The following is a 49,277-nucleotide window of genomic DNA, read 5'->3' as shown; positions in this document are numbered from 1 at the left end:
CCTATTTGCTCAATGTGTTCGGCTGAGATCGGAAATCAACCTGCAATAAGGGGAGAGCCATGTCAAAGCAAGCGGTCGTTGGAGTCTTGGCGCATGTCGATGCCGGCAAGACCACGCTGGCCGAGGCCATGTTGTTCAACGCAGGTCGTATTCGCAAGCGCGGCCGTGTGGACGACGGCGATTCGCACCTGGATACCAACACTATCGAACGCGAGCGTGGCATCACGATTTTCTCGTCGCAGGCTGTGCTCGACCACGGTGAAACCCACGTTATGCTCGTGGACGCCCCCGGTCACGTGGATTTTTCGGCCGAGGCGGAGCGCACATTGCGCGCACTCGACTACGCGATTTTGGTTGTGGGCGCCAACGACGGCGTACAAGGGCACACCGAAACCCTGTGGCGCCTGCTTGCGCGCTATGACATTCCGACGTTCATCTATATCAACAAAATCGATTTGGAGAATCCCGGCCGCGAGGTTTTGCTGGCACAACTTGGGCAACGTCTTTCCGAGGGCTGCCTGGATGCCAGCGAACTGTTGGCGGGCGGTGCCGTTCAGGAGTATGCTGCTGCGTTAGACGAGGAAGCGCTCGAGGAGTTTCTTGAAGCGGGTGAGCTTTCTGTCGCAACGCTGTCGCGCATGGTTGCCGAGCGCAAGCTCTTTCCCTGCTTTGCCGGCTCGGCGCTCAAGGACCAAGGCGTTGACGAGCTGCTGGATGGCATATGCGCGCTGATGCGTGAGCAGGCGTGGCTCCCGGAGTTTGCCGCGCGCGTCTATCGTGTCAGCCGCGGGGATCGTGGCGAGCGCTTGGCTTGGGTTAAAGTGACCGGCGGCACGCTGCGCGCAAAACAGATGATCAGCGGGCGTTCCAGTGCCGAGGCGTGGGAACAGAAGGTCGATCAGGTACGCATCTATAACGGCGAGAAGTACGAGCTTGCCCAGGAAGTTGCTGCTGGCGGTATTTGTGCCGTGACGGGTCTTGCGCATGTTCGCCCGGGGGACGCCTTGGGTGCGGAGCCCGGGTGCGATGCACCCGTCATTGCGCCGGTCCTTACCTATACGGTGCTTCCGGGCGAACACGATGTCCATACGGTGTTCAAAGCATTGACTGAGTTGGCGGACGAAGACCCCATGCTCGGCGTAAGCTGGAACACGCATCTTGAGCAGATTCATTTGCAGTTGATGGGCGCCGTGCAACTCGAGGTCGTGCAGCGGGTGTTGGCCGATCGCTTTGGCCTTTCGATTGAGTTTGAGCCCGGCGGCATTCTCTATAAGGAGACTATCTCGCAGCCGGTCGAGGGCGTGGGCCACTTTGAACCGCTGCGCCACTATGCCGAGGTGCACCTGCGCTTGGAGCCGCTACCGGCGGGCTCGGGCGTGCAGTTTGGTACCATTGCCTCGACCGACGAGCTCGACCTTAACTGGCAGCGTTTGGCGCTCACCAATGCCATGGAGCGCGACCACCTGGGCGTGCTGACCGGCTCGCCCATCACCGATGTGCGCATTACGCTCACGGGCGGCCGTGCGCATGCCAAGCATACCGAGGGCGGCGACTTTCGCCAGGCAACGTACCGCGCGATTCGCCAGGGCTTGATGCGGGTGCGTGAGGCCGGTGCGGCGGTGCTGTTGGAGCCGTGGTACCACTTTGAGCTCGAGGTGCCGGGGGAGTGCGTGGGCAGGGCGCTCTCGGACGTCACGCGCATGGGCGCCGAGTACGAGCCGCCGGCGATGGCGGGCGATCGGGCGAAGCTTGTGGGTCGTGTGCCGGCATCCGAGGTACAGGATTATGCGCTGGAGGTGGCTGCCTACACGAGCGGCCGCGGGCATTTGTACCTTGAGTTTGCCGGTTATGCGGCTTGCCATGATGCCGAGCGCGTCATCGAGGCGGCCGCCTACGAGCCCGAGGCCGATCTGCCCAATACGCCCGACTCGGTCTTTTGCGCCCACGGCGCCGGCTATACGGTCAAATGGTACGACGTACCCGCCGCGGCGCACGTAAAGATCGATCCCGCCACCTTCCGCCCTTGGCGAGCGGCAGACGCAGAGTTTTTTGGCCACATGTGACAAAGGGACAACTCCTTTGTCACATGCTATTGGTATAACTCGGTATAAATTGGTATAACTATTGCCAGCCTTTGCCAATCCGAGGAGGCCGACATGAATCCAAATCCCTTTAAGCCCACGGCTGGCAAGCGGCCTCCGATACTCATCGGTCGCGAGTCGGTCATCGAAGATTTCGAGGAAGGACTCGATAACGGCGCCGGAGCGCCGGGTAGGCTCATGCTCATTACGGGAAACCGCGGCTGTGGCAAGACGGTTCTCCTGCGGGAGCTGCAACGTCTAGCCAATGAGCGCGGATGGGCGGTTGTCTCCGATTCCGCTTCGCTTGGCTTATGCGATCGCTTGGCCGACGCGCTTCGCTCGAATAAACCCGTTGTGACGTCAATGGAGCTCGGTCCGTCGTTTGGCCGGATGTCGGTCGAGGCGGCGCGAGCAAAGGGTGAGACGTTGCGAGGACTGGTCAACGAGCGCCTCAAGAAGCTCGGTCCAGGTAAGGGCATCCTGTTTGCGATTGACGAGGCTCAATCTGCGTCTATCGAGGAACTGGCGGCTCTCGCCGTTCTCTATCAGCAGGTGCTGGGAGACCAGGACGCCACGGGCTTGCCCGATAGCGACCAGCGCGGTCTTGCGCTGGTTTTTGCCGGCTTACCCAGTATGGTTGACGATCTGCTCGAAGAGCCGAGCGTGACGTTTTTGCGCCGCGCCCAGCAGCGTACGCTGGGGGCGATTTCTTTGCCCAAAGTGCGCGATTCATATATCCAGACGGTCAAAGACGCTGGTCTTTACGTTGATGCGGAGACGGCGGACCTTGCGGCGCGCAAGAGCATGGGGCATCCCTATATGGTTCAGTTGGTGGGCTATTACATGTGGCGCTCTGCTGTCCGGCGTGGCTCGCAGGCCATTGAAGTGTGCGATGTCGAGGCTGGCTACGCCGATGCCGTCTCTGAGTTCTATGAAGCGGTCGACGCTCCCTTGTATTACGGGTTGCGCAGTCCGCAGCGTCTCTTTATCGAGGCCATGGCGGCTGACGAGGGCAAACCGACGCGCATGGCGGATATCATTGAGCGTTGCGATCGCACCCAAAGCTGGGCGAGTAAATATCGCGCAAGTCTGATTCGCGAGCGCGTCATCGAGGCTGCCGGATACGGCCTCGTCCGGTTTACCGTGCCCATGCTGGGCGAGTACATCCGCGAACGCGTTTTATGGCACGAGTAATGTGAAAAGGGACGGTCCCTTTGTCACATCGATAGATGTGAGGTCAAAACATGGTGATTCAAACTGAGCGATTGACGCTTCGTCCGTGGCGCGAGACGGATGCGGCGATCCTGTTTACATATGCGAGCGACCCGGACGTGGGACCGGCTGCGGGCTGGCCGCCCCATCGAAGCATTGAGGAGAGCAGGGAGATCATTCGGACAGTTTTTGCGGCACCCCATACCTTTGCCGTTTGCCTGGCTGCGACGGATGAGCCCGTGGGTAGCATCGGTCTCATGCCGTCTCGCTGCGAGTCAAACCGTCGAGATGACGGTCTCGAACTCGAAGTGGGCTATTGGATCGCCAAGCCATTCTGGGGCCGAGGCTTTGCTCCCGAAGCGGTACGAGCCATGCAGCGCTATGCGTTCGAAACGCTTGGCTGCAAGGCGCTTTGGTGCGGATACTACGAGGGCAATAACAAGTCGCTACGCGTTCAGCAAAAATGCGGCTTCGTGCCTCATCACGTTGAACGCGACGTGTCCTGCGAGCTGATGGGCGATGTGCGTACCGAGTACTTTACGTTTTTGACCCGCGAAGACTGGCGCGGGCGGGCAGAAGGGGAGTGATGACGGTGTCGCAACAACCAAGTGCTATCGAGGTGCGTGGCGCACGTGTCCATAACCTCAAGGACATCGATATTGATATCCCGCTGGGAAGGCTCGTGGGTATTGCCGGCGTGTCGGGCTCGGGCAAGAGTTCGCTGGCACTCGGGGTTCTTTATGCCGAGGGCTCGCGCCGCTATCTGGAGGCGCTTAGCACTTATACCCGCCGTCGTCTGACGCAGGCCGAACATGCCCAGGTGGATGAGGTCTTGCACGTGCCGGCGGCGCTCGCGCTGCACCAGCGTCCGAGCGTGCCGGGCGTGCGTTCCACTTTTGGCACCATGACCGAGCTCAACAATAGCCTGCGTCTACTCTTTAGCCGTTGCGCCCATCACGTGTGCCCGCATTGCGGGGCGCGTGTGGAGCCGAGCCTTAACGTGGCTGCGGGCCTGTCGCTCACGTGTCCGACATGCGGCCGCGAGTTCTACGCGCCGAGTGCCGAGGATTTGGCTTTCAATAGCGGCGGTGCGTGCCCTACCTGCGGCGGCACCGGTGTCATGCGCGAGGTAGACGAGGCGAGCCTGGTGCCCGACGAGTCAAAGACCATCAACGAGGGTGCGGTGCTTCCCTGGGGCACGCTCATGTGGGACCTGATGAAGCAGGTGGCCGGCGAGATGGGCGTGCGCACCGACGTGCCGTTTAACCAGCTCACGCCTCAAGAGCGCGACATCGTGTTTCACGGCCCGGCGGTTAAGAAGCACATTCTCTACGTTCCCAAAAACGGCGAGGGCGCCACGCCGCTCGACTTTACCTATTACAACGCCGTCTATACCGTTGAGAATGCGCTCGCCAAGGTTAAGGACGATAAGGGGCTTAAGCGTGTGGCTCGCTTTTTGCACGAGGGACCATGCCGTGACTGCGCCGGCACGCGTCTCTCCGAGGCTGCGCGCCAGCCCCAGGTGCGCGGTATCAATCTGGCTCAGGCCGCGGCCATGACGCTTGGTGATGCGATCGAGTGGGTGCGCGGGGTGCCCGCATCCTTGCCGGCCGAGATGCGGCCCATGGCGACGGATATCTGCGATTCGTTTTTGAGCACGGCTCGTCGTCTGGTCGACCTGGGTCTCGATTACCTTTCGCTCGATCGCGCCGGTGCCACGCTCTCCACGGGTGAGCGCCAGCGCGTGCAACTCGCCCGCGTGGTGCGCAACCGATCGACAGGCGTGCTCTATGTGCTGGACGAGCCCTCAATTGGCTTGCATCCTGCCAATGTCGACGGCTTGGTGGGCGTAATGCGCGACCTGGTGGATGACGGCAATACCGTGGTTGTTGTCGACCACGATACACGTGTGCTGGTGGAGGCTGATTATCTGGTCGAGATGGGCCCCGTTGCCGGAGCAGGCGGCGGCAGTGTAATCGCCGCGGGCACGGTGGACGAGGTCGAGCAATCGCAGGACAGCCGTATCGCGCCGTTTTTGCGCGCCGAGCCCAAGCGCTTGCGTCCGCAGGTGACTGACGACGAAATGTTCGACCAGGGCCATATCCGCATGGCGACCGATACCATCCATACCGTCAAGCCGCTCGAAGTCGATATTCCGCGCGGTCGCTTGGTCGCGGTTACGGGTGTTTCGGGTTCGGGCAAGACGACGTTGGTGCTCGAGACGCTCATCCCGGCGCTTAAGGCGCAGGCAGCTGGCGAGCGCTTGCCGGGGCACGTGTGTTGGGTCGATGCCGAGGGCATTGGCCGCGCAAACCTGATTGACGCCACGCCCATCGGCGCCAATGTTCGCTCGACGGTAGCGACCTATGCCGACATCCATGACGAGCTGCGTCGCGCCTTCGCCCGTACGCTCGAGGCCAAGGCGGCCGGCTACAAGGCGGGTGCCTTTAGCTACAATACCGGCGCCTTGCGCTGCCCTACGTGTGATGGCACGGGATCGATATCGCTCGACGTGCAGTTTTTGCCCGATGTCGAGATCGTCTGCCCGGCATGTCGCGGCTCACGTTATGCAGACGCAGCTTCGCATATCCATCGCGAGGGCAAGGACGGGAGCTTGCTTACGTTGCCGCAGCTCATGGACATGAGCGTGGACGAGGCCCTCGACGCCACGGTGGGACTCAAGAAAGTCCAGGCGCGCTTGCAGACCTTGCACGACCTGGGCCTGGGTTATCTTACGCTTGGCGAGCCCACACCGGCGCTTTCGGGCGGTGAGGCACAGCGCCTTAAGCTCGCGAGCGAGATGGGCCGCGTGCAGGATGATGCCGTATTTGTGTTCGACGAGCCCACGATTGGACTACATCCGCTCGATGTTCAGGTGTTGCTGAGCGTGTTCGACGGCCTTGTTGCCAAGGGCGCCACGGTTATCGTGATTGAACACGATCTCGACCTTATCCGTAACGCCGATTATGTGATTGACATGGGCCCAGGCGGTGGCGACGCCGGCGGGCAAATCGTCTGCGCCGGCACGCCGGCGGATATCGCGGCCTGCTCCAAGAGCATTACCGGCCGCTACCTATAGGCGATGTGACAAAGGGACTGCCCCTTTGTCACATTGAATTCTATTTCACGCATTGAGCGGCGAGATAGTCGCGGAAGAATGGCAATTCAAAAGCGACGATTCCGCGCCCACGTTCCCCAATGATGCCGGCGTCTATCATGCGGCGTCGGTAGCGGGAGACCTGCTGCGGCGAACGCTTAAGGCGCTCGACAAGGTCGGCGGTGGTGGACTCTTCCTCGTCATCGAGCATGGCGATGAGGAATCGCTTGTCTTCTGCAGTGAGTTCCCGATAGGTTGCCGCGAGAATTCGGTCGTCCATCTCGTCGCGCGCGATTTTGATTCCCAGGTCAAAGTCGCGTGACGAGATTTCCTTCGAATCGCTTGTGAGATCCCAGGCACGGTAGCCTACGAGTTGCAATAGGAAGGGAAAACCAGAGATCGAGCGAACGGCTCTATCGATTCCCTCAGCATCTGCCAGGCGATCGTTTTCCTGAATTGTGCGAATCAAGGCTTCGCGCACGTCATAGTCGGCAATGCGACCCAGATGATATTGTTGGGCGCGGCGAAGAAACGAGACCGTCTTGTGGTTTAGTAGCGTCGATACGTTGTTGGGAAGTCCCGCCATGAGCAGGGCGACGCGTTTTCCATCGGTCACAAAGTGCTGATACGACGCTGCGAGCTGAATCATCTCGTCGAGTGTCGGGTCCACCTCGTCAACCGTAACGAGCAGACCGGTGCCAGCCTCGTTGAGCTGGTCGATGATGTCGCTCATGCGATAACGCCAGGTTGAGGCATCGTGAACGCGATTGACCTCGATGCTGCCGAGCGGTGCAATTCCGAGACCGGTGACTTCGAAGTTGTTAGACGGGTCGATAAGATGGCCGGCAGCACGTTTCGCCCCGAACTCGATTTCCTCAAGCATTCCCGGGAGCGCGGTTGTCTTTACGGCAATCCAGCCGTGGGATTCCGCCCTTGTCGCGAGCGACGACATGAGAGCGGTTTTACCGGTTCCACGTGCGCCTGAGAAGATCGAGGTCAATTCTGGGCGCCTGCGCTGGCTCAAGAAGGCACGGTCCAAATCCCGAATAATCTGTTGTCTGCCAGCGAGATGGGCAGGAACCTCGCCAAAGCTAGGGGTAAACGGGTTCTCGAGATATTCCACAAAGCTCTCCTTTCACAGCGCCGTTTAACTTCATTTTACTTTAGTTAATTCTGATTAAAAGTGAGGGCTTTTTATCTAGAGCATCAATTAGGCGTGTGCGCCATCGGCGCGGCGCTTGAATGTGACAAAGGGACAGTTCCTTTGTCACATTCCCGGAAAGCCTGTTTGGCGCAGGGCTTCGTAGAGGACGATGGCGGCGCTGTTGGAGAGGTTGAGGGCGCTGATGCGGTAGTCGTCCGGGTTGACGAAGTTGCCGCAGATGTCCTGTTGAAGGATAGCCTCGTGGCTGTCCTCGGTATGTCCGAGCGATTCCTCGTGGGCTTCCCAAGCCTCGGCGTTATCGAGCGAGTCGCAATCGCGCAGCATAGGGATGCGCTCGCAGCGCTCGGGCGCCGCGGCGAGCAGTGGCTCGGGAATGCCCGAGCTCTCGCTGCCAAAGACCAAGTAGTCGCCGTCGTGGTAGGTACTCTGCGCATAGGTGCGGCGTGCCTTTTTGGTCAGCAGATGTAGGCGCTCGTCGGCAGGGGAGAGACCGTTGCGTGCAAGGAAATCCTCCCAGCCGGCATAGGTCGTCACGTCCAAGTTTTGCCAGTAGCCCAGGCCGGCGCGACGTACCGTTTTGTCGTCGAGCGAGAAGCCCAGCGGCTCCACCAGATGCAGGCGGGCGCCGGTGACCACGCAGGTACGGCCGATATTGCCCGTATTGGCCGGAATCTCGGGCGCATACAGCACAATGTTGAACATGAATCTCCTTGGCTCAGAACGAAAAACCACCACGAAGAGCACCTTCGTGGTGGTTTGGCGGTTACATAGGCGGAAAAATGCCCGCTTGGATAAACCTAGGCGCGGTGCCAGTCGGTCAGGCAGGCATCGAGGGAGGCGATGAGCGCATCCTTGTCCATGTGACGGCCGATGATGCACAGGCTCGTCATGCGGTCGCCCGTCTCGTCGTCCCAAATCTGCATGATCTCGGGGTTCTCGTCGATGATCTTCTGCTTCTCGCCCTCGGGCGCCGAATCGACAAACAGGCCGTTCTCCATCAGGCGCATCTGGTGGCCGGCCTGCTCAAACATGTAGCACATGTCCGGATCGCCGGTCTGCCACAGCGGACCCTTGACGCGGATGACCTCGTCGGGCCACTCCTGCTCAACAAAATTGGTGAACTTCTGCAGGTCAAACGGCTTGCGGCGCGAGTACACAAAGGTCTCGATGTCGTACTCGAGCACCTCGGGGTCGTCGTGCTCCTCGGGATGCTCCATGGCCTCGATCCAGGCGGCGGAGTTGTAGGCGCGCATAAAGTCGAAGCGGTCGGTGTCGAGCAGCTCCTCCATGGGAACCTCACCGTTTTGGGCCTCGACAATCACGGCGTCCTTCTGCAGGCTGCGCACGATGGCCTTGAGCTCGGCGATCTGCTCGGGCGTCACGGTATCGGTCTTGTTGAGGATCAGCGTGGAGCAGAACTCGATCTGCTGGATGAGCAGGCTTTCGATGTCGTCCTCGTCGATATCCTCGGCCAGCAGGTCGCGACCGCCGTTGAACTCGTCGTACATGCGGGCGCAATCGACCACGGCCACGATGTTGTCGAGCGCGAGCTTGGGCTCGCCGCCCACCTTGGCCTCGTCGCAGAAGCTCGAGATGGTGTAGGCGATGGGGATAGGCTCGCAAATGCCCGAAGCCTCGATGATGATGTAGTCGAAGTCGCCCGAATCGGCGATGCCCTGCAGCTGGTTAGCAAGGTCGTCCGAAAGCGTGCAGCAGATGCAGCCGTTGGTGAGCGGGATGAGGTCGTCGGTCTCGGAAAGGCCGCCGTCGGCGATGAGGCTGGCGTCGACGTTGATCTCGCCGATATCGTTGACGATCACGGCGGCGCGGATGCCGCCGTCGTTAGCGAGGATGTGGTTGAGCAGCGTGGTCTTGCCGGCACCGAGGTATCCGGTAAGCATGATGATCTTCACGGGTTTGTTGGGCATGTGCCCTCCTTTGTTAGACATGGCTTACAGTTAAATCTTATGCCAAACGCCTGCTCTTATACCCACGCGCCGGCAAATAACACAGGCTACTCCCAGGCTCCCCACACATCGGGGCAATAACCGACGGTGGCCTTTTTGCCGTTGCGCACGATGGGCTCGGCTAGAACCTGCTGATTCTCGAGCAGTTTATCGAAGCGCTGGCTAGGGGTGAGGTGCTGGATGAGCGCGAGCGTCTCCTCGTCCTTGGCTTTGGGGTTGAGCAGCTTGTCGATGCCGCCGACCGCCTGCATCACGCTCGTGAGCTCGCCCTTGCTCATCTCCTTTTCCTTAAGGTCGATAAACTGCACCTTAATGCGGCGCTCCTTAAAAAAGCGCTGAGCCTTCTTGGTATCGAAGGACTTTTTGGTCCCAAAAATTTGCACGTTCACTTATCGGCTCCCGTTCTAACGAATGAAGTTGGTGCGCTCGCGATCGGCCTCGGGGGCTTCGATGCCGGCAGCCTTGCCTGCCTCGATGCAACGCAGGAGCCAGGCCATGTTTTTGCCGATGTTTCGCATGGTGGCCAGACCCTCGGCATCCTGGGCAGCCTCGCCCGGCGCAGCGCCAAAGACGTTGTTCCAGTAGGTGGAGGCGACCACGGGCATCTGGTTGATGGTGAAGTACTTGTTGAGTACATCGAACGTGGTCGACGTGCCGCCGCGGCGGGCAACGGCGACAGAGGCGCCCGGCTTGTGCGCAAAGGCCTTGCTGCCAGCATAAAACGCACGGTCGAGGGCCGAGAGGATGCGGCCGCTGGGGTGCGCGTAATAGACGGGCGAGCCAAAGACAAAGCCGTCTGCCTGCTCGGCGGTGGAAATGAGCTCGTTGACCACGTCGTCGTCAAAGGTGCAGCGGCAATCGAGCTTGCCGCACTGACCACAGCCAATGCAGTCGCGAATGGGCTTGGCGCCCAGCTGGAACACCTCGGTATCGATACCCTCGGCATGCAATTGCTCGGCGACTTCGGCAAGCGCGCGAGCGGTGTTGCCGTTTGCCTTGGGGCTACCGTTGACTAAAAGAACCTTCATCACAAACTCCCTCTGCTGTCGATGACTTATGCAGAGGATTATCGCATGAGCGGGCGGATGGCGTGGGGCGCGATGCCGGCCCCGAGGGCCCACGGCAGGCTCGCCCACCAGGTACGTGCGGGATACGGTCCAGAGGATGTTGGAGTGCGGGGCCTCGTGCGAGCAGATTGTAAGGGGTCTGGGCGGGTCGCCCTCGCTGAGTCCTGAGGCTGTTGCAATGAAAATGAGAATCAAGGTCGCCCTCGATGGCGAGCTTTGAGATCTTGGAAGGCGGGCTGCTGCGGAGGCTATGATTTATACTAGGGCGGTTGCTATCGAGTAATTCACACTTGGTTTGATTCGATTGTGAACGCGCAGCTAGGACGGAAAGCAAAGGAAGTTCTATGGAAACAGAGGATGCTGTCTGTTTGATAACTTCGATTGCCCTGATTCTTCTTTCAATCCAATACAGAAGAGGAAGATGGCTCAGCTCAATTGCTGGATATGATGTCACAAAAAGGGAGAGCGGGATTGATATACGCCCTTACGCAAAGTTGATTTCTTCTGTGACGTTATGGATGGGGCTGCTGTTTTTCTTGTGGGCGGTAGAGGGCTGGGTACGCGATTGGAATACCAGTGTTTTTGAAGTTTTGGTTCTACTTCTGTTCAGCTTGGCCTCTTTGTCGTTCGTGCGGCTCGTTAGGTTTGTGTTTATGAGGCGATAGACAGCGGAAGCGGGATGGACGACAAAATGGACCAATACAGCCAATTGTCAAAAGAAGTTGATAGGGTTGGCTTAACAGATTTACTCGACGGCATATCCGTGGCGGGGGATAGGTTTTATGTTGTTGAGCACTTATTTGCATCGGGTAAAGGAAACCAAGAGTATCGAAAACGGTGCCCCCGGGCCCCGGGAGGGACTGCAGGGGTGTTCGGCTAACTGTGGGTACGACCTATTTGCTCAATGTGTTCGCCTGAGATCGGAAAATAACCATCATGCGCCCCACGACGCTAGTCCAGCTTGGTGCCCGGTACCTGTACTGCCTCTTTAAGCAACGCTTTGAGCTCGTTCAAAATGGAAACGGGCTGTCGATCGACAGCGTCCAGATGGAGCGTGGCCACGCGAATGGGCGGCTGATATTCAAGCGAGCCGATGAGCACGGGAGAACCCAGGAACCGTTCGATGTCGCTTGCGATCTCGTCGATTGCCTCGGGGCCGAGCTCATCGAAGAGTGCCACGAACGTTGGCCCCGTCGAGCGGAACAGGCGACCCTTGCCGCGCGAACAATCCATGAGGCACGCTGCGCTTTCGGCGAGCACGCGGTCGCCCGCATCAAAGCCAAAGCGGGCGTTGACCTCGGCGATATCGTCAACCTTAATGGCAATAAAGCCTGCCTCGCGCGCCACGCGGCGCATTTCGCCAATGGCGCTGACCAGGGCGTGGACATCGCCCAGGCCCGTTACCGAGTCAGTCGTATCCGCCAGGCTGCGGTTGATGATAATGCCCACGTACATGTTAGGCTCGGTATCGGTGCCGTCCAAGCGGTAGCCCGTGCAGTCGCAAAGCGCGTACGCTCCGGTAGCATCCATAACGCGGTACTGCATGTAGTGGAAGTGCCACATGCCGTTTATCACCATGTCGAGCTCGGCGCGTACGTTGTCGCGGTCCTCGGGGTGGACGCGGGCGAGCCACATGTCGAGTGAGTTAAAAGGGTGCTGGGAGGGCAGGTCAAAATCGCGCACGGCGTTAACCGACCATTGTGATTCGCCCGTATCGAGGTTAAGGATGAACGGATAGCGCGTCTCGGAGCTCATGGAGATCGCTTGGAACACCCGGTCGTTGCAAGGAAGCTGATCGACGATTGGGCGTTGCGGCGCGTCATTGTCTTTCGGTTGCTGCACGCGGTGCATGAGCTTGTAGCGATACATTTTGCGATCGGCATCCATCGTCATCTGGCGACGCGTGTCGCCGGCAAGCGGGTCGACGCGCGAGCAGCCAAAGCTAAAGCTGCCGATCATGGGCGCCTTGCCGCCTGAGCTCGCCTCGATCAGCCCGGTACGTACCTGCTCCAAGCGCTGCTCGAGTTCAGTCTCGTTTGCGGAGAGCGAGATGAGCACAAACTCGTCTCCACCGATACGGAACAGCATCTCATCGTGCTCCATGGTTTCGGAGAACGTGCGGCAGATGCTCAGAATATAGCGATTGCCTTCGGCGTGGCCAAACCTATCATTGCAATGCTTGAGATGGTCGATGTCAATATAGGCGCAGGTGAAGGGGTCGCCTTTGCGCCAGAGTTGCTCGACGTGACGGTCGAATCCGTTGCGGTTGCCCAAGTTGGTGAGCGGATCGATATAGGCGTTGCGTTCAAGCAGCTGGCGCTCTTGTTGCAGGATGGCATGCGTCTTTTGCAGTTGCTCACCAACGGCGCGTAGCTCAGCAGGCAGTGCGGCAACATCGAGTTCGGCGGTCGAGATGCCATTCGCAAGTCGCTGAAGATAGGCAATAATCGATTGCTCGCCCATGCGGTACGACTCGTTCATGATGGATAACCTCCTTGGGCAGAACAACGGTTTGTATTATATCCCCAATTCGGTTTGAATTGGGGATATAAGTTAGCCAATGGGGACAAATGCTTCCTTCGGCGGTGGCGTTTTGCACGCGAGCGTATCAGTTGTTATTGCCACCATCGAGCAATGCCTCAAAATCCTTCGCCGGCATGGGGCGGTAGTAGAGGAAGCCCTGAGCGTAGCGGGCGCCCATTTGTCGTAGCATGTTCGCCTGCTCATTTGTCTCGACGCCTTCGACCTCGACGGGCAGATGGAGCGACTGCGCCATTTCGAGCATCGATGAAATGATTTGCGTACTGCGGCCTTGATCGCGGTCGGTGGGCGCAATCTGCCAAATGTGCTTGTCGAGCGTCACCATAAAGCCGCTTTCCTCGAGAGCGGGGATATGGGTGCACATACTGTGGGCGGCTATTATTCGACAAGCGGTAGCGCGACGATGCGATGTTCGATAAAAATGCGACTGAGACGCTATATGTTGACGGGTATACTTGTCCCGGTTTTAAACGCAGGAACGGAGATGGTCGCATGGCACAGCCGGATACGACGCGCACGGTGGGGCTCGCGCTCGAGGGAGGCGGCTACCGCGGTATGTATACGGCGGGCGTGCTCGACGTTTGGATGGAGCACGGTTTGACCTGCGACCATATGGTGGGTGTCTCGGCGGGCGCGGCGTTTGGCTACAATTTTAAATCGCGCCAGATCGGCCGCGCCATTCGCTATAACAAGGCCTATTGTGCCGACAAGCGCTATGCGGGTGTAGCAAGCTGGCTGCGGACCGGCGATATGTTCAATGCCGATTTTGCCTATCACGAGGTGCCCATCGAGCGCGATCCCATCGATTTGGAGACATATCGTGCCTGCTCCATGCGGTTTACGTGCGTGTGTACCGATATCGAGACGGGCGAGGCGGTCTACCATGATCTGCCCTATGGCGACGAGCGCGATATCGAGTGGATCCGCGCCTCGTCGGCGATTCCCGTGGCAACGCGTCCTGTCGCCATTGAGGGGCGTAAGTATTTGGATGGTGGCGTGGCTGATTCTATTCCCAGCGCATGGCTGTTTGCGCAGGGCTATGACCGCAACGTGGTGGTGCTGACGCAACCGGCGGGCTTTGTAAAGCAGCCCAACAGCGTAATGCCCATGTTGCGGCGTGTGTTCCGTCACTACCCGGAGTTTGTCGCAGCGCTTGAGCATCGGCATGAGGTCTACAATGCCACGCTCGATGACCTGGCGCGTCGCGAGGCCGCTGGCGAGGTCTTTGTGGTGCGGCCGAGTGAATCGGTAAAGGTGCCGTCGCTGTGCCGCGAGCCTGATGAGCTCGAGCGCATCTATCAGATCGGCCGTCGCGATGCGGAGGCGACTTTGCCGGCGTTGGAAGCGTATCTGGCGGGGTAGAGGCTGCAGCGGAAAGCGCATCCCGGAATGGGCGTTTGGAATGGGATGCGGTTTCCGCGAGAGGCCCGTGGCGGAAAGTTCATCCCGGAATATGCGTTCAGACTGGGATACAGTTTCCCACTGGCTCTCTATACGGAAAGCGCATCCCAGTTTGGACGTCCATTCTGGGATGCGCTTTCCGCTCTTGAAGATATGAGGCTGCGAATCAGCTGCTCGGCTTATGTCTATGCCTGCTGCCAGGTGTCGACGAGCTCCTTGGCCGCGGCGTGGGGGTCGTCGGCACTGCAGACGGCGCTCACCACGAAAAAGCCGTCGACGCCGGTGGCCTTGAGCTGCGGCAGGTCGGCCGTCTTGACGCCGCCGCCCACCACGATGGGCACGGGGCCTGCTGCGTGGAGTGCGGCCAGGTCCTCAAAGCTCTTGGTAATGATAGAGCCGTCGGCCGCGCGTCCGCAGTCGCGCTTGGTCTCGGTCTCGTGGAGCGGGCCGATGCCAAGATAGTCGACCAGGCTCATGTCGGCGGTTTTGACGTACTCGAGCATCTCCTCGCAGCGGGCCGAAAGGCCCACGATGGCATCGGGGCCCAAAAGTTTGCGGCAGACTTCGACGGGAATATCACTCTGGCCCACGTGCACGCCGTCGACAGCGATGCCCTGCTCGCGCGCGGCAAGCACGCAGTCAAGGCGGTCATCGATTAACAGGGCGACCTGACCGGTCTTGCCGGCCTGTGCGATTGCCTGCGCGGCGTCGCCGGTCAGCGCGATGATCTCGCGGGCGCTTGCCACCTTGGAGCGCACCTGGATGCAGGTAAAGCCTGCGTCGAGCGCCTGGGCCACCACATCGCCCACGGGACGTCCCAGCGTGTTTTCGGGGCCGAGTACCAGATAGGCCGAGATATCAAGGTTGTCGCGGATACTCATCGTGCTTCCTCCTGCTTCTTGATCTGCGCTTCCATGCGCTCAAGTTTGCCGGTCATGGTGTCGGTAAATCCGGGTCGAATATCGGCTTTGAGCACGACTTCGGTGCGGATGCCCTTGCTCGCCAACACAAAGGTCGCGTCTCGCACGACCTGCATGACCTCGTCCCAGTCGCCCTCGATCTCGGTGAACATCGAGGTGGTGCGGTTGGGGAGGCCGCTCTCGCGAATGACGCGCACGACCTCGGCGACCTCGGCGGACAGCTCGTCGCCGGTGCCGCACGGGGCGATGGCCACGGCGACGAGTGTGTTCATGCCGGCATTGGTTACGGACTCGGACATGGCTTATGCCTCCTCGAGCTCGAGTCGGTTATCGGCGATGTCTTGGGCGGTTGCGCGGTAGAGCTCGTCGATAAAGGCGACCTTAAAGCTTGCCGGGGCATCGGCAACGGCGGCAGCACGCGTGCCGGCAACGTTGTAGACGGCGGTGCCGCAGACGGCTGCCGTAAACGGGTCGGCGGCGCAGGCGTACACGGCCAGCACGCCGCCCTGCGAGCAGCCGCAGCCGGTGATCTTGGACATGAGCGGGCTGCCGCCGTGGGACTTGGCCACGGTCGTGCCGTCGGTAATCAGGTCGACTTCGCCCGAGACGACCACGGCGCCGCCGGTGTAGCGGGCGAGCGCCACGGCGGCATCGCGGGCGGCGTCGACCGTGTCGGTGGTATCGACGCCGCGTACGCGGCTCAGATCGGCCGCCTCGCCCTCGAGGCCCCACAGGCCGGCGAGCGCGATAATCTCGGAGGCATTGCCGCGCACGATGGCGGGCTTGTACTGTTTGAGTTCGTTGACCAGCTGGGTGCGCAGGCTACCGATGCCCAGGCCCACCGGATCGAGCACCCAGGGCTTGCCGGCGTCGTGTGCCGCCTTGGCCGCGCGGGGAATCGTCTGCTCGTAGATGGGGAAGAGCGTTCCCATGTTGAGATAGATGGCGCCGCCGCCGGCAACGAGTGCCTCGCCCTCGTCGGGCAGATAGACCATGGCGGCCGATCCGCCCACGGCGAGCTGTGCGTTGGCGACAAAGTCAATCGTCACCGTGTTGGTGATGGAGCCCGCCATCGGATTGGTGGCGCGAATCTTCTCCACGGCCTTGACCATATGCTGCTTAAGCTGTTCCGAATCAATCACTGCACATGCCTCCTTGGCATAGAAAAGGGGCGCTGTGCATAGACAGCGCCCCTGTAAAGGCGGCATGCTCCCTACGCCAGCATTAACTGACAGGTTCAAAGGATTGGGCCCCATGCCCTCTCAGCCTTGTGGTTTGCACCGCCGGCACTCCCGCATCGAATCTGTTGTTCCCTATACTAACGCACCTGCCAATAAGGGACAGGTTTATTTTGGTAGGTGGCAACTGGGGCGTCGCATTTTCCCAGATAAAACCTGCCAAAATAAACCTGTCCCTTATTGGCAGTCCCTTATTGGCGGGTCGTTACAATGGATGGGATTAAGAATGACCGAGGGGACCTTATGATCAAACTTGTGCTGACCGATATGGACGATACGCTGATTCCAGCCGGGCATGACGGCGCCAGCGACTATGCCATCGAGGGCATTCATGCCATGCAGGCGGCGGGTCTGCACTTTGGCCCGGTTTCGGGTCGCCAGCCGTCCGCGATGGGCTGGATGTTCAAAAATCGTTCCGAGTGCTTTTCGACCGGCGCGTTCTGCAACGGCCAGGTCATGTTTGTCGACGGTCAGGCGGTCGCTTCGCGCGCGACCGACAACGATGCCCTGATGCGTTTGGCCGACTATCTGGAGCAAGAGACCAACGATACATTTCTAAAAGTCTACAGCCTGGGCGATGACTTTTGGGGCAACGATGCCTACTGCGTGACGAGCAATCCCGAGCGTGTGCGTCGCGCTATGGAGTCGGGCGGCAATGCGTGGCTCAAAGGCGAAGAGGCTCCGTGCCGTCCTGTTGTCGATGATGCACCGGTGTTCAAGGCGAATATCTGGAGTGCCCGTTCACGTGAGGAGCTCGCGGAGCTGCGCGAGCGCGTTGCCGCTGAGGTGCCGGAACTCTCGCTTGTGTTTCCCAACAACCGTGTGCGCCTGTTTGACATCCTTCCGGCCGGTTGGGACAAGGGCTGCGCTGCGCTGGAGCTGGCGCGCGCTTTGGGTCTGACGCCCGATGAGGTGGCCGTATTTGGCGATTCCGATAACGATTTGCCCATGATCGATGCCGTTCCCAACTCCGTTGCAGTCGCCAATGCCAACGAGGCCGTCACGGCTGCCGCGCGCTGGCATATTGGCGCTGCGGCAGACGATGCGGTCGCCGGGGCTCTGCATCAGATTGCCGCCTGTGCCGCGACGGGGGAGATGCCGCCGTTTATGCGTCAGATGGATGCGACGGGTTTCGACGTCACGAACGTCTAGGGAGAAAGCTATGAAGCTTCAGCAGCTCAGGTATGTCGTCAAAGTTGCCGAATGCGGCAGCATCACCGAGGCCTCGCGCCGGCTCTTTGTGTCGCAGCCTTCGATTACCGCGTCGATCCGCGATCTCGAAAACGAGATGGGTGTGCACATCTTTGAGCGCACCAACAAGGGCGTCATTGTGTCCGAGGAGGGCGAGACCTTCTTGGGCTATGCGCGCCAGGTACTCGACCAGGCCGACCTGCTCGAGGGCAAGTACAAAGGCACGTCCGAGCAGGTGCCGCACTTTAGTGTGAGCTGCCAGCATTATTCCTTTGCCGTTAATGCGTTTGTCGATGTGATCCGCGAGTTCGATGCCGCGCGCTACGACTTTACCCTGCGCGAGGAGCAGACCCACGAGATTATCGAGGATGTCGCGCACATGAAAAGCGAGCTGGGCATCCTGTATCTGTCGGAGCACAATCGCGAGGTCATCGAGCGCATGCTTGCCGCCAACGAGCTCGTGTTCGAAGGGCTCTTCTGCGCCACGCCGCATGTCTTCGTCTGCGCCGACCATCCGCTGGCGGGCCGCTCCAGCGTGACGCTCGAGGATCTGGAAGACTACCCGTTCCTGTCCTACGAGCAGGGCAGCTACAACTCGTTTTACTATTCCGAGGAGCTGACCTCGACGTTCGAGCGTCGCAAAAATATCCGCGTGCGCGACCGTGCGACGTTGTTCAATTTGGCCATGGGCCTCAACGGCTACACGGTATGCTCGGGCGTGATCAGCCACGAGCTCAACGGCCCCGGCATTATCTCGATTCCGCTCGACGTGGACGAGTACATGGAGATTGGCATCATCACGCGCAAGAACACGACGCTCACGCGCTACGGTCGGGCCTATATCGACGCGATTCGTCAGCATATCTAGGCTGCTGTGCTCCGCACGGTTCAAGTCTCTTTATGACAGTCCAGACTGATATAGGAAGCATCTATATCAAACTGTTATAAACGTATATTTTACGATGACCATATGAGCGCTCATACTCTGTTCCAGTAAAGCAACCAATGCAAAGGGAGATATCTATGAGCACTTCGATTCAACCGAACGCGCCGTTTCGTGCCGATATCGTCGGCAGTTTTCTTCGTCCGCAGGCTGTAAAGGATGCCCGTGCCGCCTATGTCGCGGGTAAACTCGACGCTTCCGGCCTTAAGGCCGTCGAGGACGAGGCCATCCGCGACTTAGTGGCCAAGCAGAAGGCCGCCGGCCTGCAGGTGATCACCGATGGCGAGTTCCGCCGCAGCTACTGGCACCTCGATTTTATGTGGGGCCTTAACGGCATTGAGCGCCGTACCTCACGCACGGGTTATATGTTCCATGACGAGGAGACGACGGCCGACACCGCCGTGGTTACCGGTCCCATTAGCGGCGAGAACCACCCGTTCGTCGAGCATTTTAAGTTTGTCAAGGCGCTTGAGGGGGAGGGCCAGGTCGCGCGTCAAACCATTCCGGCGCCGATCCAGACGTTCTCGGAGGTTACGCTCGACCGCTGCGATGGACAGCAGGAGAGTCTGCGCGCCGTCTACAAGACCGATGAGGAACTTGCCGACGCCATTGCAGCCGCTTATCGCACGGTGATCGCCGACCTGTATGCCGCGGGCTGTCGCAACATCCAATTTGATGACTGCACCTGGGGCATCTATTGCGATACCGACTTTGTGTCCAAAACCGGCATGAGCCCGGTTGACCTGCAAAAGGTGAGCGAGCTGGGCGTGGCGCTCAACAATGCCGCCATCGCGGGCAAGCCCGACGATCTGGTTATCAACACGCACGTGTGCCGCGGCAACTATCACTCCACGTATGCCTTCGAGGGTGGTTACGATCCCATTGCACCGTACCTGTTCGCACATGAGAACGTCGATGCGTTCTATCTGGAGTTCGACACACCCCGCGCCGGTGGTTTTGAGCCGCTCAAGTACGTTGCCCCCGGCAAGAAGGTGGTGCTGGGACTGATCACTACAAAGGCGGCTGAGCTTGAGGACGAGGACGTTATCGTCGAACGTATCCACGAGGCCGCAAAGTATGTGCCGCTCGAGAACCTGTACCTGTCGCCCCAGTGCGGCTTTGCCAGCTGTGAGATTGGCAACAAACTGACCGAGGACGAACAGTGGGCAAAGATCGCGCTGGTCAAGCGCATTGCTGAGCGCGTTTGGAAGTAACCTTACCGTTTGCAGGTGACGGCGCGCGCGAGACATGGCGTATCACGCACAATGGTTCGGATCGTATCGTTCGGGCAGGTTATCCGATATGCCTGATCGCCCTTCCATCATGAAAGGACATCCATGTCCCAGTCCTCGACGCCCGCCGTATCTGAACTCGAGGAGACTGTCGAATAGTAGTTGTGTTCAGCTAAATCAAAAAATGGCGTCCATGCGTATGTACGCGTGGACGCCATTTTTAATGCGTCAGTATCCAGTGGATGCCGCGCGCCATGCGCAGGTCAGTTTGGGCAAAGTGATTGCCGGGGTTGAGCTCCAGCGTTGTTGGAATGTCACGCTCTATAAACAGCTCTTCCATCGCGCGCGTGTCGTCGAGTACGTGCCGCATCATGCGGTTGGGCGTCTTGGTTTCCTTTTTACCGAGCGACAGATAAGCGGCGTCGGGCGTGGCTGTCATCGTGCGCTCACGCGCGTAGTCGATAAAGCCGGGGAACCACAGCGACCCCGATGCACTCGCCGCGCGCTCAAAGACATCTGTTTGCCAAAGTGCCCACAGTGCAAAAAGACCCGCCAACGAATAGCCGACAACGCCGCGCCAGGTGGGCGGTTGCGGGAGCGATGATTCGGCCTGGGGGATTATCTGCTTCAACAACTCGTCAAGAAAACCAGCAGCCTGTCCGTCAAAGGGCTCGGCATCTCGTATAGTTCCGTCGCATTCCCAGGGGCTCAACTCGCGATTCCAATCGAGTCCTCCGATGGCGACAAGGGTGAATGGCGGACAGTCGAGCTCTCGGCAGCGCTCGTAGACTTCACTACCGTCGCCCATAACCACGGGGAGGTAGATGACGGGCGCGCCTTCCACACACTCTGAATAAACGGTTATCTGCTTCTGATGCGCTTCCAAGGCAGGCTTCTCTCGGTGTTGTGATATTGACAGCCTCAATTGTCGCACGCTGGCACGGGGGCAGACGCTAAAAGAAAGGCGCGGAGCCGCTCGATGCGATTCCGCGCCTTGTTGTTTTGCTTTAGCAGACTATGCCGTTACGCCACGAAGAAGTAGACGAGGAAGGCGAGGGCTGCGATCCACATGAGCGGCTTGATCTTGGAGGCCTCGCCCTTAAAGAGCGCGACGATCACGTAGGCGATAAAGCCCAGGCCAATACCGGCAGAGATGGAGTAGGTGAAGGGCACGCCGGCGACAATCATGAACGCCGGGAAACCCTGCGACACGTCGGACCAGTCGATCTCGGAGGCCTCGCTCATCATGAGGTAGCCAACGTAGACCAGAGCACCGCAGGTGGCGGCGCTGGAAACGATGGTGACGATGGGGGAGAAGAACGCGGCGAGAATGAACAGCACGCCGGTGGTGACGGAGGTGAGGCCCGTGCGACCACCGTCGGCAGCGCCAGAGGTGGACTCGACGAAGGTAGTGATGGAGGAGACGCCCATAAAGCCACCGGCAGCAGCGGCCACGGAGTCGACGACCAGGATGGGACGGATGTCCTCGACATTGCCGTCCTCGGTCAAGAACTCGCCCTGCTTGGCGACGGCCATCGCGGTGCCCATGGTGTCGAAGAAGTCGCTCATGAGCAGCGAGAAGGCAACGACGAGCAGCATCGGGTCGGTCAGGACCTTCACGATGGCAAGGTTGCCGTCGGCAGTGCTGGCAAACGGGGCGCCGAAGGTCGAGAAGTCGAGCGGTGCGATGAGGCCCTCGGGCGCATGGGTGACGCCCAGCGGGATTCCGGCGATAACGGCGACGATGATGCCGATGAGCAGCGAGCCCGGCACGTTGCGGGAAGCCAGGGCAACCGTCACGACGATGGAGATGATGCCGACGATAAAGGTGGGGGAGGCGATGTCGCCCAGGCCGACGAGCGTACCGGCGCCAGCGGTGATGATGCCGGCGTCGCACAGGCCGATCATGGCGATAAACAGGCCCAGACCCACCGAGATGGCGTGGCGCAGGACCACGGGGATGGCGTCCATGATGGCCTCGCGCAGGCCGCATAGGACGAGCAGCAAGATGACGATACCCTCGAGGAAGATAACGCTCATGGCCACGTGCCAGTCGCCGCCGCACATGGTGGTGGCGATGCCCGCGATCATGGCGTTGATGCCCAGACCCGACGCGCAGGCGAGCGGGCGGTTGGCGAAGATGCCCATGCAGATGGTCATGATGCCGGCGCCCAGGCAGGTGGCGCAGGCGAGCGCTCCCGCATCGATGCCAGCGCCCGAGAGCACTGCGGGGTTGACGGCGATGATGTAGGCCATCGCCAGGAATGTTGTCAGTCCAGCGCGAAGTTCGGTCCCGATTGTGGACTTGCGCTCACTGACGTGAAAAAGTTCGTCCATGCATACCCTTTCCTTGTTCGGCCCCGAGTTTAGGCCGATTGACACGAACTCACTTACTATATCGTCTTTACAACCTTGCTGTTCCTCGCATGTTGATGTTCGGCGCTTTGTAACAGACGGACGGTATTTATCGCATGAAAATGTGTGGGTACCGTATACTTAAGCGGTTACAACGACCCCTATGGAGGAACGTATGATTAAAGAGCTTTGCCACGATGAGGCTATCCTGTCCCAGCGTTGCGAGGTTGCGACCGTCGAGGACGAGTCGGTTGCTCAGGACCTGATCGATACCATCAAGTCGCTCGACGATGCCGGCTGCCTTGCCGCTAACCAGATTGGCGTTACCAAGAAGGTCTGCGTCTACCTGGACGACGCCGGCGAGCCCCACGTGCTCTACAACCCCCGTCTGGTGTTTGGCCTGGGCGCCAGCAAGATGGAGGAGAGCTGCCTGACGCACGAGGAGGTCACCAAGTCCACGCGCTATATCAAGTGCAAGGTTGCCTTTGACCAGATCGTCGACGGCAAGATGCGCGAGCGCAAGCAGGACTTTGTGGGCTTCGAGGCGCAGATGATCCAGCATATGATCGATCACTGTCTTGGCAAGCTTGTCTAGGGCGACCACAGCACCGCACTTCGTCGTTTTTGGTCCGGGCGTGACATTGTTGTCATGTCCGGGCTTTTGTGTTTAGCGCCTTTTTGTTTGGTGACAATGAACTTAGCGAGAACGTGAAGCTAGGAGGCGCTATGTGTACGAGCATTCGATTTACCGATAATTCCGGCAACATGTATCTGGGCCGCAACCTCGACTGGAGCTTTGACTACGGCCAACAGGTTCGCGTGATGCCGCGCGGGTTTCACATTCCGTATTCGTTTATCGACGACACGACAGCGGCACACGCGGTGATCGGTATGTGCATCGATTACAAGAACTACCCTATGTTCTTCGACTGCGGCAACGATGCGGGCCTCGCCGTGGCGGGTCTCAATTTCCCGGGTTATGCCGAGTATGCCGAGGACCCTGTCGACGGCAAGACCAATATCGCGGCCTATGAGTTTCCCCTGTGGGTGGCAGCGACGTTCTCGACGGTCGATGAGGTCGAGGCCGCGCTGCGCGACACGGTGATTGTCGCCAAATCTGCCGGAGAGGGGCTGGGCGTGTCGCTGCTCCATTGGATTATCGGCGACAGCCAGCGTAGCATCGTGGTCGAGATGATGGCTGACGGCCTGCATGTATACGACGATCCGGTCGACACCCTTGCCAATCAGCCCACCTTCCCGTGGCATATGGAAAACCTACGCACTTATATCACCGCCACAAGCGATTTTCCGCAGACGGCGACGTGGCGTGGCGCCGAGCTTAAGCCCTATGGAGCCGGTGCCGGCATGCGCGGCATTCCCGGCGACTGCTATTCGCCGAGCCGTTTTGTAAAGGCAGCGTACCTCAACGCCAATTACCCGCAAAAAGACAGCGAGACCGAAAACGTCGTCCGCATGTTCCGTTCACTCGAGGGCGTGGTGATGATTGAGGGGGCGTCCAGGATGGGCGATGGCAAGTTCGAGAAGACTATCTATACCGGATGCTTTAGCGCGCGCACAGGCAATTATTACTACGCGATGTATGAGGATCCGTCGATTCGCTACGTGAGCCTGATGGATGCCGAGGGCGCGAGCCCCGATAGGCTTGTGGTTCCCGAGCCGCGTCGTTCGTAGCCGAGGGCTTTACTGAAATGCAAAGCGCCCCTGCATCTCCTGTGAGGTGCAGGGGCGCTGTCGTTGATGCGCGACGTCGCTAGAAGTTGGCGTCGTTGAGCTGGGCGCTCTCGAGGCCGTCGAGCAGTTGCTGTTCGGGCGTATCGGCGACGCTCTCGAGCAATTCGGTGGGATCGACGTTCATGTCCCTACCGGCCTCGTTGCCGTTGACCAGGTCGTCCGAGAAGATATCGACTTCCATTTCCTCGGCTTCTTCGATCTGGACCTCGAGCGGCACATGGGTGCGTACGAGTTTGACCGCCGGACGCATGCGGGCAAAGAGAGGCACGTACTCGATGATGATCGCCGAGTTCTCAAGACCGTACCAGCGTGCCGGGCTTCCGCAGGCGCGGCGGACGGCGTACTTGATGGCCATCACGCGGTGGTCGTTGCGGTTGATGTCCGTTTCGGGGGCAAGCATCTTGCGCAGCATGCAAAAACGGAAGTCGCCCACGTTGCCGCGTGTCTCGTAGATGGAGTAGGTGTGATGCTGCGGTGGCAGCTCACCCGATGTCATCAAGTCGCCAACGATCTGACGCAGATAGGCGTTGATGCGCTGGTTGACCTTAAAGCCCAGGTCCAGGCGCACGCGGAACAAAAAGTCCGTGCCAAAGGTCTCGACGGAATACTCGTGCGTATAGGGCTCGTCGGTAACGTTCACGTTGATGAACCAATATGCCTTGGCGCGCTTGGGGTGCTTGTCCAGGATGGAATAGAGCACGTCGCGGTCGAGCGTGAGCGGGTCGGGGCTGTTGGTGAGGAACACCAGATTGTCGGCGAGCACGGGGTAGGTCTCGTCGTTGCGCAGGCGGTTGAGCTGATCGATGTACTTGGAGACGGGCAGCAGGATCGTCTGCGTGCGCTCGATGGCGGTGCCGCGGCGCCACACGTACATAAGGCCAAACAGCAGCGAGGCCAGGAAGATCATCACATAGCCGCCGTCAAAGAACATGGTGAGGCACGAGGCAAAGAAGCAGAGCTCGATGGCGCCAAAAAGCAGGGCAAAGACGCAGGCGCCCAGCTTGTGCTTGAGGATGCCGGCGATATAGCTCGTCAAAAGCGTCGTGGTCATGAGCATAGTCACGGTGATGGCGAGGCCGTAGGCGCTCTCCATGCGCTCGGAGTTTTGGAACAGCAGCACGATGAAGATACAGCCGACCCACATGATGTTGTTGACGAGCGGAATATAGAGTTGACCCTTGGTGTCGCTGGGGTAGTGGATGCGCAGATGCGGCATAAGGTTGAGACGCGTGGCCTCGGATACCAGCGAGAACGAGCCGGTGATAAGCGCCTGCGAGGCGATGATGGCCGCTACGGCCGATAGCACGATGGCAAAGGGGCGCAGGGGCTCGGGAAGCATCATGTAGAACGGGTTGACGATGTCCATCGCGAGCATCTGGGGATTGGAGTTGTTGGCGAGCAGCCAAGCGCCCTGACCCAGATAGTTAAGGATGAGGGCCGCCTTTACGAACGGCCAGGATGCGTAAATGTTAGCCTTGCCCACGTGACCCATGTCCGAATAGAGCGCCTCGGCGCCGGTCGTCGACAGGAAGACGAAGCCGAGCACCATGATGCCCGAGTGGTTGATGGGCGAGAACAGGAACATGATGCCGCGGATGGGGTTGAGTGCGCGCAAGATGGACAGGTTGCCGAGCATGTTGAACAGGCCGGCGCCCGCCAGGAACAGGAACCATAGCGTCATGAGCGGGCCGAAGAGCTTGCCGATTGACGAGGTGCCGGCGCGCTGCATGGCAAATAGGCCGCAGATAATGATGATGGTAATAATGATGACGTTGGTCTGGCCGTCGCCCAATAGCGCGTGGCCCCACTCGATGGTGCGCAGACCCTCGATGGCTGTGGTGACCGTGACGGCGGGGGTGAGGATGCCGTCGGCAAGCAGCGCCGCACCGCCGATCATGGCGGGAAGGATCAGCCACGGCGCCACTTTGCGTACGAGACTGAACAGGGCGAAGATACCGCCCTCGTTGTGGTTGTCGGCCCTCATGGCGATTAGCACGTACTTGACCGTGGTTACGAGCGTCATGGTCCAGATGACGAGCGAAAGCGCGCCCAGGATCATGTCCTCGCTGACGGTACCGATGCCGCCGTTGTTGGCGACGATTGATTTCATGGTGTACATAGGGCTCGTGCCGATGTCGCCATAGACGACGCCGAGCGTTACGAGCAACATACCAGCAGAAAGGGGAATGGCTCCATGCCCGCTCTGTCCGTGCTGGTCTTGGAGGTTTGCCTCCAGTTTGTTGTGTGCCACGTGGACTCCCTTAGACATCCGGTTATCTGTCTAGGACAAAAAACTTTATGCCGTCTTTATACATACAAGAGCAGTTTGGCACATCGGGTTATTTTAGACAATAATCCTCAGCTGGGGATTATTTATCTACGCAGGTAGCATTTCAAAGCAGGGGCTTTTAAGCACGTGCTATCTGGGCGATGCCAGCCTTGGCGTTTGCGCGTTTGCCGGCGAGTTCGCAAAAAATCGCGCCGCCGATGATAAGCGCGGCGCCCATCAGGCGGACCGGTGTTATGGCTTCACCCAAAAGGGCGGCTGAGAACACGACCGCCGAAAGCGGCTCGAGGTAGCCGACGACGGCGACGGTCTGAACGGGCAGCTTGGCGACGGCGCTAAAGTAGAGCAGGCAACCAATGCCGGTGTTGACGACGCCGAGCATAGCGACGGCGCGCCAATCAATGCTGGCGGCGACGCCGGCGGACAGGAACGAGGGAGCGCCCTGCGTGATGAGCGTGAGGGCCAGTGCGGTCACAAAGGCGGCGCTCACTTGGAGTGCGGAGTTCTCGAGGCCCTCGATGTGAGGCGCACCCTTGCTGGCGATGACCATCAATGCATAGCAGAAGGCCGAGGCGATTCCACAGACGATGCCCGCAATGGGCATATTGCCGCCTAGACCTTGCGCTGCAATGAGAAAAGCACCGCAGGCGACGGCGATAAAGCCGGCGATTTTGCTGCCGGTCAGCTTTTCGCCAAAAATGAGCGGGGAGAGGGCCATAACGATGATGGGGCCGCAGTAATACAACAGCGAGGAGATACCAACGCCGATCGTCTGATAGGCGCGGAACAGGAAAATCCAGCTGGCGCCCAGCGCGGCGCCCGAGACGATGAGCGCTGCGGCCTCGCGGGGGCGAGACGGAGCCTGCAGGTTATGGCGCTTGGTTATGAAGAGGATGGCGGCAAGGGTGAGAGCGCCCAAAAACGTGCGCAACAGTACGATATCGGAGCTCGGCAGCGCGATGGCAACGGCGATGATGCCGTTGGAGCCAAACAATAGCAATGCTGCTAAGTACGTAAACAATCCGTTGTTCATGTGCTGACATCCCCTCTATATCCGAACATGTTCACTATGGGTGAACTGGCTTTAGAAGAAAAGCGAATATAATGCATGGATAACATGACAAAAACTCATGTAAAGGTGGAGGGGTGCCGTGGAAACGAATATTCAAAAGATGCAGGTTCTGCTCGAGACCGTGCGGGCCGGCAGTTTTACGCGCGCCGCCGAGCGGCTGAGCTATTCGCAGTCGGGCGTGAGCCGCATGGTGGGCGACCTTGAGACCGATTGGGGTTTTAAGGTGCTCGACCGCAGCCGCGAGGGTGTGGTGCTTTCTGCCGATGGGCGGCAGATCATGCCGGCGGTTGAGGCGCTCTGCGAGGAGTTTGGCCGCCTGCAGCGACACGTGGACGAGATGCGTGGGCTCATGCGCGGCAAGATCTGCATTGGTACGTTTTCGAGTGTGGCGACCCACGTGCTGCCACCGGTCATAGCGCGTTTTCGCGCCGATCACCCGGACGTCGATTATGAGTTGCTGATGGGCGATTACTCAGAGATTGAACAATGGGTGGCGGAGGGGCGCTGCGACCTGGGCTTTATCCCGCGTGAGCCCCGAGAAAACGGCATGGCATCACGGTCTTTAGTGTGTGATGAGCTGATGGCGGTGGTGCCGACAGATTCGTTGCTTGCCACGGCGGAGTTCGTCTCTCTTACCGATTTGGCAAGAGAGCAGTTTATTCTGCTGGAACGGGGTACCGATGATGAGATTACGCCGCTATTCCGTCGGGCGGGGCTGGCGGTGCGCTCAAAACTGTCGACTTGGGATGACTATGCGATTATGGCTATGGTCGAGGATGGCCTGGGCGTGAGCATTCTTCCCGCGCTCATCTTGCGTCGCTGCCAGTTCGATGTTGCTGTGCGTCCGCTCGAAGGGCATCCCCATCGGCAGATCAACGCCATATATCGAACGGCCGATGTTTCGCTTGCCGCCGCTCGTTTCCTCGAATACCTCTAAATGCGTGCACGTCGTTATCGCCTTGGGATAAATCTCGAGGTCTTGCTCATTTTATTTTTGAAATTGAACTTTTCGAAATAGCACGGCGTTATACTGCTGCCTAAATTGAACTCAGGTTCAATTCGTGTTGTATAAATTGAACTTTGCCAGCAAGGAGGTTCTAGTGGCCCAAGAGACGTTTAGCGATCGTCTGCGACAGGCTATGTCCGATCGCGACGTTCGCCAGTCGGACGTGATCCGCGCATCGGAGATGCTCGGCAAAAAACTCGGCAAGAGTCAGATGAGCCAATATGTGAGCGGCAAGACGATTCCGCGGCGCGATGTGGCTGAGCTGCTCGCCCGTATTTTGGAGGTCGATGTTACCTGGCTGCTTGCCGGCGACGCCGATCAAGGCGAGGCATCATCACCCCGCAACGATTCCAAGCCCGAACCCCATCCCTCAGCTCAAATTGCAAGGAGCACCACCATGCGTACTTTTTCTAAATCCACCAAGCTCGATAACGTCCTGTATGACGTGCGCGGTCCCGTCGTCGACGAGGCCGCCCGTATGGAGGACGAGGGCGAGCGCATCCTCAAGCTCAATATCGGCAACCCGGCGCCCTTCGGTTTCCGCACGCCCGATGAGGTCATCAAGGACATGCGCCAGCAGCTGCCCGACTGCGAAGGCTATTCCAACTCGCGTGGCCTGTTCTCCGCGCGCAAGGCGATCATGCAGTATTCGCAGATCAAGGGCCTGCCCAACGTTCAGATGGAGCATATCTACACGGGCAACGGCGTGTCCGAGCTCATTCAGCTTTCGATGAACGCGCTGCTCGACAATGGCGACGAGATTCTGATCCCCAGCCCCGACTATCCGCTCTGGACGGCGTGCGCAACCCTTGCCGGCGGTCATCCTGTGCACTATCTGTGCGATGAGCAGGCGGATTGGTATCCCGACCTGGAGGATATGGAGTCCAAGATCACGAGCGCGACCAAAGCCCTCGTTATCATCAACCCCAACAACCCCACGGGCTCGGTCTACCCGCGCGAGGTGCTCGAGGGCATCGTCGAGGTTGCACGCAGGCATCAGCTGATGATCTTTGCCGATGAGATCTACGACCGCCTGTGCATGGACGGCTACGAGCACGTCTCGATTGCCTCGCTCGCTCCTGATCTGCCCTGCGTCACCTTTAGCGGCCTTTCCAAGTCGCACATGATCGCGGGCTATCGTATTGGCTGGATGGTGCTTTCGGGCAACCAGCGCTGCATGAGCGACTTCATCATGGGCATTAACATGCTCTCCAACATGCGCCTGTGCTCCAACGTGCCGGCTCAGTCGATCGTTCAGACGGCGCTCGGTGGCCATCAGTCCGTCAACGACTACATCCGCCCCGGCGGCCGTGTCTACGAGCAGCGCAACTTTGTGTATGAGGCGCTCAACAAGATTGACGGCATCTCGGTGGTTAAGCCGCGTGCGGCGTTCTACATCTTCCCCAAGATGGATGTGAAGAAGTTCAACATTACCGATGACGAGCAGTTCGCCCTTGACCTGCTGCACGAGAAGAAGATCCTGATCACGCGCGGCGGCGGCTTTAACTGGGCTGAGCCCGACCACTTCCGTATCGTGTACCTGCCGCGCATGGAAGTGCTCAAAGAGTCCCTCGAAGACCTCGCCGACTTCTTCGACCATTACCGTCAGAGCTAGTGGGATAGAAGTTCCGCACTATGAAAAGCTCCCTGCAGTTGTTTTGCTGCAGGGAGCTTTCTTGAATCGGCAGACTATATAACGATCCCGTTGCAGTGGTCGATTTCGTGTTGGATGATTTCGGCGGTGTAGCCCGAGAAGTTTTTGATGCGGTGGACGAAGTTCTCGTCCAGATACTCCACCTTAATGCGGCGATAACGGGTACAGGGGCGCTCGCCGGCAAGCGAGAGGCATCCTTCGCTCGTCTGATAGGCATTGACCTGCTCAAGAATTTGAGGGTTGTACATCAACAGCGCCCTGTTGCCGTCCTTTACGCAGATGATGCGTTTGCGCACGCCGATCATATTGGCGGCGAGGCCCACGCACTCGTGCTCATGCTCATGGAGCGTATCTAGGAGGTCCTGCCCAGTCACGGCGTCATCGGGGCCCGCGTCTTCGGAAGGCAGGCGCAAAAAGAACTCGGATTTCATGATGGGCTTAATCATGGCGGGCTCCTCATGTCTTATGCTTTCGTGGACTTTTAATAATAGCGCGGAAGGAAAGCTGCGCGTCCGCGTTACAATCTTTCGACGTTGGACCATGTTGCCAGATTCGTCGTGTGCGGCGTCTGGCGTAAGTCTAGGGCTCATTTTCGCCCTGGACTGTTCCTCTGGGGCGATGCGACTGTCGTTCCAAGAGGAAGGAAATGCATGGGGAGCAAATCTCAGCAACAAGTTCAAGTAGCGCCATCGGCCACTGCGGCGTTTCTCGTCGTAATGTATATTGCAGCCTTTGTCGCCGCGTTTAACGAGAACATTATTAACGTGGCGTTGCACGACATCATGGCGGTCTTTTCGGTGAGCGCTACCACGGCGCAGTGGCTCGTTTCGGGATACATGATCGTGACGTCGATCTTTACGGCCATCATGGCCTTTCTGTCCGGTCGTTTCTCGACGCGCAAGCTGCTGTTTTTCGCATGCGGATGCATGGTCGCCGGAGAAGTCCTGTGCCTGGTCGCCCCGTCGTTTACCGTTTTGCTGCCAAGTCGTATTTTGCAGGCTGCGGGATCGGGCATCTTGTTTCCGCTCATGATGAATGTGGTGCTATCTTGTGCTCCGCGCGAGAAGCTCGGTCTGTATCTGAGCCTGGGCGGTGCCTGCATTACGCTAGGGCCGGCGCTTGGGCCCGTGATTAGTGGTCTTATGTGCACGTTGTTTGGCTGGAGGGCGGTGTTCGTAGTGCCGCTGGTGGGCGGTGTCGTGGTCGCCGCGGCGGCAGCAAAGCTCGTTCGGAATGTCGGAGAGCGCTCGAACACCACGCTTGATATTCTGTCGGTTGTTTTGCTCGCCGCCGGCATTACGGCGTTTGTGTATTCCGTAGGCGAGTTCTCGACCAATGTGATGGCCGGTATCGCGACGCTTTTCGCCGCTGTTGTGGTGCTCGGCCTGTTTGCGGTTCGTCAGCTCAAGCTCAAGCATCCGGTGCTTAACGTGCGTCCCATGGCGAGCGTTCGTTTTTGGCCTGCATGCCTGCTTGTGGTGGTGTCGATGATGACGACGTTCTCGATGAGCGTTTTGTTGCCGCTCTATTTTGAGGGCGCATACGGCATGACCGCACTTGTCGCGGGTTTGCTCATTTTGCCGGCGATCGCCTGCAACGCCGTGACCTCGATTGTGGGCGGACGCGTGATGGATGCCCGTGGTGCGTGGCCGCTGCTGCCGGTCGGCTTTGCCCTGATCGCTGTGGGGCAGACGGCAATCTCGATGACCGCGGCAAGCATGAACATCGGCGTTGTCGTGCTGCTGGCCGTTGTGGTGTATGCCGGCGTCGGTTTGGTACTGAGCCCCTCGCAGACCGCCGGTTTGGAGACGCTTCCCGCCGCTGAGCATCCTCACGGAACGGCATTGCTTAACACGTGGAACATGATTGCCGCGTCGTTTGGTCCGTCGCTGTTTATCGGCCTGCTTTCGAGTTCTGCGGTGGCTGCTGGCGCCGCAGGCGTTGCGTCGGACGTTGCCCAGGCGATAGGATTTGCAGCCGCCGTGCGCGTGGCGGCCGTGATTGCCGTTGTCGGGTTCGCGGTGTCGCTGGTGTACGCTCGCCGCGAGTCGCACATGTCGCATTAATGTGTGCACATAGATTCTGCAGCTAGATTGGATGGCGACACCATAAACTAATGGACGTTTTGCCGAGAGGCATGAATGTATAAAGCGCAAAGAGTGCGCGACGGGCCCCGCGAATGGGGCGATGATGCCCGAGAGGGCCAAGAAGGAGTCTCATGTCTGAGAACGAAGAGATCATGAACGAGACCGAGAACGAGACCATGGCTGCCGAGGTCGAGGCAGTCGAGACCGTGGAGACCGAAGCTGCCGAGGTTGAGGCTGCTGACGAGGTTTCCGCCGAGGAGGCCGAGGTTGTCGAGGCCGCCGCTGATTACGATGACGAAGAGCTGATGGACAAGATGCAGAAGGCCGCTCGCCTGCTGCGTAGCCGTCGCTTTGCTATTTCCAAGGAGGAGGAGGCCAAGGCCGAGCGCATGGCGAACATCGAGCGCGCCATCAAGCTTCTTGACCTCAAGCCCAAGATGGAGCAGAAGGAAATGTCCGACCTGCTGGGCATGCGCCTTCGTGAGCTCGATGGCCTGATGGCCGAGGCCGAGGCTGCCGATCTGGTCGGCCGCATCGACGACGCCGAGGGCGATATGCGCAAGATCGTCGTCTTCGCTGCCGAGGATGCCGCCGAGGGCCTGGTCGAGCTTGCCAACAAGAAGGAGAAGCTCCTGCCCGAGCTTTCTTACGAGGAGGCCACCGAGCTGATGGCCGCTCTCGATAAGGTTATCGCTCCGCTCGTCGCCATGGGCCTGGACGAGGACCGCGGTCCTCGCGGCGGCCGTGACGATCGCGGTGGCCGTGGTGGCGACCGTGGCGGCCGCGGCGGCTTTGGCGATCGCGGTGGCCGTGGCGGCGACCGTGGCGGTCGCGGTGGCGATCGCGGTGGCCGTGGCGGCTTTGGTGACCGTGGCGGCGACCGCGGCGGTCGCGGCGGCTTTGGCGGCAACCGTGGTGGCTATGGCGATCGCGGTGGCAACCGTGGCGGCTTCGGCGGCAACCGTGGTAACGACCGTGGCGGTCGCGGTGGCGATCGTGGCGGCCGCAACGGCGGCGGCTTCCGCGGCAACCGCTTTTAGGGGTTACGCGGTTCTACGAACCGCGTAACTAGTTGACGCTGCAAACCCGCCAGAGCGGCAATCTGCCTTTCAACTTCGGCGGCATGATCGAAAGATCAATGCCGCCTCGTTTCAAGGCACCTTGCTCGCTCTGGCGGGTTTTCGCTGTCGGTACCAAGACATCGGCGTTGCCTTAATCCAGGTCTGCCAAAAAGTAGTCATTGGGGACGTTCTTAAACGACTACATAGCATGAGAGTGGACAATCTCCCGGTTTGAGCCTGCACTCAAGCTCAAAGTGGGAGATTATCCACTCTCATTTGTTCTGTGTCCGAAAATTCACGCTCGTTTCTACTCTGCCTACATTTGGAGGAAGAGCTCGTGGAGGCAGGCGTCGTCGTCGAGCTCGGGGTGGAAGGTTACGCCGAGCTGGTTGCCCTGGCGGGCGGCGACGATGCGGCCATCGACCTCTGCCAGGGCCTTGGCGTCGCCGTGGACCTCGACGATGCGGGGCGCACGGATAAACGTCAGCGGCACCTCACCGTCGATGCCGGCTACCTGCCCCTTGGTTCGAAAGCTGCCGAGCTGTCTGCCGTAAGCATTGCGCTCAACGAGCACATCCATGGTTGCCAAGCGCGGCGTCCCCTTATCGTCGTGGGCGGCAAGATCGCGCGCCAACAGAATCAAGCCGGCGCAGGTGCCCAGGACGGGCATGCCCTCAACAATGCGGGTGCGAAGCTCATCGAGCATACCAAGCTCGGCAAGTAACTTGCCCTGAACGGTGGACTCGCCGCCGGGGAGGACCAGGCGGTCAAAGTTCTGCTGCAAATCGGCCGCCTGCCTCATCTCGATACAACGTGCGCCCAGCTCGGACAGTCTTGCCTCGTGCTCGGCAAAAGCGCCCTGGACCGCCAGCACGGCGACCGTTTGGTCTGCATAATCGCTCATGTGCGATCCTTTCTGCTGGACTAGCGCCCGCGCTCCTCCATGATGATCTCGATTTCGTCGGCGTTGATGCCCACCATGGCCTCGCCCAGGTCCTCCGAAAGCTCGGCGATGAGCTTGGCGTCGGTGAAGTTTGCCACGGCCTTGACGATGGCGGCGGCGCGCTTGGCGGGGTCGCCGCTCTTAAAGATGCCCGAGCCAACAAAGACGCCCTCGGCGCCCAGCTGCATCATCAGCGCGGCGTCGGCGGGGGTCGCGACTCCGCCGGCGGCAAAGTTTACGACGGGGAGCTTGCCCGTGGCATGGACCTCGCGCACCAGCTCGACCGGAACCTGCAGCTGCTTGGCTGCCTCAAAGAGCTCGTCGTCGCGCAGGGCAACAACGTCGCGGATCTGCTTTTGGATCTTGCGCATATGGCGCACGGCCTGAACGACGTCGCCCGTGCCCGGCTCGCCCTTGGTGCGAATCATCGTGGCGCCCTCGGCAACACGGCGCAGTGCCTCGCCCAGATCGCGGGCGCCGCAGACAAACGGCACGTCAAACTGGGTCTTGTCGATGTGGTAGACATCGTCGGCAGGGGAGAGGACCTCGGACTCATCGATGTAATCGATCTCGATGGCCTGCAGGACCTGCGCCTCGACAATGTGACCGATGCGGCACTTGGCCATAACGGGGATGGAGACGGCCTCTTGGATGCCCTTGATCATCTTGGGGTCGCTCATGCGCGACACACCACCTGCGGCGCGGATGTCGGCCGGGATGCGCTCGAGAGCCATGACGGCGCAGGCGCCTGCCTCCTCGGCGATGCGTGCCTGCTCGGGCGTGGTAACGTCCATGATGACGCCGCCCTTGAGCATCTGCGCGAGCTCGCGATTGAGCTTGACGCGATCGGCCTTGTTGGTCTGTTCTGCCATGGTTGCTCCCTTGGTTGGCATGTGCATTGCTTGACGGAACATCCTATCGGGGAGCTGGGTATGGCGAAATAATCAGTTTTCGAGATAATTACAAGGTCAGACTAATACCAGATTGAATGACTTAATAAGGTCAGGTGACAAATTCATGCTTGACTACAATTTGGAAAACCGCGGCGAGGCATCGCTTTATGAGTATGTTTACCAGCAAATTCGAGATGATATCGTTGCTGGACGTATTGCGGCGGGGGAACATCTGCCGTCTAAGCGAGCCTTTGCCAGTCATCTGGGAATTAGTGTCATTACAATCGAAAATGCATATAGCCAGTTGCTTGCCGAGGGCTATATTTGCTCAAAGCCGCGCCGTGGTTACTACGCGTGCGAGCTTCCCGATGCACCGGTTTTGGCTTCGGCTGCGGAGGGCATCGACCGAGATGACGCCTCCGTGGGCCCCAGCGCGTATGATGTCAACGGACAGGTCGAGCGATTCGATGCGCTCTCTCCTTCCGCTTTGGAGGCGGCGCGGCTTTGGCAAAGCGCGCTACGGGCGACGCTGGCATCCGAAGACGAACGCGAAATCTTTTCGACCGCGCCGGCACAGGGCACCGCTCGGCTACGACGCGCAATTGCTCACCATCTGCGCGGGACAAGGGGCATGAATGTCGACCCCGACAACATCGTTATCGGTGCGGGCGCCCAGCTGCTCGATACCATGTTGGTTCAGTTGCTTGGCGCGGACAAGGTGTATGCCGTCGAGGATCCAGGCTATTTGCGCTTGACGCGCATCTATCAGGTCATGGGTTGCGAAGTGCGGCATGTCCCGTTGGATGCTGAGGGCGTGGACTTGAGCGCGCTGCAGAAAACCGGGACCGATGTCCTTCACCTGATGCCGTCTCATCAGTATCCGACCGGTCTTGTGACGAGCATTGCGCGTCGCTATGCGCTGCTGAGCTGGGCCGCCGAGCGGCCAGGTCGGTATCTCATCGAAGATGACTTTGATTGTGAGTTTCGCCTTGCCGGCAAGCCGATTCCCGCGCTCGCGTCGATCGATGCCGCCCAGTCGGTTATCTACACCAACACGTTTTCGAAGAGCCTTTCATCGGCGTTACGTTTGGCGTACATGGTGCTGCCCGATGAACTAATGGAGAGGTTTAAACGCAACCTTGGTTTCTACGCCTCGTCGGTAAGTTCTGTTGATCAGGTTGCCTTGGCGCGTTTGCTGGAATCGGGTGATTACGAGCGACATGTGAACCGCGTGCGCGTTCGTGCTCGTGGGGCGCGTGATGGCCTGGCGGCGCTTGTACGGAAAACGTTTCCGGCAGGGGAAGTCTCGATCGAGCATGCAGACGCGGGCCTTTACTGTATCGTGGTTGCGGAGCGTGGAATGGGCGGAAGCACTTTTGCACGGGCCCTCACGCGCTCGAGCATCCCTTTTATCGATATCGGTGGCTGTTTTTGGTGTGCCGATGGCGCATCTGTCCCTGAAAACTCAACTCAAATTCTTGTTCAGTATGACGATCTGAGTCCAAAAGTACTAACTACCTTGGAATTGCAGCTAATGGGGGGGCACTCTGCAACCTAAGTGAGTAGACTTTTAGCACTTTGGCGACCAGGCAGTTTTGTAACAAGCTATCTACCTGCGGTTTTGAAAAGCAGGATGACCGGCCTGATCGGGATGTTCAAAAAAGTCTACTCACTTGCCGCGCAAAGCTCCTGCATGAGAAAAAAAATGGGGTTTTCAACAGGGCTTCGTCCAGCTCTTGGCAAGCTTTTGGCCAGTTGGGGAGGGATGTTGAAAACTCGGCAGTCCGTTCGGCGCCATTTTTGGTGCGTTCGCGCCAATGCGTGACTGACTGGGTTGAAATCCGTGTTTTCCTGTGCCTATGAAAGATCTACTTTGTGATATATCGGCTTTTAGGTACTGGCGTTTGCCTCCTCAAGTCCGCGCTTTGTGTCCGCCTCTTCCACGACCGGAAGAAGACCGGCAGCGATATGATCTCGCCCGCAACCCGACGGCTAAGGTTGCGCTCGGCTTTCCGTTGTATACGTTGGTTCGAACGAGAAACAAGCGGACTTGCCCTGCCGGCATGAGGCAGCGGCTGTTTCTTGGTGAGCTTCCCGGGGAATCCGTGCTGGAAACGGAGCATGGGTTTTTGATTACGTCTCCTCTACTGACGGCATTCATCATGTTGCGGCATCTGACGGATCTTCAGCTTCTTTTGGTATTGGCGGAGATGTGTGGCTTGTTTGCGGTGTGCGCCCTGCCGGCGGCACTTGAGGCGGAGCTTTCGCGTGCAATTGATTCGGGCGCGATTTCGACAACGTTCGGTTGGGTGCGCTGCCCGTCCGAGGACGGCACCGCCTCAAATTTATGGCGTCGAGACGCTTTGGTTTTGGGCGGAGACCTTGACCGTTTTTGTTCAGATGTTTGCGGGATGCGTTACGGCAATAGATTTATAGCGGTATCGCAACTCGTTCCATTGGGTGCCGCGTCGCCTTTTGAGGTCGAGGCGTATTTGCTACTTGCACTGCCGCGATCCCTGGGAGGCGAAGGTTTTTGCGGCATAGAGCTCAATGTCGAAGTGAGGCTAGGTGCAAGTGCTCGAGCGATTGCGGGAAAGTCCCGCGTCTTTATCGACCTGCTTCTGTCTTCGCCGGACGGAGCGCGACAGGTGGCCATTGAATGTCAGGGAAAGGCCTCGCACGGGCGCGCAGGGGACGGCTTGCGTGACGCCGATCGCATGACGGCGCTTCAGGCTATGGGCTACGATGTGCTTCTCCTGACACATGGGCAGATATCCGATAAGGATAGATTCCATGCGATCGTTAAGGCCATATGCAGGATGCTCGATGCTGAATATCGTGATAAAAGCTCAGATGAGCAAAGGGCTGAGACATTACTCCGGTCTGAACTATTCGTTGACTGGACAAAATTGGGAGTAATTGACGGAAAGATGCCCGTTAGACACAAAACAGCTCGATCGTGGACGGCTGCGGTTCTAAGTGAGTAGGCTTTTGGCACTTTGGCGACCAGGCCGTTTTGAAACAAGTCATTTACCTGTGACTTTATAAAGCAATACGGATGGTCTGCTCGGCAAGTTTCGAAAAGTCTACTCACTTAGTTTTTGACGAGAGACCGATGCCGAAGATAGCTCTATTTCAGGGCGTTTACGAGTTCTCGAGACACGAAAAAAGGCCCGAACCATGCAGTCCGGGCCTTATGAAGCTAGAGATTATCTCTCAGGCTGCTGGCTTAGCCAAAGTAGCGCTTGAGCAGGCCGGCGAAAGCCTTGCCGTGGCGAGCCTCGTCGCGAGCCATCTCGTGCACGGTGTCGTGAATGGCATCGAGGCCAGCGGCCTTGGCGCGCTTGGCAAGATCGGTCTTGCCGGCGGTGGCGCCGTTCTCGGCCTCAACGCGCATTTCGAGGTTCTTCTTGGTGGAGTCGGTCACGACCTCGCCCAGGAGCTCAGCGAACTTGGCGGCGTGCTCGGCCTCCTCGTGGGCAGCCTTCTCCCAGTACAGGCCGATCTCGGGATAGCCCTCGCGATGAGCGACGCGAGCCATGGCCAGGTACATACCGACCTCAGAGCACTCGCCCTCAAAGTTGGCGCGCAGATCGGCAACGATGTCCTCGGAGACGCCCTCCATCTTGGCGACGCCCACGACGTGCTCGGCAGCCCACTCGAGCTGGCCCTCCTCCTGCTTCAGGAAGCGAGAGCCGGGAACGCCGCACTGGGGGCACTTGAAATCCTCGGGCAGCTGGTCGCCGTCGAACTCTTCCACATAACCGCAAACGGGGCAAACAAACTTCATGATTCGATCCTTTCGATCGATGGCGATGGTGCGCTCGTCCGGTCCCGTAAGGGCCCTCTCCGGACGTGCGTCTTGACGAGTTCTATTATCCATAAATGCAACCAAATGTGAAGCCTATTAGGAATGATTTTTAATAAAATAATTTTGAGATATGAAGATGTTGATTGATTAACGGTTTGCAAGTCATATACGGACGCCGCTGAGTACAATCGGGCGAGCAAATGTTGACCTATCAACAAATGAAGGAGTTTCCTTTATGCATCTAGCCCGTCGTGCCTGGTGCCGAACATATCAGACGGTTTTTCGCATTGCATTGCCAATCCTGCCCTATACCGAGCCACGCATTTTAGAGCATGCCGAGGATGTGCCCGCGGTGCTTCAAAAGCGCTCGATCCAGAAGGTCCTTATCGTGACGGATCCCGGCATTGCCCGTCTGGGGCTCACGGCACCGCTCGAGACGGCGCTCGCATCCAAGGGGATTGGCGTTTCGGTCTATGCCGAAACGCGTGCAAACCCCACGGTCTCAAACGTGGAGGAAGCGGCGTCCCTGTACCGAGAGAGCGCCTGCCGGGCCATTATCGGCTTTGGCGGAGGATCAGCCATGGACTGCGCCAAGGGCGTGGGCGCACGTATTGCGCAGCCAAACAAGCCCATCAACAAGATGCGCGGCCTGCTGCGGATTCATCGTCGCCTGCCGCTGCTCATTGCCGTCCCTACCACGGCAGGCACGGGAAGCGAAGTCACACTCGCGGCGGTTATCACCGATGACGAGACGCACTACAAGTACCCCATTAACGACTTTGTGCTTATCCCGCGCTTTGCGGTGCACGACCCCGAGTTTACACGCGGCCTGCCCGCCTCCATTACGGGGCAGACGGGCATGGATGCCCTGACGCATGCCGTCGAGGCCTTTATCGGCCGTAGCACCACGCCCTACACGCGCAAGATGGCGCGTCAGGCGGTCCAGCTCATCCACGACAATTTGCCCGAGGCTTATGAGCATGGCGACGACATGCGCGCTCGTCGCAATATGCTTTCGGCGGCGTATAAAGCGGGTGTTGCATTTACCCGCTCCTATGTCGGATACGTGCATGCCATCGCGCACAGTCTGGGCGGCCGATACGGAATTCCGCACGGTTTGGCCAACGCGATCATCCTGCCGCACATGCTTTGCGCTTATGGTGACGCCGCCGCCCCCAAGCTTGCCGATCTTGCTCGCATGGCCGGTATCGCGCCGGCTAACGCGCAGGACAGTCTTGCGGCCGAGGCCTTTATCGATTGGGTCGACCGCATGAATGCCGCCTTGGGCATTCCCAAATATGTGACGGGCATTCGCCGCTCCGATATTCCGCAAATGGCGGCCCATGCCGATGCCGAGGCCAATCCGCTATACCCCGTTCCACTTTTGATGGACCGTTTGGAGCTCGAGCGTATGTACGAGGTCGTCGCGGGTGGTATGTTTGAGGATGAGAACTAGGAGGGCCCATGAACACCGAGGAAATCGCGCGCATTGTCGGCGAACAGCGCGCCTACTTTAAGACGCGCGCCACGTTTGATGTCGATGCTCGACGTCGCGCCCTCGTGCGCCTGCGCGAGGCGGTGCGGGCACACGAGACCGATATTGCCCATGCGCTCAAGACCGATTTGGGAAAGTCGCATGACGAGGCCTATATGTGTGAGATCGGCACCTCGCTTTCCGAGATTCGTCATCAGATTGCGCATGTGGCTCGATGGAGCCGTCCGTGCCTGCGTCCGTGTGACCTCGCCAACGCCGTGAGTGTGTGCAAAACGCAAGCCGTGCCCTATGGCGTCACGCTCATTATGGCGCCCTGGAACTACCCGTTTTTGCTAACGCTCGAGCCGCTTGCCGGCGCCCTTGCCGCGGGCAATACCGTGGTCATCAAGCCGAGTGCCTATGCTCCGGCATCGAGCGCGGTGCTCAGGCAGATTTGCGAGGAAGCATTTGATCCGCGCCTGGTGACGGTCGTCGAAGGCGGGCGTGCCGAGAATGAGGCGCTGCTCGACGAGAGCTGGGACAAGATTTTCTTTACCGGTAGCGTTCCGGTCGGCAAGCTCGTCATGGAGCGCGCAAGTAAAAACCTGACGCCCGTGACGCTTGAGCTGGGCGGAAAGAGCCCCTGCATTGTGGATGCCACGGCAAACTTAAAAGTCGCGGCACGGCGCATCGCCTTTGGTAAATGGCTCAACGTGGGGCAGACCTGCGTGGCGCCCGACTACCTGCTGGTCGATACGCGCGTACACGATGAGCTGTTGGGCCTCATCAGGGAGGAGACTCGTCGCATGTTTGGCGAGCATCCGCTCGACAACGAGGATTACGGTCATATCGTCAACGCCAAGCATTTTGCGCGCGTGCGCGGGCTGATCGACCCCGACAAGGTTGTGCTGGGAGGCACGGCGCGCGAGTCGTCGCTCAAGATTGAGCCGACGATCCTAGACGGCGTGGCGCCTGAGGACGCCGTGATGCAGGAAGAGATTTTCGGTCCCATCTTGCCGGTGCTGACGTTTGAGAGCCTGGATGAGGCCGAGGCGTTTATTGCAGATCGTCCGACGCCGCTAGCTCTGTATATCTTTAGCCAGGACCATGCGGCTCAGCAACGCTTTGTGCGCTACGTGCCCTTTGGCGGCGGCTGCGTTAACGACACGATCATGCACTTGGCTACGAGCCATATGGGCTTCGGCGGCATGGGTGCGAGCGGTATGGGCCAGTACCATGGCCGCGAGAGCTTCGATACGTTTAGCCACAAGAAGAGCATCGTGAACAAGGCAACGTGGCTGGACGTGCCGTTCCGCTACGCCCCTTATGAGAGCTGGAAGCACAAGTTCGTGCGCATGTTCGTGCATTAGAAAGTGGCAGGTAATACGAACAAATGTTCCTATTACCTGCCATTTACGTTAGACTACTGCTATGGGGTACGGATGGGCCAACTCCCTTTAGAAGGGAATTGGTATGAACGTAAGCGATGTTATTTCGTTACTGGCGTTGTTAATCGCGGCTATCGAACTCGGCCTGTTTATCGGCCGAATGAAATAGCCGCCCCCGCGTAAGCGAAGACGGCCACTTCTCACGATGTAAACGTGCACTGGAGTTGGCAAGACCCTCTGCAACGGGTGCCATCCGTGCCTCTATCTTATCTGCAAGCGCTCTGTCTCGCAAGCGTTGCGGCAAATGGGCGAAAGGTGCGAGCGGGTGAAATTTTGTCCGCACGGGCCCGTAAGCTTCTCAGTAAGGTTAAGTGCCGGTTTATTCGGCCGTTAGGGGAGTTGCTATGTACGAGCCTTCACGTGTTCTTCTGTCGTTTCACATCGCAGGATTTCAATATGCCGACGGCGCTTTGGTCCTAGGCGATCTTAAAGCGGGCGATAAACTGACGCTGTGTGCCGAGCGCGATAATCCTCATGACCCCGAGGCAGTTGCGATCTACTATGGCAAGACCAAACTTGGCTACGTTCCAGGAAACGAGGTCGGCCCACTGTCCTTGATGATGTATTACGGCCACGAGGACGTATTTGAGGCCCGTGTGCAACAGGTTGCCCCCGAGCGCAGCCCGTGGCATCAGGTGCGCGTTGGGCTCTATGTGGTGGATGCTCGCTAGTCGGCAATGGAGGCTGCCATGTTTGACGACGACCTGTTCGATTTGACGGACGATCCGTTTGAGTGGGATATGCTGCTCGATGACGATGAGCTGGAGCAGGATCGCAAAAAGCAAAAGGATAAGAACACCCAGGATAAAGGTTCGAATAAAAAGGACAAGCGCCGCCGAGGTCTGTTCGGCGGGCTCTTTGGGTAACTGTCGCATCGCTGCGTCTGTATACTAGGCACGTGTTAGACGCGTTGCGAAATGAGGACAGAGACGATGATGTGGTTTACCGCCGACCTGCACCTGGGCGATACGAATATCTTGCACGATATGGATCGGCCGTTTGATTCGGTCGAGGAGATGAACCGCAAGGTCATCGATGTCATCAACGAGTGCGTGGCTGCGAACGACCTCCTCTATATCCTGGGGGACTTTACGTATCGATTGCCCATGGCGGAAGCGGTGCGCCTGCGTAAACGAATCGAATGCCAGAACATAACGCTCATCCGTGGCAACCATGACGGTGATTGGGAAGATCCCGACGTACCGCAGATTTGGGATGAGGTACGCGATTACCTGGAGATTGCTCCCGGCTATGCCAAGGGCCATCGTCTAGTTATGAGCCATTACCCCATGCTCAGCTGGAATGGCAAGGCGCGCGGCGCCATCATGCTGCACGGGCATATCCACAGCAGGGGAGACCGCACCAACGCGCGCAACCGCGATCGCGAGCGCCCTATCTTTCGCTATGATGTCGGTCTCGATGCCAACGATTACAAGCCCGTTAGCCGCGACCAGATCCTGGGCTTCTTTGGACTCTAGCTGTAAGTGCGGGTAGAATGAACGCGCCGCGCGGATGGTCTGCACGGCGCGTTTTAGTAGGAGCGATGATTCCATGAGGGCTATCCAGCGCATTAACCACAACGCTGCCATCTGCGAAGATGGCGCGGGGCGTCAACTTATCGCGCTGGGTCGTGGTATCGGCTTTGGCGATATGCCGCATGAGGTCGACCTGGATGTCATCACGCGTACCTTTTACGGCATCGATTCAAAGTACCTGGCGTTTATCGATGAGGTCGACCCCGAGGTGCTGGAGTTTTCTGCTCAGCTGGCCGATATCGCGACCGGACAGCTTTCGTACGAATTGAGTCCTAACCTTCCCATTACATTGGCAGACCATATTCAGTTTGCCATTAAGCGTGCCCGCGAACACATGGTGGTGTCGTTGCCGCTTGAGCGCGATCTTGAGCAGCTGCATCCCATCGAATACCGCTTGGGCGAGCTGGCTGTTCGCGGTATCCAGAAGAGCTTTCATGTGCGCATGCCCCGAAGCGAGGCCGCGGGCATTGCCATGTCGATTGTCAACGCATCGGTTAAGCCGAGCGAGCGGCGCGTGCTTGCCGAGCAGCACGAGGAGCGACTGCTCGATATGACGGTCGCGATTATTCAAGAAGAGTTGGGTGTGACGGTCGATCGCTCGTCGTTCGCCTTTGCCCGCTTTGCCACTCATGTGCGCTATCTGCTCGACCGCGTGGCAAAGAAAGAGCCGATCGATACCGAGAACTCCGGTCTTTACGACGTGCTCGTGGAGCAGTATCCGGCGGCATCGCGTTGCGCTCACCGTGTCGACGATCTGATTCAAGAGACCTTTGGCGAGCCATTGGCCCAAGAGGAGCTCGTCTATCTGATCATGCATGTGAATCGCGTGGCTTCTGTCCACTCGGATAAATAGGCTCTCTGGTATTTCCTTTCCGTCATGGCGACCGTTCGCGGGTCGTTTGCTACCGTTCGTCGGTAATCTGAGCCGCAACGAACGCATCTGCCGCATATACTCCCCGTGTGTTGGGTGTTACTCACGGCGCAGCTCCGAGAGGCACTACCGATTCTGCCGAGGCCATAATTGGGTCTCTGTCGGTTGTGCGCGGGGCTTTTTCATGTCGATCCACCCGGGAATCACATGCAAATCAATCTCTTGCCAACTGATGTCGCGCGCTGCGCAGGCGCGAGCGGAATTGTGCGTCTTGGTGCCGTGAAGTCCCACGGCCTTTAGTTGGAAGAGAAGGGATTCGACATGGCTGTCGATAACAAGAAGATTGCCGAGGACGTGCTTGCTGCCGTCGGCGGCGCCTCCAATGTGACGAACGCGACGCACTGCATGACCCGCCTGCGTCTGAACCTCAAGGATCAGTCCATTCCCAATGACGATGAAGTAAAGAAGATCAAGGGCGTGCTGGGTGCACAGTGGTCTGGCGGCCAGTATCAGGTCATCATTGGCCAGAACGTGCCGAAGGTCTATGACGCCGCCATTGCGCTGGGCGTCAAGGGCGAAGGCTCCATTGACGAGAACCTCGATGACGGCACCAAGGAGCCACTGACGGTCAAGACTGCGGGCAAGAAGGCCCTTAACTACCTGTCCAAGACAATGTGCATGACGATCCCCATTATCATGGGCGCCGCCATGTTCCGCACACTTGCCGTACTTTGCGGCGACGGCATGCTCGGTATCTGGTCTGCAGATTCTGACATCTACAACTTCTTCTACAACTGGATTTACAACGCCGGCTATTATTTCCTCCCTGTCTATCTGGGTTGGGCTGCCGCAAAGCAGCTCGGCTGCAGCCAGCCGCTCGGCATGATGCTCGGCGGCGTGCTCATTGCCCCCGAGTTCATGACGTTGGTCAACGCCGCTGCGGATTCTGGTGCTACGACCACGATGGTTTACGGCGTGCTCCCGGCTCAGCTGAACAACTATTCTGCGACCGTGCTTCCCATGCTGCTGTCTATGCCGGTGCTGATGGTCGTCGAGAAGTTCATGAAGAAGATCATCCCCGACATGCTCTCCACGGTGTTTGTGCCCGTGTGCACCATGGCTGTGATGACCCCCGTTTCCCTGTGCGCCCTAGCTCCGATTGGTTCCATTCTGGGCGACCTGGTCGGCAACTTTATGTTCGGCCTCGGAAACGCTGGCGGCATCGTCACGATCCTCTCCCTCGTCGCCATTGCCGCGCTTTGGGAGTTCCTGGTTATGACCGGTATGCACCAGGTTCTGATTGCCCTCGGCATTGTGCAGGTGCTCACCTCAGGGTCTGACTCCTGCGTTATGGTCGCGGGTGCTATCGCTCAGTTCGCCACGTGGGGCATGGCCTTCGGTGCCTTCCTGCGCCTTAAGGAGGTCGACGAAAAGGGCGCTATGCTTGGTTTCTCGCTCTCCGGCATTGTCGGTGGCGTGACGGAGCCCGCGCTGTATGGCTGCGGCTTTAAGTATACTCGCTGCCTGGGTGCCATGGTCGCGGGCGGCGCTATCGGCGGCCTGATCGCGGCTCTCACTAATGTGACCACGTATGTTTTGGGCGCAACTAATATCCTAGGTATTACAGGTTATGTTGCAGGCGGAACTGCTAATCTCGTATGGGGCTGCGTTGCATCGGGCACTGCATTTGTTGCCGCCGCTGCCATCGCCTACTTCTTTGGCTTTACCAAGGAGCAGCTCGACGAAGACGCTGCTGCCGCCAAAGCCTAAAGCATCCGTTCGGTAGGACAATTATCTGGGGCACTTGGCTGCGCTTCAAGTGTCCCTTTCCGTAGATGGGGGTCAATATGAAGCAATTGCTCATTCGTGCCGACGATATCGGTTATTCGTATGCCGTTAACCTGGGGATTGCCCGCAGTATCAATGAGGGCCTGGTGCGCTCGGCGGGACTTATGCCCAATATGCCCGAGGCCGAGCGTGGCTGGTCGCTCGTGGCGGATGTCGGCATTGCGGTGGGTCAGCATACCAACGTGTGCCTGGGCAAGCCGTGTGCCGACCCGGCGCTCATTCCGAGCATGCTCAACGAGAACGGCGAGTTCCATAGCAGCCGTACCTTCCGCGATCATTTTAAGCGCGGCGAGGAGTTGATAGACTTCGACGAGGCCTGCATCGAGATCCGCGCGCAGCATGACCGCTTTGTCGAGATCGTGGGCCGCGAGCCCGATTACTTTGAGGCCCATGCCGTCATGAGCAAAAACCTTAACCGAGCGATCTCGGCGGTTGCTCAGGAGCTGGGCCTTAAGGAGCAAAAGGCGAGCTTCGACCCCGCGGCTGTGGTGCATTGCGGAGATACTGATCTGCGCATGGTGATGCGCTCGATGGAGCCGGGCTACGAGCCCAAAGAGGCAATCATGCAGACGGTTCGCGAGATGGTGGACGGCGAGACGGTCGTCTTTGTGTGCCATCCGGGCTATCTCGATCGTTTTATCTTGGAGAACAGCTCGCTCACGACCGACCGCACCAAGGAAGTCGATGCGCTGATTGACCCCGAGCTTCGCACTTGGCTTGAGTCTCAACCTGATCTTCGCCTGATCGACTACCGCGACCTGTAAGGACCCAAGTCACCACAAAGGGGACAGTCGCCTTTGTGGTGGTTCTGGCGCCGTTGCCATTATGGCGGCGGCGTCTTTTTTGTCCGTGCGGCGCGGTAGAGTGTAGGCGGTTGAAATTTGCGTCCATCGAGGAGCTGCCATGAACGAGATCAAGTGCCCGCATTGCGGCGAAGTTTTTAAGGTCGATGCGTCCGGTTATGCGGATATCGTCAAGCAGGTGCGCGATGCCGAGTTCTCGCGCGACCTGGATGAGCGCGTGAAGGCGGTCCAGCGCGAGGGCGAGCAGGCACTGGAGCTTGAGCGCTCGCGCTCGACGGCTGCTTTGCAAAAGGCAGAGTCTCAGCGCGACGCTCAGCTTGTCGAGCAGAAGAATGCTGCAGCTCAGCAGCTGGCGCAAGAGGTTGCCAAGCGCGACGCTGAGCTTGCCGAGCTGCGCGCCAAGCTCGAAGGCGCTGCCGCAGAGCGCGAGAGTGCAAGTCAGCGCGCGGCGGTTGAGGCCCGTTCCGATGCTCAAAAGGAGAATGCCGAGCTTCAGCGCGAGATCGACAATTTACGTGCGCAGTTGGAGCGCAAAGATGATGAAGCCAGGCTTGCCGAGGCGGCGGCACGCAATGCTGCTCAAAACGACCTGTCCGCGCGCGACGCTCAGATTGCCGAGCTGCAGGCCAGGCTCGCCGCGGCGGACAAGGCCCAGGAGATGGCGCTTGCCGCTGCCGCGGCAGAGTCGCAGCGTGAGCTCGATGCCGCTCGCAGCGAGGCCGAGCGCGCGCTTACTGACTATCGCGCGAAGGTGCAAGAGAAGTTTTCCGCCGCAAGGGCTCAGTCTGAGCAGGAGGCCGAGGGTCTGCGTGCGAAGCTGCGCGAGCAGGAGCTGATGGCAAAAATGAGCCTGTCTGAGGCGGTCGCCGCGGCGGAGCGTGAGCGTGATGAGGCGCGTGCCAAACTGACGAGCGAGCTGGCAGTGCGCGATTCGCGCGAGGAACAGGCCAAGGCGGCACACGAGCTCGAGCTTGCGCAGGCCAAACGTGCGAGCGATGATCTGATTCGCTACAAGGATGAAGAGATCGAGCGCCTTAAGGATATGAAGGTTCGCCTGTCCACCAAGATGGTGGGCGAGTCGCTCGAGCAGCACTGCGAGACCGAGTTCAACCGTCTGCGCATGACGGCGTTTCCCAATGCGTACTTCGAGAAAGATAACGATGCGTCCGAGGGCACCAAGGGCGACTTTATCTTCCGCGAGTGCGACGCGAGCGGCAACGAGGTCATCTCAATTATGTTCGAGATGAAAAACGAGAATGACGAGACCGCGACCAAGCATAAAAACGAGGACTTCTTTAAGAAACTCGATCACGATCGTCGCCAGAAAAGCTGTGAGTACGCGGTGCTCTGCACGCTGCTCGAGCCCGAGAGCGAGCTCTACAACGCGGGAATCGTGGACGTGAGCTATCGCTACGAGAAGATGTATGTGATTCGCCCGCAGTTCTTCATTCCCATCATTACGCTGCTGCGCAATGCCGCCATGGGTTCGCTTCGCTATAAGCAGGAGCTGGCGGAGTACAAGCAGCAGAATATCGATGTCACGAACTTCGAAGCCAAGATGGAGAAGTTCAAGAACGATTTCGGCCGCAACTACGAGATCGCGAGCCGCAAGTTCCAAACGGCAATCGATGAGATCGACAAGACGATTAGCCATCTGCAGAAAACCAAGGAGGCGTTGCTGTCCTCCGAGAACAATCTGCGCCTTGCCAACAAGAAAGCCGACGATCTTACCATTCGCAAGCTCACGTGGGGCAACAAGACCATGAAAGCAGCGTTTGACGAGGCGCGCGGGGCCGCGACAGAGACGAACGATGAGCCAGCCGAGGCGGATTCGTATGAGGTCGAGGATGCCGAGTAGGGGATAGCGTATCGCGCAAAAAGCGGGGCCGCTGGCGATGTTGCCAGCGACCCCGCTTTGTTTCGTCCCATTGCGCCCGGCTAGTCCTCGAGCAGGTCCTCGATAAAGCCGACACGGTAGTTCTTGAAGATTACCTCGCCGCCGTCTTGCGTGGCGTCCAGATCGACATCGCCCATGATGCCAAAATCGTGGTCGCCATCCTCGTCGGCAAAGATCTGGTGCACGTGCCATACGTGCGCGGTCTTCTCGTCGGACTCGTCGATGGAGAACATCGCGGCGCTGCGGGCATCTCCGTCGGTGAGGATTTCCTCGTGCTGCTCGTGGTAAGCGTCGAGTGCTTTTTGCCAGCGGATCTCGCTCATGCCCCAGTCGTCGTCGAGCTCGCCCAGGTCGCGAACGTGCTCGCGGGTGGCAAGGGTCACGCGGCGGAAGAGCGCGTTGCGCACCAACAGCGTGCAGCCGCG

The 49,277-nt window shown here is 59.1% G+C and carries 45 protein-coding genes and 1 riboswitch (1 of these 46 running past the window's edge); of the genes, 26 read left to right on the top strand and 19 right to left on the bottom strand.

The window, feature by feature from the left end; translation table 11 throughout:
* The first annotated feature begins 59 nt into the window (after window positions 1-59).
* The 4 genes from DW003_RS07975 to DW003_RS07960 all read left to right on the top strand — a co-directional run bounded on the left by DW003_RS07975 (window position 60) and on the right by DW003_RS07960 (window position 6,372).
* A complete protein-coding gene (locus DW003_RS07975; protein ID WP_118388462.1) occupies window positions 60-2,063 on the top strand; it encodes a translation factor GTPase family protein in 2,004 nt (667 codons plus the stop codon).
* 93 nt (window positions 2,064-2,156) lie between these two features.
* Complete coding sequence (locus DW003_RS07970) at window positions 2,157-3,275, top strand: AAA family ATPase (RefSeq protein ID WP_118388460.1); 1,119 nt, start codon at window positions 2,157-2,159, stop codon at window positions 3,273-3,275.
* A gap of 50 nt (window positions 3,276-3,325) precedes the next feature.
* Window positions 3,326-3,880: a GNAT family N-acetyltransferase gene (locus tag DW003_RS07965; RefSeq protein WP_118388458.1), complete on the top strand. Its 555-nt coding sequence runs from the start codon at window positions 3,326-3,328 to the stop codon at window positions 3,878-3,880.
* Window positions 3,880-6,372 (top strand): excinuclease ABC subunit UvrA, encoded by a 2,493-nt coding sequence (locus tag DW003_RS07960; RefSeq protein ID WP_118388457.1) that lies wholly within the window; start codon window positions 3,880-3,882, stop codon window positions 6,370-6,372. The genes DW003_RS07965 and DW003_RS07960 overlap by 1 nt, the downstream gene beginning before the upstream one ends.
* 40 nt (window positions 6,373-6,412) lie before the next feature.
* Here the strand turns inward: DW003_RS07960 and DW003_RS07955 are convergent, their stop codons facing one another.
* The 5 genes from DW003_RS07955 to DW003_RS07935 all read right to left on the bottom strand — a co-directional run bounded on the left by DW003_RS07955 (window position 6,413) and on the right by DW003_RS07935 (window position 10,550).
* Entirely contained in the window at window positions 6,413-7,513 is a 1,101-nt protein-coding gene (locus tag DW003_RS07955) for an ATP-binding protein (RefSeq protein WP_118388455.1), read from the bottom strand.
* Window positions 7,514-7,657: 144 nt separating this feature from the next.
* Window positions 7,658-8,257 (bottom strand): tRNA (cytidine(34)-2'-O)-methyltransferase, encoded by a 600-nt coding sequence (locus DW003_RS07950; RefSeq protein ID WP_055252196.1) that lies wholly within the window; start codon window positions 8,255-8,257, stop codon window positions 7,658-7,660.
* A gap of 95 nt (window positions 8,258-8,352) precedes the next feature.
* Window positions 8,353-9,483: a GTP-binding protein gene (locus DW003_RS07945; RefSeq protein WP_118388453.1), complete on the bottom strand. Its 1,131-nt coding sequence runs from the start codon at window positions 9,481-9,483 to the stop codon at window positions 8,353-8,355.
* Between the two features lie 86 nt (window positions 9,484-9,569).
* Window positions 9,570-9,911, bottom strand: a complete 342-nt coding sequence (locus DW003_RS07940; protein WP_006234522.1) for an arsenate reductase family protein — start codon at window positions 9,909-9,911, stop codon at window positions 9,570-9,572.
* Between the two features lie 15 nt (window positions 9,912-9,926).
* Window positions 9,927-10,550 carry a flavodoxin family protein gene (locus tag DW003_RS07935; RefSeq protein WP_118388451.1) on the bottom strand — a complete coding sequence of 208 codons (624 nt, stop codon included), beginning with the start codon at window positions 10,548-10,550 and terminating at the stop codon, window positions 9,927-9,929.
* 383 nt (window positions 10,551-10,933) lie between these two features.
* Between DW003_RS07935 and DW003_RS07930 the strand changes: the two genes are divergently transcribed.
* Window positions 10,934-11,254, top strand: a complete 321-nt coding sequence (locus DW003_RS07930; protein WP_117797699.1) for a hypothetical protein — start codon at window positions 10,934-10,936, stop codon at window positions 11,252-11,254.
* 286 nt (window positions 11,255-11,540) lie between these two features.
* Here the strand turns inward: DW003_RS07930 and DW003_RS07925 are convergent, their stop codons facing one another.
* Together DW003_RS07925 and DW003_RS07920 are read right to left on the bottom strand one after the other, a co-directional pair.
* Window positions 11,541-13,070 carry a diguanylate cyclase domain-containing protein gene (locus tag DW003_RS07925; protein WP_118388449.1) on the bottom strand — a complete coding sequence of 510 codons (1,530 nt, stop codon included), beginning with the start codon at window positions 13,068-13,070 and terminating at the stop codon, window positions 11,541-11,543.
* A 127-nt stretch (window positions 13,071-13,197) separates the two neighbouring features.
* A complete protein-coding gene (locus tag DW003_RS07920; RefSeq protein ID WP_158573210.1) occupies window positions 13,198-13,455 on the bottom strand; it encodes an EAL domain-containing protein in 258 nt (85 codons plus the stop codon).
* Window positions 13,456-13,622: 167 nt separating this feature from the next.
* Here DW003_RS07920 and DW003_RS07915 point away from each other — a divergent pair, with 167 nt between their 5' ends.
* Window positions 13,623-14,492 (top strand): patatin family protein, encoded by an 870-nt coding sequence (locus DW003_RS07915; RefSeq protein WP_118388445.1) that lies wholly within the window; start codon window positions 13,623-13,625, stop codon window positions 14,490-14,492.
* A gap of 224 nt (window positions 14,493-14,716) precedes the next feature.
* Here the strand turns inward: DW003_RS07915 and DW003_RS07910 are convergent, their stop codons facing one another.
* From DW003_RS07910 to thiM, 3 genes are read right to left on the bottom strand one after another with little or no spacing between them, the layout of a single operon-like run.
* Entirely contained in the window at window positions 14,717-15,412 is a 696-nt protein-coding gene (locus tag DW003_RS07910; protein WP_118388443.1) for a thiamine phosphate synthase, read from the bottom strand.
* Window positions 15,409-15,750 carry a thiamine-binding protein gene (locus DW003_RS07905; RefSeq protein ID WP_233509127.1) on the bottom strand — a complete coding sequence of 114 codons (342 nt, stop codon included), beginning with the start codon at window positions 15,748-15,750 and terminating at the stop codon, window positions 15,409-15,411. Before DW003_RS07905 ends, DW003_RS07910 begins: the two co-directional genes overlap by 4 nt.
* Window positions 15,751-15,753: 3 nt before the next feature.
* A complete protein-coding gene (gene thiM, locus DW003_RS07900; protein ID WP_233545551.1) occupies window positions 15,754-16,593 on the bottom strand; it encodes a hydroxyethylthiazole kinase in 840 nt (279 codons plus the stop codon).
* Window positions 16,594-16,644: 51 nt separating this feature from the next.
* A riboswitch (TPP riboswitch) is annotated at window positions 16,645-16,755 on the bottom strand.
* A gap of 177 nt (window positions 16,756-16,932) precedes the next feature.
* Here thiM and DW003_RS07895 point away from each other — a divergent pair.
* The 3 genes from DW003_RS07895 to DW003_RS07885 all read left to right on the top strand — a co-directional run bounded on the left by DW003_RS07895 (window position 16,933) and on the right by DW003_RS07885 (window position 20,037).
* Window positions 16,933-17,841 carry an HAD-IIB family hydrolase gene (locus DW003_RS07895; RefSeq protein ID WP_158573208.1) on the top strand — a complete coding sequence of 303 codons (909 nt, stop codon included), beginning with the start codon at window positions 16,933-16,935 and terminating at the stop codon, window positions 17,839-17,841.
* Between the two features lie 10 nt (window positions 17,842-17,851).
* The gene (locus tag DW003_RS07890) at window positions 17,852-18,748 is read left to right on the top strand and encodes a LysR family transcriptional regulator (RefSeq protein ID WP_117769836.1); all 897 of its coding nucleotides are present in this window, start codon (window positions 17,852-17,854) and stop codon (window positions 18,746-18,748) included.
* A gap of 155 nt (window positions 18,749-18,903) precedes the next feature.
* On the top strand, window positions 18,904-20,037 hold the full coding sequence (locus DW003_RS07885; RefSeq protein ID WP_233545550.1) for a 5-methyltetrahydropteroyltriglutamate--homocysteine S-methyltransferase: 1,134 nt from the start codon (window positions 18,904-18,906) through the stop codon (window positions 20,035-20,037).
* Between the two features lie 238 nt (window positions 20,038-20,275).
* Here DW003_RS07885 and DW003_RS07880 read toward each other — a convergent pair whose 3' ends face one another.
* Both DW003_RS07880 and DW003_RS07875 read right to left on the bottom strand, forming a co-directional pair.
* A complete protein-coding gene (locus DW003_RS07880; protein ID WP_118388437.1) occupies window positions 20,276-20,941 on the bottom strand; it encodes an alpha/beta hydrolase in 666 nt (221 codons plus the stop codon).
* A 137-nt stretch (window positions 20,942-21,078) separates the two neighbouring features.
* Entirely contained in the window at window positions 21,079-22,392 is a 1,314-nt protein-coding gene (locus DW003_RS07875; RefSeq protein WP_117803754.1) for an NCS2 family permease, read from the bottom strand.
* 193 nt (window positions 22,393-22,585) lie between these two features.
* Between DW003_RS07875 and DW003_RS07870 the strand changes: the two genes are divergently transcribed.
* Together DW003_RS07870 and bsh are read left to right on the top strand one after the other, a co-directional pair.
* On the top strand, window positions 22,586-23,005 hold the full coding sequence (locus tag DW003_RS07870) for a peptide deformylase (RefSeq protein WP_055250721.1): 420 nt from the start codon (window positions 22,586-22,588) through the stop codon (window positions 23,003-23,005).
* 131 nt (window positions 23,006-23,136) lie between these two features.
* Window positions 23,137-24,102: a choloylglycine hydrolase gene (gene bsh / locus DW003_RS07865; protein ID WP_117640612.1), complete on the top strand. Its 966-nt coding sequence runs from the start codon at window positions 23,137-23,139 to the stop codon at window positions 24,100-24,102.
* 79 nt (window positions 24,103-24,181) lie between these two features.
* Here bsh and DW003_RS07860 read toward each other — a convergent pair whose 3' ends face one another.
* Both DW003_RS07860 and DW003_RS07855 read right to left on the bottom strand, forming a co-directional pair.
* Entirely contained in the window at window positions 24,182-26,431 is a 2,250-nt protein-coding gene (locus DW003_RS07860; protein WP_118388435.1) for a KUP/HAK/KT family potassium transporter, read from the bottom strand.
* Between the two features lie 139 nt (window positions 26,432-26,570).
* Window positions 26,571-27,482 carry a DMT family transporter gene (locus DW003_RS07855; protein ID WP_118388434.1) on the bottom strand — a complete coding sequence of 304 codons (912 nt, stop codon included), beginning with the start codon at window positions 27,480-27,482 and terminating at the stop codon, window positions 26,571-26,573.
* A gap of 118 nt (window positions 27,483-27,600) precedes the next feature.
* Between DW003_RS07855 and DW003_RS07850 the strand changes: the two genes are divergently transcribed.
* Both DW003_RS07850 and DW003_RS07845 read left to right on the top strand, forming a co-directional pair.
* Window positions 27,601-28,458 (top strand): LysR family transcriptional regulator, encoded by an 858-nt coding sequence (locus DW003_RS07850; RefSeq protein ID WP_117757314.1) that lies wholly within the window; start codon window positions 27,601-27,603, stop codon window positions 28,456-28,458.
* 202 nt (window positions 28,459-28,660) lie between these two features.
* Window positions 28,661-30,142, top strand: a complete 1,482-nt coding sequence (locus DW003_RS07845; protein ID WP_117757320.1) for an aminotransferase class I/II-fold pyridoxal phosphate-dependent enzyme — start codon at window positions 28,661-28,663, stop codon at window positions 30,140-30,142.
* A gap of 74 nt (window positions 30,143-30,216) precedes the next feature.
* Here the strand turns inward: DW003_RS07845 and DW003_RS07840 are convergent, their stop codons facing one another.
* Window positions 30,217-30,627: a peptide deformylase gene (locus DW003_RS07840; RefSeq protein WP_118388432.1), complete on the bottom strand. Its 411-nt coding sequence runs from the start codon at window positions 30,625-30,627 to the stop codon at window positions 30,217-30,219.
* Between the two features lie 270 nt (window positions 30,628-30,897).
* On the opposite strand from DW003_RS07840, the gene DW003_RS07835 reads away from it, so the two are divergent.
* Together DW003_RS07835 and DW003_RS09950 are read left to right on the top strand one after the other, a co-directional pair.
* Window positions 30,898-32,247 (top strand): MFS transporter, encoded by a 1,350-nt coding sequence (locus DW003_RS07835; RefSeq protein WP_233545549.1) that lies wholly within the window; start codon window positions 30,898-30,900, stop codon window positions 32,245-32,247.
* A gap of 152 nt (window positions 32,248-32,399) precedes the next feature.
* On the top strand, window positions 32,400-33,308 hold the full coding sequence (locus tag DW003_RS09950; RefSeq protein WP_117842932.1) for a hypothetical protein: 909 nt from the start codon (window positions 32,400-32,402) through the stop codon (window positions 33,306-33,308).
* A 337-nt stretch (window positions 33,309-33,645) separates the two neighbouring features.
* Here DW003_RS09950 and pdxT read toward each other — a convergent pair whose 3' ends face one another.
* Entirely contained in the window at window positions 33,646-34,233 is a 588-nt protein-coding gene (gene pdxT, locus DW003_RS07825; protein ID WP_118388429.1) for a pyridoxal 5'-phosphate synthase glutaminase subunit PdxT, read from the bottom strand.
* Window positions 34,234-34,253: 20 nt separating this feature from the next.
* A complete protein-coding gene (gene pdxS / locus DW003_RS07820) occupies window positions 34,254-35,144 on the bottom strand; it encodes a pyridoxal 5'-phosphate synthase lyase subunit PdxS (RefSeq protein WP_118256473.1) in 891 nt (296 codons plus the stop codon).
* A gap of 145 nt (window positions 35,145-35,289) precedes the next feature.
* Here pdxS and DW003_RS07815 point away from each other — a divergent pair, with 145 nt between their 5' ends.
* Together DW003_RS07815 and DW003_RS07810 are read left to right on the top strand one after the other, a co-directional pair.
* A complete protein-coding gene (locus DW003_RS07815) occupies window positions 35,290-36,723 on the top strand; it encodes a PLP-dependent aminotransferase family protein (protein WP_118388427.1) in 1,434 nt (477 codons plus the stop codon).
* Between the two features lie 547 nt (window positions 36,724-37,270).
* Window positions 37,271-38,152, top strand: coding sequence for a hypothetical protein (locus DW003_RS07810; RefSeq protein ID WP_147352192.1), 882 nt, complete (start codon window positions 37,271-37,273; stop codon window positions 38,150-38,152).
* A gap of 242 nt (window positions 38,153-38,394) precedes the next feature.
* On the opposite strand, the gene DW003_RS07805 is transcribed toward DW003_RS07810, so the two are convergent.
* On the bottom strand, window positions 38,395-38,958 hold the full coding sequence (locus DW003_RS07805; protein ID WP_070097113.1) for a ferritin family protein: 564 nt from the start codon (window positions 38,956-38,958) through the stop codon (window positions 38,395-38,397).
* Window positions 38,959-39,211: 253 nt separating this feature from the next.
* On the opposite strand from DW003_RS07805, the gene DW003_RS07800 reads away from it, so the two are divergent.
* The 9 genes from DW003_RS07800 to DW003_RS07765 all read left to right on the top strand — a co-directional run bounded on the left by DW003_RS07800 (window position 39,212) and on the right by DW003_RS07765 (window position 48,813).
* Complete coding sequence (locus DW003_RS07800; protein ID WP_118388424.1) at window positions 39,212-40,432, top strand: iron-containing alcohol dehydrogenase; 1,221 nt, start codon at window positions 39,212-39,214, stop codon at window positions 40,430-40,432.
* An 8-nt stretch (window positions 40,433-40,440) separates the two neighbouring features.
* Window positions 40,441-41,820: an aldehyde dehydrogenase gene (locus tag DW003_RS07795; RefSeq protein WP_118388422.1), complete on the top strand. Its 1,380-nt coding sequence runs from the start codon at window positions 40,441-40,443 to the stop codon at window positions 41,818-41,820.
* A 422-nt stretch (window positions 41,821-42,242) separates the two neighbouring features.
* Window positions 42,243-42,569 carry an HIRAN domain-containing protein gene (locus DW003_RS07790; RefSeq protein ID WP_035137041.1) on the top strand — a complete coding sequence of 109 codons (327 nt, stop codon included), beginning with the start codon at window positions 42,243-42,245 and terminating at the stop codon, window positions 42,567-42,569.
* Between the two features lie 18 nt (window positions 42,570-42,587).
* On the top strand, window positions 42,588-42,764 hold the full coding sequence (locus DW003_RS09945) for a hypothetical protein (RefSeq protein WP_158549357.1): 177 nt from the start codon (window positions 42,588-42,590) through the stop codon (window positions 42,762-42,764).
* 66 nt (window positions 42,765-42,830) lie between these two features.
* A complete protein-coding gene (locus DW003_RS07785) occupies window positions 42,831-43,376 on the top strand; it encodes a metallophosphoesterase (protein ID WP_233545548.1) in 546 nt (181 codons plus the stop codon).
* Between the two features lie 73 nt (window positions 43,377-43,449).
* Window positions 43,450-44,286, top strand: coding sequence for a PRD domain-containing protein (locus DW003_RS07780; protein WP_158551187.1), 837 nt, complete (start codon window positions 43,450-43,452; stop codon window positions 44,284-44,286).
* A gap of 339 nt (window positions 44,287-44,625) precedes the next feature.
* A complete protein-coding gene (locus tag DW003_RS07775; RefSeq protein ID WP_118388418.1) occupies window positions 44,626-46,074 on the top strand; it encodes a PTS transporter subunit EIIC in 1,449 nt (482 codons plus the stop codon).
* Window positions 46,075-46,151: 77 nt separating this feature from the next.
* Window positions 46,152-46,916, top strand: a complete 765-nt coding sequence (locus tag DW003_RS07770; RefSeq protein ID WP_117765952.1) for a ChbG/HpnK family deacetylase — start codon at window positions 46,152-46,154, stop codon at window positions 46,914-46,916.
* Window positions 46,917-47,055: 139 nt separating this feature from the next.
* Window positions 47,056-48,813 (top strand): DUF2130 domain-containing protein, encoded by a 1,758-nt coding sequence (locus DW003_RS07765; protein WP_118388416.1) that lies wholly within the window; start codon window positions 47,056-47,058, stop codon window positions 48,811-48,813.
* 80 nt (window positions 48,814-48,893) lie between these two features.
* Here DW003_RS07765 and DW003_RS07760 read toward each other — a convergent pair whose 3' ends face one another.
* Window positions 48,894-49,277, bottom strand: the 3' portion of a protein-coding gene (locus tag DW003_RS07760) for an RNA helicase (protein WP_118388414.1). 2,298 nt of this gene lie beyond the right edge of the window; 384 of the gene's 2,682 nt are visible here — the last part of the coding sequence; its start codon lies off the right edge, out of view — the gene reads right to left on this strand; its stop codon occupies window positions 48,894-48,896.

Source organism: Collinsella sp. AF36-3AT, assembly GCF_003475205.1.
Classification (GTDB): domain Bacteria; phylum Actinomycetota; class Coriobacteriia; order Coriobacteriales; family Coriobacteriaceae; genus Collinsella; species Collinsella aerofaciens_AF.
This window is presented reverse-complemented; position numbering and strand designations above follow the sequence as displayed.

Coding starts and splice junctions, on each gene's coding strand:
- DW003_RS07960 (WP_118388457.1), top strand. CDS start 3,880: ATGACGGTGTCGCAACAACCAAGTGCTATCGAGGTGCGTGGCGCACGT.
- DW003_RS07855 (WP_118388434.1), bottom strand. CDS start 27,482: ATGAACAACGGATTGTTTACGTACTTAGCAGCATTGCTATTGTTTGGC.
- DW003_RS07915 (WP_118388445.1), top strand. CDS start 13,623: ATGGCACAGCCGGATACGACGCGCACGGTGGGGCTCGCGCTCGAGGGA.
- DW003_RS07965 (WP_118388458.1), top strand. CDS start 3,326: ATGGTGATTCAAACTGAGCGATTGACGCTTCGTCCGTGGCGCGAGACG.
- DW003_RS07870 (WP_055250721.1), top strand. CDS start 22,586: ATGATTAAAGAGCTTTGCCACGATGAGGCTATCCTGTCCCAGCGTTGC.
- pdxT (WP_118388429.1), bottom strand. CDS start 34,233: ATGAGCGATTATGCAGACCAAACGGTCGCCGTGCTGGCGGTCCAGGGC.
- DW003_RS07885 (WP_233545550.1), top strand. CDS start 18,904: ATGAGCACTTCGATTCAACCGAACGCGCCGTTTCGTGCCGATATCGTC.
- DW003_RS09945 (WP_158549357.1), top strand. CDS start 42,588: ATGTTTGACGACGACCTGTTCGATTTGACGGACGATCCGTTTGAGTGG.
- DW003_RS09950 (WP_117842932.1), top strand. CDS start 32,400: ATGTCTGAGAACGAAGAGATCATGAACGAGACCGAGAACGAGACCATG.
- DW003_RS07875 (WP_117803754.1), bottom strand. CDS start 22,392: ATGGACGAACTTTTTCACGTCAGTGAGCGCAAGTCCACAATCGGGACC.
- DW003_RS07800 (WP_118388424.1), top strand. CDS start 39,212: ATGCATCTAGCCCGTCGTGCCTGGTGCCGAACATATCAGACGGTTTTT.
- DW003_RS07930 (WP_117797699.1), top strand. CDS start 10,934: ATGGAAACAGAGGATGCTGTCTGTTTGATAACTTCGATTGCCCTGATT.
- DW003_RS07975 (WP_118388462.1), top strand. CDS start 60: ATGTCAAAGCAAGCGGTCGTTGGAGTCTTGGCGCATGTCGATGCCGGC.
- DW003_RS07780 (WP_158551187.1), top strand. CDS start 43,450: ATGAGGGCTATCCAGCGCATTAACCACAACGCTGCCATCTGCGAAGAT.
- DW003_RS07835 (WP_233545549.1), top strand. CDS start 30,898: ATGTATATTGCAGCCTTTGTCGCCGCGTTTAACGAGAACATTATTAAC.
- DW003_RS07790 (WP_035137041.1), top strand. CDS start 42,243: ATGTACGAGCCTTCACGTGTTCTTCTGTCGTTTCACATCGCAGGATTT.
- DW003_RS07765 (WP_118388416.1), top strand. CDS start 47,056: ATGAACGAGATCAAGTGCCCGCATTGCGGCGAAGTTTTTAAGGTCGAT.
- DW003_RS07950 (WP_055252196.1), bottom strand. CDS start 8,257: ATGTTCAACATTGTGCTGTATGCGCCCGAGATTCCGGCCAATACGGGC.
- DW003_RS07925 (WP_118388449.1), bottom strand. CDS start 13,070: ATGAACGAGTCGTACCGCATGGGCGAGCAATCGATTATTGCCTATCTT.
- bsh (WP_117640612.1), top strand. CDS start 23,137: ATGTGTACGAGCATTCGATTTACCGATAATTCCGGCAACATGTATCTG.
- DW003_RS07845 (WP_117757320.1), top strand. CDS start 28,661: ATGTCCGATCGCGACGTTCGCCAGTCGGACGTGATCCGCGCATCGGAG.
- DW003_RS07895 (WP_158573208.1), top strand. CDS start 16,933: ATGATCAAACTTGTGCTGACCGATATGGACGATACGCTGATTCCAGCC.
- DW003_RS07970 (WP_118388460.1), top strand. CDS start 2,157: ATGAATCCAAATCCCTTTAAGCCCACGGCTGGCAAGCGGCCTCCGATA.
- DW003_RS07920 (WP_158573210.1), bottom strand. CDS start 13,455: ATGGTGACGCTCGACAAGCACATTTGGCAGATTGCGCCCACCGACCGC.
- DW003_RS07795 (WP_118388422.1), top strand. CDS start 40,441: ATGAACACCGAGGAAATCGCGCGCATTGTCGGCGAACAGCGCGCCTAC.
- DW003_RS07945 (WP_118388453.1), bottom strand. CDS start 9,483: ATGCCCAACAAACCCGTGAAGATCATCATGCTTACCGGATACCTCGGT.
- DW003_RS07910 (WP_118388443.1), bottom strand. CDS start 15,412: ATGAGTATCCGCGACAACCTTGATATCTCGGCCTATCTGGTACTCGGC.
- DW003_RS07935 (WP_118388451.1), bottom strand. CDS start 10,550: ATGAAGGTTCTTTTAGTCAACGGTAGCCCCAAGGCAAACGGCAACACC.
- DW003_RS07815 (WP_118388427.1), top strand. CDS start 35,290: ATGCTTGACTACAATTTGGAAAACCGCGGCGAGGCATCGCTTTATGAG.
- DW003_RS07775 (WP_118388418.1), top strand. CDS start 44,626: ATGGCTGTCGATAACAAGAAGATTGCCGAGGACGTGCTTGCTGCCGTC.
- DW003_RS07785 (WP_233545548.1), top strand. CDS start 42,831: ATGATGTGGTTTACCGCCGACCTGCACCTGGGCGATACGAATATCTTG.
- DW003_RS07905 (WP_233509127.1), bottom strand. CDS start 15,750: ATGTCCGAGTCCGTAACCAATGCCGGCATGAACACACTCGTCGCCGTG.
- DW003_RS07890 (WP_117769836.1), top strand. CDS start 17,852: ATGAAGCTTCAGCAGCTCAGGTATGTCGTCAAAGTTGCCGAATGCGGC.
- DW003_RS07860 (WP_118388435.1), bottom strand. CDS start 26,431: ATGTCTAAGGGAGTCCACGTGGCACACAACAAACTGGAGGCAAACCTC.
- DW003_RS07770 (WP_117765952.1), top strand. CDS start 46,152: ATGAAGCAATTGCTCATTCGTGCCGACGATATCGGTTATTCGTATGCC.
- pdxS (WP_118256473.1), bottom strand. CDS start 35,144: ATGGCAGAACAGACCAACAAGGCCGATCGCGTCAAGCTCAATCGCGAG.
- DW003_RS07840 (WP_118388432.1), bottom strand. CDS start 30,627: ATGATTAAGCCCATCATGAAATCCGAGTTCTTTTTGCGCCTGCCTTCC.